This is a genomic window from Arthrobacter sp. Br18 (genome assembly GCF_000520555.1).
GTDB lineage: Bacteria > Actinomycetota > Actinomycetes > Actinomycetales > Micrococcaceae > Arthrobacter_D.
In genome coordinates this window covers 13,556-54,649 of the sequence record NZ_KI914852.1, presented here as the reverse complement: position 1 = coordinate 54,649, position 41,094 = coordinate 13,556, and the positions used below count along the sequence as shown (strand labels likewise).

At 64.4% G+C, this 41,094-nt stretch carries 38 protein-coding genes; 19 read left to right on the top strand and 19 right to left on the bottom strand.

From position 1 onward, the window contains the following. Both Y704_RS22650 and Y704_RS0105715 read right to left on the bottom strand, forming a co-directional pair. A partial coding sequence (locus tag Y704_RS22650) for a thermonuclease family protein (RefSeq protein WP_162149371.1) occupies nucleotides 1-889 on the bottom strand: 889 nt, incomplete at its 3' end. Further along, on the bottom strand, nucleotides 886-1,254 hold the full coding sequence (locus Y704_RS0105715) for a DUF898 family protein (RefSeq protein WP_253904239.1): 369 nt from the start codon (nucleotides 1,252-1,254) through the stop codon (nucleotides 886-888). The genes Y704_RS22650 and Y704_RS0105715, both read right to left, overlap by 4 nt. Nucleotides 1,255-2,003: 749 nt before the next feature. Here Y704_RS0105715 and Y704_RS0105710 point away from each other — a divergent pair. Next, complete coding sequence (locus Y704_RS0105710; protein ID WP_026549404.1) at nucleotides 2,004-2,468, top strand: Lrp/AsnC family transcriptional regulator; 465 nt, start codon at nucleotides 2,004-2,006, stop codon at nucleotides 2,466-2,468. A 35-nt stretch (nucleotides 2,469-2,503) separates the two neighbouring features. Here the strand turns inward: Y704_RS0105710 and Y704_RS19255 are convergent, their stop codons facing one another. After that, the gene (locus tag Y704_RS19255) at nucleotides 2,504-3,265 is read right to left on the bottom strand and encodes a FadR/GntR family transcriptional regulator (RefSeq protein WP_035771771.1); all 762 of its coding nucleotides are present in this window, start codon (nucleotides 3,263-3,265) and stop codon (nucleotides 2,504-2,506) included. 176 nt (nucleotides 3,266-3,441) lie between these two features. Here Y704_RS19255 and Y704_RS0105700 point away from each other — a divergent pair, with 176 nt between their 5' ends. From Y704_RS0105700 to Y704_RS0105680, 5 genes are all read left to right on the top strand, one after another. Then, nucleotides 3,442-4,959, top strand: a complete 1,518-nt coding sequence (locus Y704_RS0105700) for an ABC transporter substrate-binding protein (protein ID WP_026549403.1) — start codon at nucleotides 3,442-3,444, stop codon at nucleotides 4,957-4,959. Nucleotides 4,960-4,999: 40 nt separating this feature from the next. Further along, nucleotides 5,000-5,947, top strand: coding sequence for an ABC transporter permease (locus tag Y704_RS0105695; protein WP_026549402.1), 948 nt, complete (start codon nucleotides 5,000-5,002; stop codon nucleotides 5,945-5,947). Between the two features lie 127 nt (nucleotides 5,948-6,074). After that, the gene (locus Y704_RS0105690; protein WP_051476752.1) at nucleotides 6,075-6,869 is read left to right on the top strand and encodes an ABC transporter permease; all 795 of its coding nucleotides are present in this window, start codon (nucleotides 6,075-6,077) and stop codon (nucleotides 6,867-6,869) included. Between the two features lie 2 nt (nucleotides 6,870-6,871). Continuing rightward, nucleotides 6,872-8,680 carry a dipeptide ABC transporter ATP-binding protein gene (locus tag Y704_RS0105685; protein ID WP_026549400.1) on the top strand — a complete coding sequence of 603 codons (1,809 nt, stop codon included), beginning with the start codon at nucleotides 6,872-6,874 and terminating at the stop codon, nucleotides 8,678-8,680. A gap of 28 nt (nucleotides 8,681-8,708) precedes the next feature. Continuing rightward, entirely contained in the window at nucleotides 8,709-10,118 is a 1,410-nt protein-coding gene (locus tag Y704_RS0105680; RefSeq protein WP_026549399.1) for an amidase, read from the top strand. Here the strand turns inward: Y704_RS0105680 and Y704_RS19250 are convergent. From Y704_RS19250 to Y704_RS0105665, 3 genes are read right to left on the bottom strand one after another with little or no spacing between them, the layout of a single operon-like run. Then, on the bottom strand, nucleotides 10,107-10,910 hold the full coding sequence (locus Y704_RS19250; RefSeq protein ID WP_051476736.1) for a FadR/GntR family transcriptional regulator: 804 nt from the start codon (nucleotides 10,908-10,910) through the stop codon (nucleotides 10,107-10,109). The genes Y704_RS0105680 and Y704_RS19250 overlap by 12 nt on opposite strands. Next, entirely contained in the window at nucleotides 10,882-11,655 is a 774-nt protein-coding gene (locus Y704_RS0105670) for an SDR family NAD(P)-dependent oxidoreductase (protein WP_026549398.1), read from the bottom strand. The genes Y704_RS19250 and Y704_RS0105670 overlap by 29 nt, the downstream gene beginning before the upstream one ends. Before the next feature lie 26 nt (nucleotides 11,656-11,681). Then, a complete protein-coding gene (locus Y704_RS0105665; RefSeq protein WP_051476735.1) occupies nucleotides 11,682-13,163 on the bottom strand; it encodes an aldehyde dehydrogenase family protein in 1,482 nt (493 codons plus the stop codon). A gap of 169 nt (nucleotides 13,164-13,332) precedes the next feature. On the opposite strand from Y704_RS0105665, the gene Y704_RS0105660 reads away from it, so the two are divergent. Together Y704_RS0105660 and Y704_RS19245 are read left to right on the top strand one after the other, a co-directional pair. Beyond that, on the top strand, nucleotides 13,333-13,995 hold the full coding sequence (locus Y704_RS0105660) for a GntR family transcriptional regulator (protein ID WP_026549396.1): 663 nt from the start codon (nucleotides 13,333-13,335) through the stop codon (nucleotides 13,993-13,995). Then, the gene (locus tag Y704_RS19245; RefSeq protein ID WP_051476734.1) at nucleotides 13,992-15,164 is read left to right on the top strand and encodes a 3-isopropylmalate dehydrogenase; all 1,173 of its coding nucleotides are present in this window, start codon (nucleotides 13,992-13,994) and stop codon (nucleotides 15,162-15,164) included. Before Y704_RS0105660 ends, Y704_RS19245 begins: the two co-directional genes overlap by 4 nt. A 109-nt stretch (nucleotides 15,165-15,273) precedes the next feature. Here Y704_RS19245 and Y704_RS0105650 read toward each other — a convergent pair whose 3' ends face one another. From Y704_RS0105650 to Y704_RS0105640, 3 genes are all read right to left on the bottom strand, one after another. After that, on the bottom strand, nucleotides 15,274-17,082 hold the full coding sequence (locus tag Y704_RS0105650) for a gamma-glutamyltransferase family protein (protein ID WP_026549395.1): 1,809 nt from the start codon (nucleotides 17,080-17,082) through the stop codon (nucleotides 15,274-15,276). Nucleotides 17,083-17,126: 44 nt separating this feature from the next. Next, nucleotides 17,127-18,500, bottom strand: coding sequence for an aspartate aminotransferase family protein (locus tag Y704_RS0105645; protein WP_026549394.1), 1,374 nt, complete (start codon nucleotides 18,498-18,500; stop codon nucleotides 17,127-17,129). 128 nt (nucleotides 18,501-18,628) lie between these two features. Then, complete coding sequence (locus Y704_RS0105640; protein ID WP_026549393.1) at nucleotides 18,629-19,972, bottom strand: aminotransferase-like domain-containing protein; 1,344 nt, start codon at nucleotides 19,970-19,972, stop codon at nucleotides 18,629-18,631. Between the two features lie 204 nt (nucleotides 19,973-20,176). Between Y704_RS0105640 and Y704_RS19240 the strand changes: the two genes are divergently transcribed. The 3 genes from Y704_RS19240 to Y704_RS0105620 all read left to right on the top strand — a co-directional run bounded on the left by Y704_RS19240 (nucleotide 20,177) and on the right by Y704_RS0105620 (nucleotide 23,693). After that, complete coding sequence (locus Y704_RS19240; protein ID WP_051476751.1) at nucleotides 20,177-21,466, top strand: Nramp family divalent metal transporter; 1,290 nt, start codon at nucleotides 20,177-20,179, stop codon at nucleotides 21,464-21,466. A 471-nt stretch (nucleotides 21,467-21,937) separates the two neighbouring features. Continuing rightward, on the top strand, nucleotides 21,938-22,597 hold the full coding sequence (locus tag Y704_RS19235) for a peroxiredoxin-like family protein (protein ID WP_035771738.1): 660 nt from the start codon (nucleotides 21,938-21,940) through the stop codon (nucleotides 22,595-22,597). A 451-nt stretch (nucleotides 22,598-23,048) separates the two neighbouring features. Next, nucleotides 23,049-23,693 (top strand): uracil-DNA glycosylase family protein, encoded by a 645-nt coding sequence (locus Y704_RS0105620; protein WP_253904238.1) that lies wholly within the window; start codon nucleotides 23,049-23,051, stop codon nucleotides 23,691-23,693. A gap of 252 nt (nucleotides 23,694-23,945) precedes the next feature. On the opposite strand, the gene Y704_RS0105615 is transcribed toward Y704_RS0105620, so the two are convergent. Continuing rightward, a complete protein-coding gene (locus tag Y704_RS0105615; RefSeq protein ID WP_026549391.1) occupies nucleotides 23,946-24,557 on the bottom strand; it encodes a class I SAM-dependent methyltransferase in 612 nt (203 codons plus the stop codon). 145 nt (nucleotides 24,558-24,702) lie between these two features. On the opposite strand from Y704_RS0105615, the gene Y704_RS0105610 reads away from it, so the two are divergent. Then, complete coding sequence (locus tag Y704_RS0105610; protein WP_026549390.1) at nucleotides 24,703-25,770, top strand: spore photoproduct lyase family protein; 1,068 nt, start codon at nucleotides 24,703-24,705, stop codon at nucleotides 25,768-25,770. Nucleotides 25,771-25,780: 10 nt separating this feature from the next. After that, the gene (locus Y704_RS0105605; RefSeq protein WP_253904237.1) at nucleotides 25,781-26,548 is read left to right on the top strand and encodes a YqjF family protein; all 768 of its coding nucleotides are present in this window, start codon (nucleotides 25,781-25,783) and stop codon (nucleotides 26,546-26,548) included. Here the strand turns inward: Y704_RS0105605 and Y704_RS0105600 are convergent. Next, nucleotides 26,545-27,237 carry an SDR family oxidoreductase gene (locus Y704_RS0105600; RefSeq protein ID WP_026549388.1) on the bottom strand — a complete coding sequence of 231 codons (693 nt, stop codon included), beginning with the start codon at nucleotides 27,235-27,237 and terminating at the stop codon, nucleotides 26,545-26,547. The two genes, Y704_RS0105605 and Y704_RS0105600, sit on opposite strands and share 4 nt — an antisense overlap. A gap of 105 nt (nucleotides 27,238-27,342) precedes the next feature. Between Y704_RS0105600 and Y704_RS0105595 the strand changes: the two genes are divergently transcribed. Then, nucleotides 27,343-27,900 carry an AMIN-like domain-containing (lipo)protein gene (locus tag Y704_RS0105595; protein ID WP_035771736.1) on the top strand — a complete coding sequence of 186 codons (558 nt, stop codon included), beginning with the start codon at nucleotides 27,343-27,345 and terminating at the stop codon, nucleotides 27,898-27,900. Nucleotides 27,901-28,055: 155 nt separating this feature from the next. On the opposite strand, the gene Y704_RS0105590 is transcribed toward Y704_RS0105595, so the two are convergent. Together Y704_RS0105590 and Y704_RS0105585 are read right to left on the bottom strand one after the other, a co-directional pair. Beyond that, on the bottom strand, nucleotides 28,056-29,084 hold the full coding sequence (locus tag Y704_RS0105590) for a cation efflux transmembrane domain-containing protein (protein ID WP_026549386.1): 1,029 nt from the start codon (nucleotides 29,082-29,084) through the stop codon (nucleotides 28,056-28,058). Then, entirely contained in the window at nucleotides 29,081-29,566 is a 486-nt protein-coding gene (locus Y704_RS0105585) for a transporter substrate-binding domain-containing protein (RefSeq protein ID WP_026549385.1), read from the bottom strand. Before Y704_RS0105585 ends, Y704_RS0105590 begins: the two co-directional genes overlap by 4 nt. A 170-nt stretch (nucleotides 29,567-29,736) precedes the next feature. Between Y704_RS0105585 and Y704_RS0105580 the strand changes: the two genes are divergently transcribed. Next, complete coding sequence (locus Y704_RS0105580) at nucleotides 29,737-29,952, top strand: hypothetical protein (RefSeq protein WP_026549384.1); 216 nt, start codon at nucleotides 29,737-29,739, stop codon at nucleotides 29,950-29,952. Nucleotides 29,953-29,958: 6 nt separating this feature from the next. Here the strand turns inward: Y704_RS0105580 and Y704_RS0105575 are convergent, their stop codons facing one another. Further along, nucleotides 29,959-31,083, bottom strand: a complete 1,125-nt coding sequence (locus Y704_RS0105575; RefSeq protein ID WP_026549383.1) for an alcohol dehydrogenase catalytic domain-containing protein — start codon at nucleotides 31,081-31,083, stop codon at nucleotides 29,959-29,961. A gap of 112 nt (nucleotides 31,084-31,195) precedes the next feature. Between Y704_RS0105575 and Y704_RS0105570 the strand changes: the two genes are divergently transcribed. Then, nucleotides 31,196-32,392 carry a TerC family protein gene (locus Y704_RS0105570; protein ID WP_026549382.1) on the top strand — a complete coding sequence of 399 codons (1,197 nt, stop codon included), beginning with the start codon at nucleotides 31,196-31,198 and terminating at the stop codon, nucleotides 32,390-32,392. 49 nt (nucleotides 32,393-32,441) lie between these two features. Next, a complete protein-coding gene (gene murJ, locus Y704_RS0105565; RefSeq protein ID WP_026549381.1) occupies nucleotides 32,442-33,971 on the top strand; it encodes a murein biosynthesis integral membrane protein MurJ in 1,530 nt (509 codons plus the stop codon). 21 nt (nucleotides 33,972-33,992) lie between these two features. Here murJ and Y704_RS19230 read toward each other — a convergent pair whose 3' ends face one another. From Y704_RS19230 to arsB, 5 genes are all read right to left on the bottom strand, one after another. Continuing rightward, a complete protein-coding gene (locus Y704_RS19230) occupies nucleotides 33,993-35,192 on the bottom strand; it encodes an ATP-grasp domain-containing protein (protein ID WP_253904236.1) in 1,200 nt (399 codons plus the stop codon). A gap of 526 nt (nucleotides 35,193-35,718) precedes the next feature. Further along, on the bottom strand, nucleotides 35,719-36,885 hold the full coding sequence (pstS, locus tag Y704_RS0105555; RefSeq protein ID WP_051476732.1) for a phosphate ABC transporter substrate-binding protein PstS: 1,167 nt from the start codon (nucleotides 36,883-36,885) through the stop codon (nucleotides 35,719-35,721). Between the two features lie 88 nt (nucleotides 36,886-36,973). Next, on the bottom strand, nucleotides 36,974-38,431 hold the full coding sequence (locus Y704_RS0105550) for an FAD-dependent oxidoreductase (RefSeq protein WP_026549379.1): 1,458 nt from the start codon (nucleotides 38,429-38,431) through the stop codon (nucleotides 36,974-36,976). 48 nt (nucleotides 38,432-38,479) lie between these two features. Then, the gene (locus Y704_RS0105545) at nucleotides 38,480-38,947 is read right to left on the bottom strand and encodes an arsenate reductase ArsC (protein WP_051476731.1); all 468 of its coding nucleotides are present in this window, start codon (nucleotides 38,945-38,947) and stop codon (nucleotides 38,480-38,482) included. 2 nt (nucleotides 38,948-38,949) lie between these two features. Then, the gene (arsB, locus tag Y704_RS19225) at nucleotides 38,950-40,074 is read right to left on the bottom strand and encodes an ACR3 family arsenite efflux transporter (RefSeq protein WP_051476730.1); all 1,125 of its coding nucleotides are present in this window, start codon (nucleotides 40,072-40,074) and stop codon (nucleotides 38,950-38,952) included. A 116-nt stretch (nucleotides 40,075-40,190) separates the two neighbouring features. Between arsB and Y704_RS0105535 the strand changes: the two genes are divergently transcribed. Both Y704_RS0105535 and Y704_RS0105530 read left to right on the top strand, forming a co-directional pair. Then, a complete protein-coding gene (locus Y704_RS0105535; RefSeq protein WP_026549377.1) occupies nucleotides 40,191-40,580 on the top strand; it encodes an ArsR/SmtB family transcription factor in 390 nt (129 codons plus the stop codon). Further along, nucleotides 40,577-40,999, top strand: a complete 423-nt coding sequence (locus Y704_RS0105530) for an arsenate-mycothiol transferase ArsC (protein ID WP_026549376.1) — start codon at nucleotides 40,577-40,579, stop codon at nucleotides 40,997-40,999. Before Y704_RS0105535 ends, Y704_RS0105530 begins: the two co-directional genes overlap by 4 nt. The last annotated feature ends 95 nt before the right edge of the window (nucleotides 41,000-41,094 follow it).

Genomic DNA, 41,094 nt, shown 5'->3' with positions numbered 1-41,094 from the left:
CCGTCGCCTCTGCTTCGGCTGCAGCCTCGGTCATTGCCCGTGCATCAGCGGCAGCGGCAGCGGCATCGGTCACGGCTTTCTCGGCCGACTCGCGGTCGGCGACTACCTGTTGGGTCGACGCAAGGGATTTTTCCCCCGAGCTGATCGCGGACGACAGGTTCACCAAGAGCCTGTCCGCGACAGCCGCTGTCAGGGCCATGCCGAGCACGGTGTTCCTTCCGGCCGAAATCGCTTCGCGAAGGGCTTTGGCTGTGCCAAGTGCAACGGCGACACCTGCCGCTGCCGAAGCAAGCGCAGCCACACTTCCGCCGGCTGTCGACACCGTCGCGGCGGCTTCGGTGGCCTCGGCGAGGCCGGTCACCGCCTGCGCAGCCTGGACGGGAAGCGTACATTCGGCGGCAGGATCGAGAAGGCCGACCTGCTGATCGGAGGCTTCCGTGTAGGCCGCCTGGACCTCGTCGAAATACTTCCGGTTCGGTTCGAACACCACCGGGACGCCGAGCCCGCTGCGTGCCACTTCGGCGTTGACGAGAGTCCTGTCCTCGAGGAACACGGCGGCGAGGACGCGGTCGAACCGGTCGGTGCGTTCGACGTCGAAATCCAATCCCACCCTCGTCCCTGCGGGTGTGAGGTTCTCAAGGAAGGTTGTCGCCTCCGGACCGAGGCACTCGACGGGCTTGTCCGGGTGCTTCGTCTCCGGCGTGTCGACGTTCAGCAGGCGGACCCGCTGGTCCACGCAATCGAAGTTGATGACGAGGGTATCGCCGTCGATGACGCGGACCACGGTGCCGATCTCGCCGTCGGGTGCTTCGGTGCAGCCCGCCAGCGGGGCTACGAGCGCGGCGGTCACGAGGAGTGCGACGCGCCGCAGCACCTGGTGCCTGCTCATGCGAGCACCGTGTTCTCGACGATCCACTGCGTCATGCGCGGGTACACCCAGAAGGTGTAGATGCCGAGCGTAAGAATGGAGAGCAGCAGCCAGACGAGCCAGCGCCCGAAGATCCCCCGGGCGGAGCCGACGAACTTCAGGGGCCGCCCCATGAGCGTGGTGTGCTTCGCGTGCCAGCGCTGAACCAGCACGACGGCGAAAGGCGCGCAGATGCCGAGCGTGAAGACCGTGACGAGAACGCCGAGGAGTTGCGTGCCGAACCAGGTCGCTGCGCCACCCCGGAACTGGTAGATCGGCTGGTCGGAAGGGAATCCGGTCAGCGGAAATGGTGGTTGGGCGGCGGAGTACGCCTGAACAGTGGACACAGTCTCCCCCAGAGAAAGTCGAGTGTGGTGCCGGCGGCCTGATCCATCGGCGAAAGGTGAGACCGGAGCAGCCGCGCAGCAGATTGAGCATACAGCGTGATGATGCGGCGTCAGTTGCGTCGCGAGGACAGGGGAATCCGCGACTCCTCGGCGTTCCCTCAGGGGAGGACAATAAAGGGCTTCCCTGAATATCGAGTACGCGACGACATCAGGGCGAAGCTGCGCTCCTCAATCACACGCCTGTTCGTTAGAAACGGCTGTCCGCTCGACAAGTAGTCGGCCGCCACCCGGCTGGTCATTGAGCAGATGGGATACGCGCAGACGCGGCCGTAGGCGCGGCGGCGGGCGGTGACGCGGGAGGTGAGGCTCGGCGGCGGTAGGCGGAGACGCAGTCCGTGGGGCTCGGCTCGGCACCGCGAGGATGCGGCGCAGCGGCGGACGGCGGAGCCTGGCTCGGCCCGGCTCTGAATCATGGCAGTGAAGCAGGAACACGAAAGGGATGGATGCCCCTCACCGGTGTGCGACTGCAGGCAGGTGAGGGGCTCGATGATCCAGTATCGGCGGACACCTGTGAGTGTCGTTCCGTCAGATGAGCTTGTGGCTGCCCTGCGGTGCCTGCCGTTTGCGCTTGTGGCGATCACGGCTTCCGCTCCCAGTAGACAGGATGAAGGCAGACCGAGCAACGGGTACGCTCTTGGTAAGTCAATCTGATCAATTGCCGACGGGTTCGCCGGCAGGAAGTAGTCAACGTGCGGGAACTTGACGCAATCGACCGGCGGATCCTCCTTGCACTGGACGATGATCCGCGAGCCCCAGTGATGGCGTTGGCACAGAAGCTGGGATTGGCCCGCGGAACAGTTCAGGCACGACTGGAGCGGATGCTGGCCAGCGGTTCGCTCCGCCCGAATAGCACCCGGATCGTGCCCGCGGCCCTTGGACGGGCTGTTCTGGCGTCCGTGTCGGCCGAGCTGGACCAGTCCAAGCTGAATGAGGCGATTGAGGCGCTGCGTAGTATCCCGGAGGTGCTCGAATGCCACGCACCTGCAGGGGACACCGATCTCCTGTGTCGTGTGGTGGCCAGGAGTCCCGACGATCTGTACCGCGTCAGCGAGGTCATCCGGTTGTGCCCGGGTATTCTTCGCACCTCGACGAGTATGTATCTGCGCGAGGTCATTCCCTACCGGACAACGGGGCTTCTCGCGACCGAGGAATGATGGCCACCAGGGGTACCGGAAGGGACGGGTGTGCCCTATGCCAGTTCAGGAGCGAGCGCCCGCAGCCCCCTGACGCCGTCCTCGTCGAGGTATTCTGCGAAGTATCGGGAGATGGCGCTCCGGGCCGCGTCTCCGGCGGCAACACTGTCACCGGATGCGATAGCGCTGTAGATGGCACGGTCCCGCTCCAGGGATTCCCGCATGGCACCGGCGGTGTCCGCGGAACGTTCCATCCGCTCGTTCATCAGGTTCAGGATGGAACCTGAGACCGCTTGCCCGCAGACCTTCAGCAGATCGTTATGGCTGGCTTCCCAGATGGAGGCGTGGAAATCGAGGTCCGCGCGATTGAAGCTATCGGAGCCGTTAGTGACCTCAGCCTCCATCCGTTCAACGGCGTTCTGCATCTTTTCGAGCTGCTCCCCATTTCGAAGCGCCGCTGCAAGCTGGCAGGCCGAGCTTTCGAGGACTATGCGGAACTGCACGAGCTCCGTCAGGGAGAGCGACGCGATCCTGGCCATGGTGGCGAAGGACCGGCCCAAAGGTTCCGAGGACATCGACAACACCTCGGGACCGCTGCGGCTCCCCGGTTTGGAAGCGATGAGTCCAAGGCTTTGGAGTACGCGCAGCGCCTCGCGGACCGTAGGGCGGCTGACGGAGAATTGCACCATCAGTTCGCGCTCGCTCGGCAGGTGTTGGCCGGGTGTGATTTCTCCGGACACAATTGCCTGCTCTATCTGTTCGACAACGCGCTCGTAGGTCAGAACGGGAACAGCGCGGCTGAAGCTCACTTTGTTCATGCGACACCTCTTTGTTGCGGATCAGGGGCTTTGAGAGCAAGCCTAGCGCGGGGGAGTCGAAAAGCGCTGGGGAAGTTCACTGGTCTGGCCAGTTCACCCGGTAGAAATCGGATAGGTTTATGTTGTTAGATGGATCACACCGACGGAGTGCGCCGTTGCCAACTGATGGAGACCCTATGCGCCGCTTGAAAAGCACGGTTCGTGCTGCAGTTCTGTTCACGGCGGGAACGTTCGCCCTTTCAGCCTGTTCTGCAGGATCCACGTCAACGGAAACGGCGGAGGCGGACACCAGCTCCATCACGGTCGCCTTGACGGGCGAGCCGACCAACCTCGACTTCACCACGACTGCCGGCGCGGCAATCCCGCAAGCACTGATGACCAACGTCTACGAGGGACTGGTCAAGTTGGATCAGGAGGGTGAGATCGAGCCATTGCTGGCAGAGTCCTGGGAGGTCAGCGACGACAGAACCACCTATACCTTTGCACTCCAGGAGGGCGCGACGTTCTCGAACGGCGAGGCTTTCACGGCGGAGGACGTCAAGTTCAGCATCGAGCGTGTGCAGTCGGACGCGTGGGCCTCCAGTCTGAAGGCGAAGATGAACGTCGTGGATTCAGTCAACGTCCTTAGCGACACCGAAGTGGAAGTCGTTCTGACGCAACCGAGCAATGCATGGCTTTTCGATATGGCCACCCTGGTGGGTGCCATGTTCGATCCCAGCGGTGTCGATGACCTCGCCAACACGGCGATCGGTACCGGACCGTTCTCGATCGAGGCCTGGAACCGTGGCGAATCCATCGATCTGGCCGCTCGTGAGGACTACTGGGGCGAGGCTCCGCAGGTGGAGACCGCAACGCTGCGGTACTTCGCTGACGCCATAGCCACCACGAATGCCTTACGCTCCGGCGACGTGGACGTCGTGTACAACACGCAGGCACCCGAATTGCTGTCCTCCTTCGAGAGCGACGATGCGTTCCAGGTTCTCGATGGAACCTCGAACGGCGAGATCGTGCTGTCCATGAACAATGAGATGGCACCATTCGACGACGTGAGGGTTCGGAAGGCGGTCATGCACGCGATCGACCGCCAGGCCGTCATCGACACCGCGTGGAGCGGCTACGGGACCATGGTCGGTGCCGCCGTCCCTCCCACCGATCCTTACTATGAAGACCTCAACGACGTATACCCCTACGACCCGGATGCTGCCCGCGCCCTCCTCGCGGAGGCGGGGATGGAGAACCTGGACATCACCTTCACCGTTCCTACCCGTCCCTACGCCACTGCCGTGTCTGAAATCGTGGTTTCGCAGCTGGCCGAGGTGGGCATCAACGCCACCATCGAGTCGGCGGAGTTCCCGGCAGTCTGGCTGGACACCGTCTTCACGCAGCAGAACTACCAGATGTCCGTTGTGCTTGCAGTTGAAAGCCGCGATTTCCTCGCAATGTTCAATAACCCCGACTACTACCTGGGCTACGACAATTCCAAGATCCAGGGCCTTGCAGCCGAGGCGGACGCCGCTGACGAAGCAGGCTACATCGAGGGAATGCAGGAAACGGTCCGCACGGTAACCGACGACGCCGCGGCGAATGTCCTATTCCTGTTCCCCAACATCGTGGTGGCGAAGGCCGGAGTCGACAACATTCCCGCGAACTCCGTCACTGAGGCGCTGGACCTGACGTCCATCGGCTGGAAGTAGCCACGAGAATCAGCAGGCACACCTAGAGGCAGGTTCATACGTGGCAATCCGGTTGCTGGTCAACGTCATCAGGTTCATCGTCACCTATGTTGTGGCCACCGTGCTCGTATTCCTCGTGATGCGAGCGATTCCCGGCGATCCGGCGCAGGTCGCGTTGGGCGTCAACGCCACACCGGAGCTGCTCGAAGCGACCCGCAGGGAGTTCGGCACCGACCGGCCGCTCATCGTGCAGTACTTCGATTGGGTGGCCGGCCTCCCAATCGGTGACTTCGGCACCTCGTACGTCACGCGCCAGGACATCAGCCCGCTCGTGGCCGATCGGGTCCAGGTAAGCCTGATCCTGGTGGTGCTCGCCATGATCGTGGCACTGCTGATCGCGATCCCGTTCGGCACGTTCGCCGCCGTCCGGCACCGGAACCCCAGCGGCATCCTCATCAGCGGACTGAGCCAGGTGGGGGTGGCTCTTCCCAACTTCCTGGCGGGAATCCTGTTGGTGGTGGTGTTCGCGGTGGGACTCGGCTGGTTGCCCGCGAACGGCTGGACGCCACCCGGCGAGGACCCCGGCGATTTCATCCGACGGGTGATCCTGCCGGTGGTGGCCCTCGCTTCTGTCCAGGGAGCTATTCTGACCCGCTATGTCCGCTCGGCTGTCCTCGAGGTGATGAGCGAGGACTACCTGCGAACAGCCCGGGCCAAGGGGTTGGGCAGAATGGAAGCCCTGGCGCGCCACGGGCTGCGAAATGCCGCGATTCCGGTGTTGACCGTCACCAGCGTCCAGCTCGCGGCACTGATTATCGGTGCCGTCGTGATTGAGCGGGTTTTCGTGATCCCAGGGCTCGGATCGATGCTGCTGGACGCGGTGGGGAATCGTGACCTGCTCACTGTCCAGTCCGTGGTGATGGTGCTCGTCTCCATCACCCTGATCATCAATCTCGTGGTGGATGTCCTCTATACCGTGCTGGATCCGCGTATCAGGAAGAAGGCCTAGCATGACCGACCACAGTCAACCTGAGCGCGTGACCCAACCCGCGTCGGGGCTGGTTCCGGAGGCTCCACCCCTGGAGGTCACACCGGCGACCGCTGGACGACGTCGGGGAAAGCCCTCGGTCACACTGATGATTGGCGGCGCGCTGGTTGCCGTCGTCGTGCTGTCAGCGCTCGTGTCCTTCTTCTGGACGCCGTATGATCCGGTGCAGGCATTTCCAGCAGATCGGCTGCAGAACTCCAGCCCGGGGCACCTGATGGGCACCGACCGGTACGGACGCGATGTCTTCTCGGGCATCCTGTACGGTGCGCGCATCACCCTGCTGGTGGGGTTGATCGCCGTGGGCATCGCGTTGCTGATCGGCACGCCGCTGGGGATCCTCGCCGGAATGCGCGGCGGGTTCACTGAGGAAGTCAGCATGCGTGCTGCAGACATCCTGCTGGCCTTCCCTGCGCTGCTGGTTGCCATCATGTTCGGCGCTGTCTTCGGTGCCAGCACCACAACTGCGATGGTTGCCATTGGAATCGGTACCATTCCAGGATTCGCCCGGGTTGCCCGCAGCGGAACTCTCCAGGTCATGAGCACGGAGTATGTGCTGGCGGCGAGAGCCGCGAGCCAGAATGCCTTCCGGATCGCGGTCCGCCACGTCCTGCCCAACATCGCAGGAATCGTCGTGGTCCAGTGCTCGGTGTCCTTCGCGATCGCCGTGCTGGCAGAGGCAGCGCTGTCCTTCCTGGGGCTTGGGACACCCCCACCGACGCCGTCCTGGGGCCGGATGCTGCAGGAGTCCCAACAGTTCCTGGACACATATCCCATGCTCGCTGTCTGGCCAGGTGTTGCCATCGCCATTGCCGTGCTGGGTTTCAACCTGCTGGGTGACGGATTGCGCGACCGCTTCGATCCGAAGCTGAACGGAGAGCGCTGATCATGGGTGTCCCCGAGCGCGCGTTTGAGAGTCCGGTCAGCGGGCCGCTTCTGCAGGTCGATGACCTCACCGTCGCGACCCCGCACCGGCCGCTCGTAGAGCGCTTCAACCTCGCCATGAACCGCAGTGAACGTGTGGGTCTGATCGGTGAATCCGGTTCCGGAAAATCGATGACCGCCACGGCTCTGATGGGACTTCTTCCCGAAGGTGTTTCCGCCACCGGCTCCATACGGTTGGCCGGCCGGGAGGCCGATCTGGTGACGTCGACCGATAGACAAATGCGCAAGATCCGCGGCAATGACATGACCATGGTTTTCCAGGAGCCGCTGACCGCGCTGAATCCGCTCATGAAGGTGGGACCGCAGGTGGCGGAGATCATGCTCAAGCACAAAACGGTCGCCGGGAGGTCCGCGTCCAGGGCGAGAGCCGTCGAGATGCTGGCCAGCGTCCGGCTCCCTGACCCTGCGGAGGCGGCACGCGCCTACCCGCACCAGCTGTCCGGTGGACAGCGGCAGCGGGTCATGTTGGCGATGGCTTTGGCCAACGACCCCGCCCTGCTGTTGTGTGATGAACCGACGACTGCCCTGGATGTGACAGTCCAGCGCCAGGTTCTGGATCTGGTGCTGGAAGCAGTGCAGCAGCGTGGCACCGGCCTTTTTTTCATCACCCACGACCTCGCCGTTGTGGCGAACGTCTGCGACCGGGTCCTGGTCATGAACGATGGCGTGGTTGTGGAGGAAGGGACTACGGAGGATGTCTTCTCCCGTCCGCAGCACCCCTACACCCGAGGATTGCTGGCTGCCTCCGACCTCGACGCCAGCGACAGCAACGGACGCCTGTTCACTGTGGCTTCCGCCTCCGCTTACGTGCCACCCATTTTGGATGGGGACCATGCCGGGCGGCAGGGCGCGGGATCGCAGCTGATGGATTGTGCCCCTGCCGTGCCGGTCGAGGCAGTTTCGGTGGCCAGGCCGATCCCCGGCGTCGAACCCGTGATCAGCGTCAAGGGCCTCACGCGCACCTATCAGCGCGGCCGGACGTCCTTGTTCGGCACGCCGACTGAGGTACGGGCGCTGCGGGGCATTTCCTTTGACGTGATGCCGGGGCAACGATTCGGCGTCGTGGGCGAGTCCGGATCCGGGAAATCCACCCTCCTGCGCATCCTCGCCGGGCTGGACCAGCCGACGGCTGGAAGTGTTCGTGTAGTGGGCAATGAGGTGGCCGGTGCCAAGGAACGCGACCTTACGCAGCTCAGGCAGCAACTGCAGATCGTCTTTCAGGATCCGATGGGATCGCTGAACCCGCGGATGAGGGTGCAGGACATCATCGCCGAACCGCTGCGTGCCCCCGGGCAGAAGGTGAACAGCACACGGCAGCGGAAGCTCGTAGCGGAGATGCTGGCCGCAGTCGGACTTCCCGCGGATGCTGCGGACCGCTTCCCGCACCAGTTCTCCGGAGGTCAGCGGCAGCGCATCTCCATCGCCCGTGCGCTGGTCTGCGAGCCGCGGGTGCTGGTCGCGGATGAGCCGGTGAGCGCGCTTGATGTGTCCGTCCGGGCGCAGGTGTTGAACCTGCTGGCGGACCTGGTGGACAAATATCAGCTCACTCTGATTTTCGTTTCCCATGACCTGGGTGTGGTGCGCAGGATCTGTGACAACGTCGTGGTGATGAACCAGGGCGAGATTGTGGAAGCGGGTAGCACCGCCCAGATCTACGAGAACCCCCAGCACGAGTACACCCGCACGCTGGTCAGTTCCTCCATGTCCCTGCGATCCGAGCTGGCGGCACGCGCTGCCGCCGCCGCCCACTGATTCGCCCCACTTGAAAGGCACACCACTCATGTCAGTCACGCCATCGAAGGAACTTCACGGGCTCAGCGCACATGAACTCGGCGTTGCGTACGCTTCCGGAGGGCTATCGCCGGTGGACGTGGTCGAGGCTGTGATCGCACGTATCGAAGGGCGGGAGCCGGTGCTGAACGCCCTCTATCTCTTCGACCCGAAGGCTGCTCGGGCTGATGCCGTGGCAAGCTGGCGGCGCTGGCGGGACGGTACCCAGCGCAGCATCCTGGACGGCGTGCCGGTGACGGTCAAGGAGAACATCGCACGGGCCGGCGTACCGATGCCCTCCGGCACCGCGTTACCCCATCCGAGGATCGCCGCCGCAAATGCCCCGATCACCAACCGCATCCTGGAGAGCGGGGCAGTAATTCTGGGTTCGACCACCATGCCGGACTGGGGAATGCTGTCTTCCGGCGTCTCAAGCCTCCATGGGGTGTCCCGCAGTGCATGGAACCCGGATTGGACTACCGGCGGTTCCAGTGCGGGAGCCGGCTCGGCCGCCGCGGCAGGCTACGGGCCACTACATGTCGGTACCGACATCGGAGGTTCCATCCGTCTGCCGGCCGGGTGGCAGGGACTTGCAAGCCTCAAGCCGAGCGCCGGGCTGGTGCCGCTGGATGCGCCCTACAGGGGGCGCGCTGCGGGGCCCCTGACCAGAAGCATTGCGGACTCGGCGTTGTTCATGAGCATACTCAGCCAACCTGACATCCGCGACTACAGCACGCGTCCCTATCCGGCGCAGGACTGGAGCAACCTCAGCTGTGATGCAGGATCACTCCGCGTGGCCCTGCAGACCGAGGCCGGAACCGGAGCCCAGGTCGACCCGGAGGTCCTAGCGGCCGTAGAGGCAGTTGCGATGCTTTTTCAGGAGGCTGGTGCCCAGGTCACGAGGATAGGCCCGTTCATCAACCAGGATCTGCTGGACGGACTCGACAACTTCTGGCGAACCCGCTCCTGGGCCGACTACCAGGCACTGCCGGTCGATCACCAGGAAAAAGTGCTGCCCTACATTGTGCGATGGTGCAGCCGTGCAGCAGCTTTCAGCGGGGCGGAGACAATCCGCAATCTCCACTGCATCGACGAAATCCAGCGGGCAACTATCGCCGCTACTGCGGCCTACGACGTCGTTCTCTCTCCCGTGGCGCCGATGGTTGCCTTCCGGGCGGAGGAACCGATGCCGGTCAATGATCCAGATCAGACCATGGGGCACATCGGTTTCACCGTGCCGTACAACATGTCGGGACAACCCGCCGCAACGGTGAACTGCGGGTTCAACGTCGAGGGAAAGCCGATCGGTGTGCAGCTGGCAGGGAGAGTGGGTGCTGACGCCCTGGTGCTACGGGCCGCGGCGTGGTACGAAACCGTCCGCCCCCAGTCGGCGGTCCCGGATTGGACGTCACTGGACTGAACCAACGGGCGTTCCGAAGGATGCCAGGGCCGCGATTGCTCGCCGGTCCGCATCACCCAAGAGGTGCCCGTAATACTCGAAGATGCTGCTGCGGGCTAGATGTTCCGCCAGATGGGCGTCCCGGTTTCGGATGGCTTCGAAAGCTTCTCTGTGGTGGTGAAGAGTACGGCGCATCAGGCCCCTGTCCGCGCCATGCTCGCGCAGGTAGCCCCTGATGAGTCCCTCGATGGATTCCCGTACCGCCTCGCCCGAGATCTGGATCATGGGGTTCCCGCTGATTCGCGCCACCACATCGTGGAAGTCCAGGTCCGCCCGGCTGAACTCCTCGAATCCCAGTTCCAGGCACTGCGTCATCCGTGCCATGGCCTTCTCCAACTCCAGGAGGTCCCCGGCGGACCTCCTGGTGGCAGCGAGCGAGCTGGCAGCCGACTCCAGGGTCATGCGGTATATCAGCAGGTCTGCAAGGCTGCTCCTCGAGGAAACAGCCAACCTGGTCATCAGCCTGCGCAAAGGGTCGGGGGTCGGAGCGAGTATGACCGCACCGCGGGGATCGCCGGGCCGTGTGGATAGCACCCCGTTGCTTTCCAGGACGCGCATCGCCTCACGTACCGAAGACCTGCTGACCGCGAAACGGTTGACCAGCTCACGTTCGCTCGGAAGTCGGTCCCCGGCTTTGAGCTTGCCCTCCAGGACCGACTGCTCCACGTGGTCAACCACGCTTTCGAAGGCGCGGCGCGTTTGCTCCCGTTTTCCCTCCACCGGTTCAGGAGTTCGGCGGATCGAAACGGCCATCCACAGCAGTCCAGCCTCCGTCGACCATCAGTACTGAGCCCGTGACGAAGGTAGAGGCGTCCGAGGCAAGGTAGACAACGGCACCAGCCAATTCCTCCGGCGTGGACCAGCGGCCGAGCGCGCTCTTCTGGGCATAGGCGTTGTACCAGTCCTGATTGTTCCGAATCTGGGCCGTGAGTGGCGTTTCCACGATTCCGGGGGCGATCATATTGACACGCACGTTCTTCGGGCCGAATTCGGCTGCAGCGGTGCGTGCAAGCTGCACCAGGCCTGCCTTGGTCGCCGCATAGACTCCTTGCCCGGGTTCGACGGTGACTGCCCGGATGGAGGAGAACCCGATGATGCTGCCGCCGCCTCTATCTGCCATTTTTGGGGCGAACGCCTGAATCAGGGCAAAGGAAGACCGGAGATTCAGGTTCATGACCCGGTCGAACTCCTCCATGGTGTAGTCGACTATGCGCTTGCGCACATTCGTGGCAGCGGTGAAGACAAGTGCGGAGATGTCACTGAACTCATCTGCGGCTGCGCGGATCGCTGCATGGTCCAATACGTCGAGAACCTTCGCGGCCGCGGTGCCGCCGATCAGTGCCGCCGTCGCTTCGGCCTTCGCTTCGTCGCTGTCGGCGCAGATGACAGTCGCGCCATGCGCTGCCAACGCGCGGGCTGATTCGCGTCCGATGCCGCTGCCGGCGCCGATCACGAGAACCCGCTTGCCGGAGAAGTGAAAGAGCTTTGAATAGTCCATGTCTGGCCTTCTTTCGGTTGCGTTTGTCATGGCCGAATCATGGCCATGCGGGTGACGGTGAATTCCTCGATCGCGTAACGGGGACCCTCCCTGCCGATACCGGAATCCTTCACCCCGCCGTAGGGCATGATGTCGGATCGAAACCCCGGAATCTCGTTGACCACCACGCCGCCGACATCCAACTCGTTGACCGCCGCGAACGCCGACTCGAGCGACTTGGTGTAGATGGCGGCCTGCAGGCCGTACCTTGAACGGTTCACCAGCTGGATTGCCGCACCGACGTCCCGCACCCGGTGCAGGCAGACCACCGGGCCGAAGATCTCTTCGCACCAGAGATCGGCGTCCTGCGGGACGTCCGTCAAGACCGTTGGGTCCATGGCAGCACCCCGAGCCGAGCCGCCGGCCAGCACCCGCGCACCTCGGTGAACCGCATCGTCGATCCATCCCGTGATCCTTTGCGCGGATCCGGTGTTGATGACAGGAGCCAACCGGGTGGACTCTTCCCGCGGATCCCCCGAAACAACTTCGTTTAGGCGCTCCAGGAGCCCATGCTGAAACTCATCCGCAATAGACTCGACCAGGATCACCCGCTGCACCGAGATGCAGGCCTGGCCATTGGCATAGAAGCCGCCGCGGACAACGGCGTCGACAGCTTCCGACACGACCGCATCGGCTGCGACTATCAAGCCTGTGTTCGACCCCAACTCGAGAACCACCTTGCGTGGTGCGGCAGCTTTGGCGATACGGTGGCCAACTGCTGCCGAGCCGGTGAAGGAAACGACCGTGGCACGAGGATCGGCCACGAGGGCCTCACCGACATCCACTCCTCCGGTCACCAACTGAACGGCGGACTCGGAGATGCCGTGTGCAGCGAGAACAGTGCGGATCAGGTGAACCGCCCACAGCGTTGCCAACGGGGTATTCGGTGCGGGCTTCACAATGACAGGGCAACCGGCGGCAATGGCGGGAGCGATCTTATGGCTGGCCAGAAGGAGTGGGTAGTTGAATCCCGCGATCGCGATGACTATTCCGGCCGGCCTGCGGGTCCAGTAGCCGATCATCCCCTCGCCCGCAGGCTGGAGGTCCAGTGGCACGGTTTCACCATGGGTGTGCGCTACCGCCTCCGCAGCGGCAGCCCAGGTGGTGAGCGTTCTCGCTACTTCGGTGCGGCAGTCGACCAACGGTTTACCGGTTTCCAGCACCAGCAGTTCCTCGAATGCGGCCTGCCGCTCTGCGAGGGCATCACGTACGGCCAAGAGCACCGCTCGTTTCCTGCCGGCGGAAAGGGCTGCGACTTCCCCCTTGATATCCTCTGAAGCGCTCAGGGCCGTCAGGGCATGATCCACGTGGCCTACAGGAGACTGTGCGATGACCGAGCCATCGAAGGGGAACACCACAGGCGCCATCTCGGTGCAATCAACCCAGAGGTTGCCAACGGGTAGGCCGTCCGGGTAGCGATTTCGGTAGGGGGTCACGTCGGTGGATACTCCTGCAATCAACGGATTCATATGGTCAGACCAGTAACGCTTCACACTAGCTTCGCTCGTAGTACGCGGTCAATGGTGTGATCCCTACTCCTGCCATGACATTGACTTTTTCGAGGGCTCGGAGAACAGTCATCATTGGGTCGAGGTGAAGGGATCCCGTGGTCGGAGTCAAACGTGAGGGAAGGAATTGATGCCGACGGAATGGCGCAGCAGTGTATCCCTCGTGGACCAGACCGCCGAGCTTATCCGCGAAAGGATTTTCACCGGATACTATCCGCCCGGCGTGCGGCTTCCTCAGGCCCTGCTTTCCTCTGAACTCGGTATCAGCAGGACACCCTTGAGGGAGGGACTCCGCATTCTGGAGCAGGAGGGTCTGGTCATCGCCAGTGCAGGGGGAGTCGCGACGGTATTCTCTCCCGGCATCGGAGAGATGAGGGAGATCTTCGAACTGCGTGAAGCGCTGGAAGGAATGTCAGTGCGGCTCGCCTGTTCGCGGGTAACCCCAGGAATTCTGTCAGACCTTCATCAGGTAGTTGCGGATCAGCATCGGGCGCAGGAGAGCGGACAATCCGAGCGCTTCCACCGGTTGGGGCTACATTTCCATACCCTGTTGCTGGATGCGTCGGGCAACAGCAGAATTCGACGCCAACTGAGCGTGGTTCGCCTGGGAGAGCAGCTTCTGGGTGGCGCCGGCCTGATGACGACGGACGCCGCTCGTGCGGCTCTGCGCGAGCACGCCGCCATCGTGGACGCGATCCGCGATTCAGACCCGGGGCGAGCAGAACAAGCGTCACTCCGCCACCTACAGAGCGATCTGTTGAGATTATCGAGAAGCAGGGGAGTTGCAGCATGAACACACATCGCATAGCCGTCATCGCTGGGGATGGTATCGGTCCCGAGGTGGTCGAGGCAGCACTGGAAGTGCTCGCCGCTGCGGGATCCACCTATGGATTCTCTGCCGATCTGCAGCGCACCCCAGCTGGCGCCCAGCACTACCTCCGCACAGGCGAGCTGTGGACGGCGGAGCTTGAGGAGAACCTGCGCACCCACGACGCGATACTCTTCGGTGCGATGGGTGACCCAGCAGTGGAGCCGGGAGTTCTGGAGCGGGGTTTCATCCTGGCGATGCGTCAGGCCTTTCGGCAGGCAGTCAACCTCCGGCCGGTGAAACTCTACCCCGGCGTGGCAACGCCGATAGTAGGGCTGACATCAGAACGCTGTGATCTGGTGATCCTCCGCGAAAACACGGAGGGTGCTTACGTGGGCCGTGGCTCCACTGTCCACGCCGGCACGCCCCATGCCGTAGCCGTGCAGGAATCGATCAATACCCGTGCCGGCGTGGAACGGGTCGTCGACTATTCCTTTCGGTTGGCAGAGCGGAGGCGGGGAAGGCTGACACTTGTCCACAAGAAGAACATCCTCATCGAAGCCGGAACCCTCTGGCAGGACACGGTGCATGATCTTGCATCCCGTTATCCGGCCGTCGACGTCGACTACGTCCACGTCGACGCGATGTGCTTCCATCTGCCACTGACGCCCGAGCGCTTCGACGTGGTGGTCACGGACAATCTGTTCGGTGACATCATCACGGATCTGGGCGCCGTGATCCAAGGTGGTCTCGGCGTCGCTGCCAGCGCCAACCTCAATATCGACGGGACAGCTCCCAGCATGTTCGAAGCCATCCACGGGTCTGCTCCGGACATAGCGGGCAAAGGATGGGCGAACCCGACCGGCACGGTATTGTCCACCGCGATGTGCCTGGCGCACCTGGGCGAACGGGATGCGGCCCTTGCCATCGAAGCGGCAACCGTGGATCTACTGGCATCGCTGCCTGCCCTGTCCGGTGCTGCAATGGGCATGAGCACTGCCGAGGTGGGCCATGCCATCGCCGCGGCAGTCAGGAAAGGCGGATCCTTCGCCCGTATTCCGGGTCAGTCCGTCATCGAGGATCTCGCGGAGATGGCATCTTCGACGCCGCGCGGAACAAGCCGGCGGACCGCCGTTTCAGAGGGCGGTCCGTAACCTTGCTGAGGCGGGTGGGCCCAGGCCTTTGGTGTGAACGGGCACCAGGGGCTCCCGACCTCCTAGTCACCCGGCCCATCCACGACTGTCGGAAGGGGCGCAAACGCTCTCACCTCCCGACCGCATACCCCTGCATGCCGCGAGGATTTGCGCCCGCGTGGAGCATGCCGGTGTCGGGTTCGCGGGAGACCGCGCACAGTCGTCCGATCTCCCAGTCCCCGGCGACCCCTACCCGGTGGCCGCGGGCTCTCAGCCCGGCCAGGACGTCGTCCCCCACCCGCTGCTCGATGAGGACCACCCCGAGCTGATGCTCGTGGGGGTAGAAAGAGCTCGGATAATGGGTGCTGTTGAACGCCGGCGCATCGATAGCCTCCTGCAGATTCATGCCGCCCAGAATCAAGTTGAGGAAGAAGTGAAGCTGCCATTGGTCCTGCTGGTCTCCACCAGGTGACCCGAATGCTAGCACCGGTTCGTTCCCTCTCATGACGAGGGTGGGGGAGAGCGTGGTCCGGGGGCGTTTGCCCGGCGCGAGGGTGTTGGGCAGCTCATCCTCCAGCCACGCCATCTGCAGGCGGGTGCCCAGGGGGAAACCGAGTTCAGGGATGATCGGCGACGAGTGCAGCCAGCCGCCGCTGGGCATCGCGGAGACCATGTTGCCCCAGCGGTCCACGACGTCGACATGGACGGTGTCGGTGCGTGCCTCGCCGGTGGGCTCCGGACCGGAGTCCAGCAGTGCGGCGACGGCGTTCGGCTCACCGACTCCGGTGAGCCCAGCTGCATCGAAACCTGGCTTCACCTCTAGATTCGGGAGGACGGGAGTCCGGCCGTCCGGGCTGCCCGGCCGGATCTCGAGCGAGGCGGTGTCTTCGATGAGCTGCCGACGTTGTGCGGCGTAGTCGGCGGACAGGAGAGTGGAGCCTGGCACGTCGCTGACATCGCCGTACCAGGCGTCCCGGTCGGCGAACGCCAATTTTGTAGCCTCGAGGATCTTGTGGATGCCGTCCGCGGTGCCAGGTTCGACGTCGAGCCCATCGAGCAGGGCCAGCTGCTGCAGGAACACCGGCCCCTGGCTCCAGAAACCCGCCTTGCAGACGGTGTGCCCCTTGAACGTCAGGCTTTGCGGCTCCTCGTAGTGCGGGCGCCAGGACCCGAGATCGTCGCGGCTCAGCAGCCCGGCGTGGTCCTGGCCCGATGAGTCCCGACACGGGATGCCAACGAAGTCCTCGATCGCTTCCGCCACGAATCCTTCCGTCCACGCTTGGATGGCGGCGTCGATGCCTGCCGTGCGTGTTCCGCCGTCGGCGAGGACCTGCTTCTCGGCATCCATCAGCCGACGATAGGTCCTGGCCAATGCCCTATTGAAGAGCACCTGGCCCGGCTCGGGCACCTTGCCGCACGGCAGGTAGACGTCCGCCGACGACTTCCAGTGCTCACGAAACAGCAATTCCACACGGCGAATGTATTCGACGACCTTCGGGGCAGCGGGAAAACCATTCTCCGCGTAGCTCTCGGCCATGCTCAAGGCGTCGCCCAGACTGACCGTTCCGTGGTCCCGCAGGAAAGTCAGCCATCCCAGGGTGGCTCCGGGAATGGCCGCGGCCAGCAGGCCGGTGCCGGGAATCATGTCCAGGCCCAGATCGGCGAAGGCCTCCTGCGTTGCGGCGGAGGGAGCTGGACCCTGGGCGCACAACACCATCGACTTTTTGTCATCAGCGCGCGCAAAGATCAGCGGAAGATCCCCGCCCGGGCCGTTCTGGTGCGGTTCAACGACCTGCAGGGTGAAACCAGCTGCGACGGCGGCGTCGAAAGCGTTCCCACCGCGCTCCAGAATTCCCATTCCGACCTGGGACGGAATCCAGTGGGTCGATGAAACCATGCCGAAGGTGCCGGCGAGTTCCGGCCGGGTAGTAAAGCTCATCGAAAAGCCTTCCTTGTTGGGGATACGACGGCAGCGTCGCCGGTTCAGCCGGTGTAGTACTTGTCGGCGACCGTGAGTGCTTCGTCGAGAATATCGATTCCCTCGAGGACTTCCCCGGCCGTTGTGGTGCAGGGCGGAACAACGTGCGTGCGGTTGAAGTGCGTGAACGGCCACAGACCGCGGCTCTTGCAGGCCTTAGCGAACTCGACCATGGGTGCTGCAGCGGCTCCGGCGGCATTGAACGGCACCAGGGGCTGCCGGGTTTTTCGGTCGACGACAAGTTCGAGCGCCCAGAACACGCCCAGACCGCGAACTTCTCCCACACTCGGGTGGCGTTCCGCCAGGGCCCTCAATTGTGGCCCGATGACGTCCTGTCCCAAAGCGCGGGCATTTTCGACAATTCCTTCCTCGTGGAAGATGTTGATCGAGGCTACTGCCGAAGCGCATGCCAAAGGGTGCCCCGAGTAGGTAAGACCGCCCGGATAGGGGAGCTCATCGAAGGTTCGCGCAATCCGCTCCGAAATGATGACGCCGCCCAGCGGAACGTAGCCGGAGTTCGATCCCTTGGCGAAGGTGATCAGATCCGGCGTCACTTCCCAGTGGTCGACGGCAAACCACTCGCCGCAACGGCCGAAACCCGACATCACTTCGTCAGCGATGAGCACAATGCCGAATTCGTCACAGAGCGCCCGAACCCCGGGAAGATAGTTTTCCGGTGGGACGAGAATGCCATTCGTGCCGACGACCGGCTCGAGAATGATGGCGGCTATGGTGTGCGGTCCTTCGACGGCGATGATGTCCCTCAGGTGCGTCAGCGCTCGCTCGCACTCCTCGCCGTCGTCGGCTGAGTGGAAAGCGGACCGGTAGGAGTAGGGACCCCAATAGCGGACGACGCCGGTCATAGTGGGCTCCGAAGGCCACCGCCGCGGATCGCCGGTGAGGGCGATTGCGCCAGCGGTGGACCCGTGATAGCTGCGGTATGCGGCGAGCACCTTGGACCTGCCGGTGTGAAGGCGTGCCATCCGGACAGCATTCTCATTTGCTTCCGCACCGCCGTTCGTGAAGAAGACCTTGTTGAGATCGCCGGGAGCCAGCGCTGAGATCAACCGCGCTGCTTCAGATCTGGCATCGTTGGCGAAAATCGGCGCGATAGTGGCGAGTTTGCCTGCCTGCTCCTGGATCGCTGAAATCAGTTTGGGGTGCTGGTGCCCGATATTCACGTTGACCAACTGCGACGAGAAATCGAGATAACGGTTTCCGTCGAAGTCCCAGAAGTAGGAACCGAGCGCTCCGGCAATGGGTAGTGGGTCGATCTGCGCCTGGGCCGACCAGGAGTGAAAAACGTGTGCCCTGTCCTTGCGCCGGATCTCCGCGCCGTTCTCAGCGTCCGTTCGGGTTACCGCGGTAGTTGTCTGCAAGTGGGATCCTCTGGGTGTGGCTGGATCGACCAGATCGATTGCGTCGATCAGTCGGTGAGAGCTGACCCTGCAACACTACGTCGGGCGTTAACCCCTGACAACAGGTAAAATGTTACAGTACAAAAAATTCACCGGCCGCCGGCCCAACTCCCGGCGAGTGCCGCCTGGGCTATCAACTCCGCTAGTTCGGAGACCGATTCGGAAACAGCCCCGATGGTGACCCGGATGTGGCCCTGCTGCAGGGGGAGTACGGCGAATGGGGCACCAGGGGCAACTCCGATCCCTTGACTCGCGAGTCGCACCATTGCGGCCGACTCGTCGGCAACCGGGATCCAGATATTGATGCCATCCGTTCCCCTGACCTGCACGCCGTGTGTGGCCAGGGCGGTGACGACTGCCTCGCGGCGGCGCCGATACTCATGGCGGGCATGATCGATGTGTTCGACGGCAGGTTTCTCGGTGAGCAAGCCGAGCAGGATCCGTTGCAGGAGTCGGCTTGTCCAACCCTGGCCAAGCTGGCGCCTGGAGATGATCTCGTTGATGATGGTCGCAGGTCCGCTCATGGCCGCGAGCCGCAGGTCCGGGCCATGCGATTTGGAGAAACTCCGCACATGCAGCGTCCGCTCCGGCAGCCACTGCCCCAGGCTGATCGCCGGCGTCCAGGCAACATAGCCAGCAGAGTCATCCTCGAGAACGGTGACGTCCGCAGCACCAATGATCCTGGACAGGTGCTCGGCGCGTGGAGACGTCAGGGAAATTCCCGTCGGATTCTGTGCTCGCGGTTGAAGGATCACGGCCGCAGCAGAGGTGGCAAGAGCTTGCTCCAGGTCGGTGGGGAGCATGCCCTGGTCATCCATGGGTACCCCTACGATCTCTGCTCCTGCAGCTTCAAGCAGGTCGAGCAGCAGGGGAAACGTCGGGTGTTCCACGATAACGCGGTCTCCGAACCTGACCAACGCACGGGTGGCTAATTCAAGGGCATCCATTGCGCCGTCGACAATTGCAAAGGTCTCGGCGTCATAAGGCCAGTCCTGCCGCAATACCTCGATCAGCTCCGGTACCACCGGTGGATCAAGGTAGCTGCCGGGGGTGACAGCGCTCGTCAGATTTTTCAGCACTTGCCCAAGATCCGGCAGGAGGTCGCGGTCGGGTACACCGGTGGAGAGGTCCAGGGGGAAGAGGCTCTGGCGATTCAGGGTTTGGCTGTAGCGGGTGGATCCAAGGCCCATGTCAGCGATCCTCGTGCCGCGCCGCCCGTCCGTGTGAATAGCTCCGGACCGGGCGAGCAAGGACCAGGCGGCGCTGATGGTGGTCGGCGACAACTGCAGTCGGGTTGCGACGGCGCGAATGGAGGGCAGCTTCGTTCCCGGCTGCAGGAGGCCATCACGAATGGCCCGGCTGACTGCGTGTGCCACGCCGCGGGCCGTCGGTTCATCCGGCGCCCAACCAAGTTCGATCATCGATTCAGTCACCTTAGTACTGTAACAAAGCACCTATTGTGATGGTGTTCGACGTCACCTATCGTTGTCCGTGATCGACCTCACAATATTGCGTAGAGGATGTTGCATGTTCCGGCCCGCCGACGACGGAGGTGCATTGACCCGCAACTGCTCACCGCTGAACGAAACTCCGGAATTCGGGGTCCACCATGCAACGGTTGAAAGAAAGTGAAAGCCTTGAGTAACGATCTCGACGAAACGCCTAGGGGCTCAGAACAGCCACCGACCACCTTTGCAAGAAAGCTGAAATTCATCGGCCCCGGCCTCATCGTGGCCGCAACAGGCGTCGGTGCCGGCGACTTCATCATGTCCGCCCTCGCCGGAGCCGAATTCGGCTGGGCCCTGATGTGGGCGATCATTGGCGGCGCCGCGATCAAGCTCATTCTGTCCGAGGGCATCGGGCGCTGGTATCTGGCAACAGGAAAGACGTTCCTAGAGGGATGGCACTCGCTCGGGTGGGTGGCCACCGGATACTTCGGCATCTATGTCGTCGTTTTCGGATTGATCTACGGTGCAGCGCTCCCGGCAGTATCCGCGCTGATACTGACCGCGATGTTCCCCGGCCCACCATTCTGGTTATGGGCGATCCTGTCAGCGCTCGCCGGGTTTTTCCTCGTCTGGTTCGGCCGCTACGCGGTCCTCGAAAAAGCAATGACCATTTTCGTGGCGCTGATGTTCGTCACGGTCGTTGGCTCAGCCGTCGTGATCCTCGCGAATCTTGGGACCGTCGATTACAGTCTCGCGCCGTCGGTTCCCGAAGGCTCTTTCCTGCGCATTCTCGGAGTGATCGGCGGTGTGGGCGGAACCATCACCCTGACCTGCTATTCCTACTGGATCCACGCCAAAGGCTGGATAGGCAAGCAGTGGATACCGATGATGCGGTTCGACATCACCTCCGCCTACATCATCACGTCCATTTTCGCGGTCTCCGTCCTGATTATCGCTGCCGAACTCCTCTTCGGCTCCGGCATTACCATCGCGGGCAACGAAGGTCTCGTGGGGCTTGCGGACAGCTACGGCGACAGGTTTGGTTCGACCGCGCGCTGGGCCCTCCTGATTGGTATCTGGGCGGCGATATTCACCTCGATTCTTGGGCCGTGGCACGGTGTTTCCTTCCTCTTCGCCGACTTCGTCCGAATCATTCGGGACGCAAAACGAAAAGAAACAAGCTCCCATCAGTCGATCACAGAACAGGATCCCTACTTCCGGATCTATCTTGCCTGGATGACCTTCCCGCCGATGTTGCTCCTGCTGATCGAGAGGCCGCTGGCAATCGTCCTCGCCTACGGGATTATGGGTGCGATTTTCATGCCCCTGCTCTCTATCGGGCTCCTCTACCTGCTGAATTCCAAGCGGGTCGACCCTGAGTACCGAAGTGGAAAAATCAATAACACGCTCCTGGTCCTGATTGTCCTGCTGTTCGTATATCTGGGCGGGTCCGAGCTCTATTCGACGATTGTCGGCTAACGCTTTCTGAGGAGGTGAAAACAGTCGTCAGTCTTCCCCGCGCCTCCGGCATGAGGGACGCCGCCCGCAGCAAATTTTCGTGATGCAGACGGTCCCCGGATCGAGCAGGAGCGCGTGGTGATGGAGGCAAGGAGGGATGCGGGGATACCCGCCTCGGCCACACTCCGACGGACATGTGTGCGAAGCGTACCCGCGTCATTCGCCGAGAAAGCTTCGGCGGTTCGAGGGTCAATATCACTTCCTCTGGCGCTACCCCACTGGGACGGGATGTCCTGCACATCGATGGCGGCCAGGGATCCTGAGTTTCCGTGGCCGTATCCCGGCGACACGTCCATGGGCTCGGTGCCTGCTGACCTTCCGACGGTTCCCCGTTTTGTGTCCGCTCATTACTGCCGAATCGTCCGTGACGGTGCGGCCTTCTAGCCTGAAACGGAGCACGATCACCTGAACCTCGAACAAGGGACTACTGAAGTGGCTACGAGCAGCATCGCAACCCAGGTTGGAACGTTCAACGCAGACTTCACACGGAAGATCGGGCCAAGCCTCTCCGGGGTCTTCAACCGCGAGCAGGCTGAACTGAGCCAGGTAGGGACCCCTGGAGAAGCAGTTTCGGTTGGTGACAAGCTTCCCGACGCAAAACTGACCGGAGCCGACGGGACAGCGGTCACCCTGTTCGAATTCCTCGGCACTGGCTCCACCGTCCTCGTGTTCTACCGTGGCGCCTGGTGCCCGTACTGCAACATCACGCTGAGGACCTACCAGCAGGAATTGCTTCCACTGCTCCAGCAGCGCGGTGACACCCTGATCGCCATCAGCCCCCAGACTGCCGACCGATCAGCCGCGGCGGTGGACGGCGGGGAACTGCAGTTCGCGGTCCTCTCAGATGAAGGAAACCTGCTGGCACAGCAGCTGGGCATTGTCACGGCTCCCAGTGCCCAGGCACGCGCAGCGCATACGGAACTCGGATTCGACGTCGCCGACAGCGATGCCGACTCAACTGCGGCCATCCCCTTCCCCACCGTGCTCATCGTGGATGCCTCGGGTGTGGTGCGCTTCGTCGACGTCCACGTCGACTACACCACCCGGACCGAGGTAGCCGACATCGTGGAAGCGCTGTCCTCGCGCGGCTGAGGTCCGTGCGCTGCTGCCCGGTCGCCGTCGTCGGGGACTGGAACCCGCTCGGGGTGTCAACCCTCCATCGAGTGCACAGCAGTTACCGGTTCAGGGCCGGTTGGGGGTTATTTCTGCGCACTCGATGGGGTACAGGGATAGGGGAGGGCTGGGCCTCCCATCTGGCCGGGCCCGATCCGCATGCACACCGCCGATCGATTGCACAGCAGTTACCGGTGTCGGGCCGAAAAGCCGTTAGTGCTGCGCACTCGATCGGAGGAGCAGGACGTCGGCGCGTCCCCGGCGACACGCCGACGTCGTGCTACGGGTGGGACCGCTGTTCACCGGCCACCTATTGGCACCAGCAACGCGCGCGAAAGGGGACACGCGGGGTGAGCGCCACGATCGGCGTAAGCTTGAATCAAGCGGACTAGTTTTGACCACTCCAGGTAATGCCCGCAAGGAGGCTGAATTGGTACAACGTATGGCGGACCCTTCATATCAGGCCCAGCAGTGGGAACGGCGCTACGACCCGAACATCGAAGACGTGAACCGGCTGTGCGACACCCTATCCGAAATGAAGCCGGACTTCGGTGTACCCTACATTGATCCAGCCCACGATGTGGACACCTGCAAGATCGTCAGTCTCTTCTCAAGCCCGGGAGCAGAATTGCCCTCGGGCTTCGTTTCGTTCGAAAACGATGACCCCGGCTCCATCCGCGCTGCAAGTATCTATGACGTTGTGGGCATCCTTCCCGAGCAGGTCATGCCGTGGAACGCCTATCCCTGGTACCTCCCCGAGGGCAAGGAACGCGCCCTCTCGATGGACCAGATTGCCGACGGCGTCAAGCCCCTGCTCAGCTTCCTGCAGCAGGTGCCGCGGGCTTCCGCGCTTGTCGCCCATGGCGCCGATGCCCACAAGGCAGCACGCCGCCTGATGAAGCTCGAGAACCGCGCCATCCAGAAGCGGGGTTTCAAGATCTACGAGGTCCGGTCCATGGGGGAGCGCGCCTTCAAGGGCACGCCCGCCAACCAGGAGATCTGGCTCGGCGAGATCCACGCCGCCTACCGTGACGCAATGGGCAGAGCCGGTATCCGGTCCCGCCAGACCATCTAGGCGTCCCGCACCCGGGAATGCTGCAGCCGCAGGCACCTGCGGTTGCAGCACCGCGTGCCCGGTTGTCGGCGGGTGGGAATTCAGGGACCACCGATCAGACATCGAGCACGGCCTCGTGATCAAGGGTGATGTCCTGCTGCATCCCGCCATGGTTTCCTCAATGAGGTGCAGGCCGGTGCCGTGGACAGCGCGGCGCAGGCGGTGCCGCAGACAGCTCCGCGCAGGCGGGTACGGGAGCTTGGGGCGGGAGGCTCAGCGGCCGCCCGGCGACAGCACTGCCACGAGGAATTCGCTGTCCTCGGTCCAGGGCCTCAGGTCCCAGGTGGAAAACACGGAATCTACCGTCAGATCCGCCCGCGCCGCATCCTCGAAAAAGGTGTCCCAGGCATAGCCGCGGCCGCTGCCGAAGCCGATCACCGCACGGCCGGAGGGCCGCAGGTGCTCCCGGAAGCGTGTGAGTACCTCGCCGGCTGAGCCCGGCGCAAGGAACGCCAGAACGTTGCCCGCGCTGACTACGACGTCGAACGGCCGGGCGAGGCCCTCATCGAGGAGGTCGAGCTGCGCGAGGTCCCGCATGTGCCACGCGGCGCCGGGATGCTCCCGAACCGCTGCGGCGATGAGCTCGCGGTCGAGATCCACCCCGACGACGTTGTGCCCCCTGCTTGCCAGTTCGCCGCCGACCCGGCCGGGGCCGCACCCCGCGTCGAGGATGCGGCTGTTCCTACCCACCATCGCATCGACCAGGCGGGCCTCGCCGTGGAGGTCCGCACCCGCTGACCTGAGATCCTCGAAACGTTCGATGTAGCGGGCGGAATGTCCCGGGTTCTCGCGGACGTGGATTTCCCACAGGGTCTCTTTGCGCACGCAGCAAGGCTACCGCCTGGAATCGCGTGAACCCATCCGGTTGTCGCGCTCGGCCACGACAAGGCAGGAGCGGTCATGCTGTTTTGTCAGAGGCGCTGGTTAGCCTGAAGGGGTAGGAAACACGCTCCGAACCCCGAAAGGCCGCATGCTTCAGGCCAACAAGCTGCTGCAGATCAGCCGCATCTACATCGAGCTGGCAGCAGCCGCGCTGCCCCGCGGGCAGGAGATCCTCGCGCGCTGGCCCGCGGCCGACGTCGTCGAGGTGGCCAGCCACTGGCGCATCCCGGAACTGGCCGGCGATGAGGCCAACGTCCAGCGCTGGGTCCGCATCAAGACCGAAGCGCTGGTGGTGGGGGTCAAGAAATCCCTGAACGCGAAGCCGAACGGGAGGTCGGCGGACTTCATAGCGCCGTCGACGGCGAACGGCTGCGCCATGGCATGCGCCTACTGCTACGTGCCCCGCCATAAGGGTTACAGCAATCCCATCACGGTGTTCGCGAATATCGAGCAGATCAGCGGCTACCTCGAACGCCACGTTGCGCGGCAGGGCATGAAGCTCGAACCCAACCAGTGCGACGATTCCGCCTGGGTCTACGACATCGGGGAAAACAGTGACTGCTCGGTCGACGCCCTGGTCAGCGCCAACGTGCAGGATCTGGTGGAGCTGTACCGGACCCTGCCCACCGCCAAACTGTCCTTCGCCACCAAGTACGTGAACCGGGAGCTGCTGACGTGGGATCCGCAGGAGCGGACGCGGGTCCGCTTTTCCCTGATGCCGGAGAAGCTTGCCAGGGCCGTCGACGTCCGGACCTCGCCGGTCGGCGAGCGGATCGCCGCGATCGATGACTTCGTCGAGGCCGGCTACGAGGTGCACGTGAACTTCTCTCCCGTGATCGTCACTCCCGGCTGGCTGCAGGAATGGAAGGAGCTGTTCCTGCAGCTCGACGCAGCGCTGTCACCCGCAGCGAAGGCGCAGCTCGCAGCGGAGGTGATTTTCCTGACCCACAACCAGCAGCTGCACGAGGTGAATCTCGGCTGGCACCCGCAGGCCGAGGAAATCCTGTGGCGTCCGGACCTGCAGGAGGTCAAGCAGTCCGGTAACGGGTTCACGAATGTGCGGTACATTGCCTATGAGAAGCGCGGGTATCTCGACACGCTCCTGGCGCTGGCCAGGGACACCATCCCATACTGCCGCATCCGGTATGCCTTCTAGGGGAAGCTTCATGACGCTCACACCAGGCGGCCCGTGGCCGCGCTCCCCGGAGCTCCCGCGCCCGGTCATCATGGACCAGTTCTGGGCCGACGCAGTCTTTCTTCACTGGCGCATTCCGATGTCCTCGGTTGCGCGCTTCATGCCGCCGGGCGTCGTTCCCGACGAGATCGATGGGTCGGCCTGGGTGGGGCTGATCGGTTTCCGCATGGTCGGCGCCGGGTTGGGGAAAGGGATTCCCGTTCCTTATTTCGGCTCCTTCTCGGAGATCAATGTACGTCTTTACTCCCGGGAACAGGACGGCACCAGGGGGGTGGTCTTCGTGACGCTCGACGCCTCCCGGCTCGCCGTCGTGCTCGCAGCGCGGGCCGGCGGCATTCCGTATGTGTGGTCGCGCTGCCGCCCGATGACGACGGCAAAATCAGCGATGACGGCGCAACCAGCTACCTACGGGTACGACGTCGAACGATACCGCGGACAGGTGTCGTCCAGGTTCGCGGTGCAACCGGATACCACGAGCACGGCGGACGACGCCGTGTCACTCGAGCTGACGGCCCGCTTCGGCCTGCACAGCAGGGTCGGTGGTCGGACGCTCTACATCCCCAACACGCATACGCCCTGGCCGCTGCATCCCGCCGACGTGACGGAGCTCGACGACGGACTCCTGCGCGCCGCGGAGTTCCACGTGGACGGGCCGCCGGATTCGGTGCTGTTCTCGCCGGGTGTCCAGACCCAGTTCGGGAAGCCGCGGGTTGTGCACGCGGGCCGGCCGAACTTCTAACGGATTCCGGAGGGCCGGATGCTGAGGGTTTCGATCGTCGATTCGCGGGTCGCGTCCACGGCGAGTCGGACGGCCTTCGCTACTTGCTCCGGGCGGATCCAGGCCTCCGGAGCGTAGTCCTTGCCCTCCCAGTCGTGCAGTTCCTGCTGCATGTCGGTGGCAACACGGCCCGGATGGATCGAACTGACCCGTACCCCGTTGCCGCGTTCCTCCTCCCGGAGGGCGTCCGTCAGCGCACGGAGCGCGAACTTCGTGCCGCTGTAGGCAGCGGACCCGGCGCCCGAGCTGTAGCCGGAGCCGGAATTGATGGCGATGACCTGTCCCCGCGCCGTCCGAAGGGCCGGTAGGAGTGTCCGGGTCAACGCGGCGACGGCGAAGACGTTGATCTCGAAGCTCTCGCGCCAGTCGTTCTCCGAAAGGTCTGCCACCGTACCCATGCGCAGCACTCCCGCCGAGTGGATGAGGACGTCGAGGTGTTCGATGCCCGCGCAGGCCTCGTCCACACGGACCGGGTCACGAAGCTCGGCGGCAAACGGTTCTGCGGAGGGCAGACCGGCGGCGAGGCTTGCGAGGTCCCCACCGTCCCGTCCGCCCAGCAGGAGATGGTGTGTCGGGGCAAGCTCGTGGGCGATCGCGAGCCCGATACCGCGGGAAGCTCCGGTGACCAGGGCAACGGGGAGTTTTGTCATGGGAGAACCCTAACAATTCGGCCACACCTTGCCGGCCGCCGGTCCTTTTTACAAGGAAGCTCCTACCATAGATTCACCTATCCAGCAAATTTGAGGTGGTGCGTCATGATCCATTCGCGCGTGGCAGGGAAGTTGCCTGCCGCACTCGCCACACTCGCACTCGTTGCGAGCCTTGGTATCGCCGGAACCGCCCCTGCTTCCGCGGCATGCGGAACCACCTGGGGATCGCTTCCGAAGGCGGGCAGTGCGTCGTCCTCCGCGCAGGTCGCGAACGTGCGGACCGGCAGGCATGACTGTTTCGACAGGATGGTGGTCGACCTTGACGGGAAGGCCCCCAGCTACAGCGTCAAGTACGCCCCCCTGCATGGCATCGGGTCGGGCCATCCCATCCCTCTTCGCGGGAACGCGGATCTGCGGCTGATCATGGATGCCCCGTCATACGACAGGGAGGGGCAACCAACCTACCCCATCATCGATCGTTCCGAGTTGGCGAACGTGGCCGGTTACCAGACCTTCCGGCAGCTCGCCTGGGCCGGCAGCTACGAGGGGCAGACTCTGATCGGGCTGGGTGTCCGTGCACGGCTTCCCTTCCGAACCTTCGTGCTCGACGTTCCGGGAGGAGGGTCGCGTCTGGTCGTGGACGTCGCCCACTTCTGGTCCTAGGAAAAATCTGGTCCGAGGAAGAAGCTCTGACCGGCCGGGGAAAAGCGGACAAACCCGGCCCGGTCAGGGCTCTCTGGCACTGTACAACCCCGTGCACATCAGGTCCATGCCGCACGGCGCGGACCCGATCGATTCCCTGCCGCTGCCGGTGGAACTCAGCGAGCCCCGCCGGCAGCAGCAACGCCAGGGAGGAACTCTTCCGGAAGTTCCGCCACCGGAATGAGGACCATGTCCTGCACTTTCCAGTCCAGGTCGATACAGCCTTCGCGGGCTTCCTCCAGGCATTCCAGGGGCGGTAGGCGGCCGCCTTTCGGGACGATGAAGGATTCGACGTGAAAGACGTGGCCTTCATCCCGGATTCTGGAACGCGCCTCGGCCACCCAGTCCAGTTCCTGCAGATACCGGTCGATGATGTCCGTCAGCGGGTCGGCCTCCGCATCGTCGTAAGTCCGTGCGCGGGCGTCCATCAGACCGCGCACGGCACCGCTGAGGTTCCTGACGCCGTCGCGCAGGATGCTCAAGGAGATGATGAGGGCCGCCACCGGGTCCGCCCACCACAGCCCGACGCCGATGCCGGCCACTCCGACGGCGGCGGCGAGCGCCGTCATCCAATCGGCCTTGTTCATGTCCGCATCGGCATACAGGACCTTGTCGTGGAGTTTTTCCGCGAGTTTCATCTTCACCCGGCCCAGGTACACCGGCGGTCCGGCGGTGATGAGCATGGCGGCCATCATGAGCCAGCCGAGCCAGAACGTCTGCCCGAACAGTTGGACCGCTCCGATCGTGGGGTGTTCAGCGCTGAGCAGCCCTATCCCGGAATCCACCAGAAGGTAGGCGCCCATGACAACGAGGGCGACGGCGGCCACCAGGTGGGCGATTCCCACGGAACGGTGGAAGCCGTAGGGGTGAGCCTCGGAGGGGCGGCGTTGGATGACCCGCGTCGCCACCAGGAAGGCGATGGGCGGCAGGAAGGAAAGGAGGTCCTCGATCCAGGCCGCTTTCATGGCCTGGGAATTCCCGAGGACGGCGAAGACCAGCGCAGTGGAGAACACCAGGAAGGCAAGGGTGATCCACTCGAACTTCTTCGCCCTGCGGAGTGCCTTCTCCTGCTCGTCGGGCAGTTCCGTGTGCCCGAACCTGGGTGCCTTTCTCGTGTCCGGGGTCTCCTGAGCGGGCTTGCTCACGGGGTGACCTTCTGCTCGAGGAGGAACCGGTCGAGCGCCAACAAGAACGCGTTCTCGCCCCGTGGGACAAGCATCACGTGTCGAACGGCCTCACCCCGTTTGTCCGTGCTCTCGGCGTAGGGGCGGGTCATGCCGGCATGTGTCGACCAGGGCGTGTTGTCCGCCAGTCCGCCGATGACCAGATCGAGTTCGCCGTTCTTGAGGTCCTCGGCGAGTTCGTGTTCGCTTCCGGGGATCCATCTCGGCTGCGCATCCACCGACTCCGCGAAGTCGCGAACGAGGTCCGGTTCAATGCCTGCCGGATCCTGACCGGCGTCCAGCTGAACCCATTCGCCGCTCCCGGTGACACCGACCCGCAGCGTTGCGCCCGAGATGCGGTCGAGTGTTCCCTCCGGATCGGTGGGGATCGAGATACCGCAACCCGCCACGGCCAGCGTTCCGCCCAGGAGCATCGAAAGATGGAGGTACTGCTTGCCGGCCATTCCGCACCTCCCGGTCATCGCTTTGGTCACAGGATCGCGACGTTAGCACCCCGCGGCCTTATCCGCCCGGTAAGATGGATTCCTCATCGCCGAGGTGTCCTGCCCTTCCGGCCTGACCCTCTCGAACGAAAATTCACCAGCACGAAACCCACTATGAAAGCCACAGATCAATGAACAGCACCAACACGGGCAGCCCGATCGAGATCCGGGCCGACAACGTACTCCACCTCGAGGAGCGGCTGAATGCGGCCGTCGAGGATCTCCAGCACGTTGCAAGCGGCGCCCGCTCCCAGGGAATCCTGATCGACAGGGTACGGCCCGATTACTACACGGTCTCCCTCAGTCACGATGTTCCCTACGGGGTCACGCACGAGAAGAGCTACTAGCGCTGCTCAGTCCATCGTGAAGATGCGCCGCACCACGCGCCCGTCAGCGAGCGCGTCCAGGCTCTCATTGAGCTCGGACAACGGACGCGTATCAGTGTGGAGGAGTTCCACCGGCAGGTTCCCGGACCGCCACATCCCTAGGTAGGCGGGAATGTCCCGGGACGGCACCGCATCCCCCATGTAGGAACCCAGCAGTCGCTTGCCGGTGCCGGCGAACTGCAGGGCCTGCACCGTGAGCTCCTGGTCAGGATGGGGCAGGCCCACCGATACCAGGGCGCCGCCCCGTGCCAGCAATGCCAGACCGGCCTCCATGACGCGGGCGCTGCCCACCGCTTCGATGACGACGTCGGCGCCCTCCCCGTTCCCGGTCAGCCCGGCGAGGAGATCAGCTGCCTCCTCGGGGGAACCTGCCGCGTGGGCACCACACCGTCGCCCGAGATCCTGCTTGGCGGGGAGCGGATCGATGGCCACCACTGTGACGTCGGGTACCTGGGCCGCGGCCATGACGGACATGAGGCCGACGGCTCCGAGTCCGAACACCACCACAGACTGCCCCGGGGTCACCTGTGCGGTATTGAGGACGGCGCCGATCCCGGTCAGTGCTGCGCACCCGAACATGGCCGCGACGTCGAACGGGACGTCGTCGTCGATCACTACCACCGACTCGCGGGCCACCACGGCGTACTCGGAGAAGGCGGAGACTCCCAGGTGATGATTGATCCTGGCGCCTCCGTCCGTGCGAAGGACGGCGTCGCCATGCAGCAGGTCACCACTGCCATTGGCCGCGGCGCCACGGTAGCACAGCGCGGGTCGGCCGGCACTGCACGCCCTGCAATGTCCACAGGAGGGGACGAAAACCAGCACCACGTGATCCCCGACCGCCACGTCGCGGACCTCCGGGCCGACGGTCTCGACCACCCCGGTCGCCTCGTGGCCGAGGGCCATCGGGAGGGGCCGCACCCGGGAGCCGTCGATCACCGACAGGTCCGAGTGGCAGAGGCTCGCCCGTTCGATCCGGACAAGGACTTCCCCGGCCCGCGGGTGGGGAATCGGCACGTTCTCGACCCGCAGTGGATTGCTTCCCGCATAGGGACGCGATGCTCCTGCGGTGTAGAGCACGGCGCTGCGCATCATCGTTTCCATCGTGTGTCCCCTGTTCGAAAAGAAAGCCCTGCGCCAGTTTAGGCCCCGACACACTAGCGTTGGGGGTAGGAACCGATCGAATCACCAAGGAGGCCGCAGGATGGAAGTACCTTTCTACGTCTGGATGCTCACCATCGTGGGCATCGCGGGACTGCTGCTCTTCGACTTCTTCTTCCATGTCCGCAAGGCCCACACGCCCACCCTGCGCGAGTCAGCCATCTGGTCCTCCATCTACGTGGGCCTCGCCCTCGTGTTCGGTCTGGGGGTGCTGATCTTCGGCGGCCCCACCATGGGCACGGAGTACTTCGCCGGATACGTCACCGAAAAGGCACTGTCCGTGGACAACCTCTTCGTGTTCCTGATCATCATGTCCACCTTCAAGGTGCCGCGCGCGGATCAGCAGAAAGTACTGCTGTTCGGCATCGTCTTCGCCCTGATCGCCCGCACCGGATTCATCTTCCTGGGAGCTGCGCTGATCAACAGCTTCGCGTGGATCTTCTACATCTTCGGGCTGATCCTGCTGATAACGGCGGGTAACCTGCTGAAGCCGCACGCCCACTCCGACGACGGCCAGACCCTCATGGTCCGCCTCGCCAAGCGCTTCCTCCCGGCATCCGAACACTACGACGGCGACAAACTGTTCACGGTCGAGAACGGCAAGCGTGTCCTCACCCCCATGCTGTTGGTCATGGTGGCCATCGGCGGCACGGACATCCTCTTCGCCCTGGACTCGATTCCCGCGATCTTCGGCCTCACCCAGAACACCTTCATCGTCTTCACCGCAACGGCGTTCTCGCTGATGGGTCTCCGTCAGCTGTTCTTCCTCATCGACGGACTGCTCGACCGCCTGATCTACCTCTCCTACGGGCTGGCCGTGATCCTCGGGTTCATCGGCGTGAAGCTGATCCTCCACGCCCTGCACGAGAACAACCTGCCTTTCATCAACGACGGCGAGCCGGTGCCTGTGGTCGAAATCAGCACGGGACTTTCCCTCAGCGTGATCCTCGGCGTCCTGCTGATCACCGTCCTTGGTTCCGTCTTCAGCCCGAAGGGGAAGGCGAAGAACGCCGTCTCGGGAGCCAAACGGCACGCGGAGGAGTACCTTGACCTCAACTACGAGACCGATATTGCGGAGCGGGACAAGATCTTCGAGAAGATGTGTGCCGAGGAAGCTGACCTGCAGAAGCTTCCCGAGAAGTACAAGCGCCTGATTCGCAACGAGACCGAGTTCATGGAGCTCATCCGGCAAGCACATGTGGAGCATGACCGCGCTCTCGAACGCGAACCGGGCCGCTAGCTGTCCATGAAGATTCTTCTCATCCCGAACCCCGACGGCTGCGGAAGCCATCGCTAGGCGGGGAAGCGTCTCACGCGCCGCGGTCCTTGTCACCGCGCTGACAGCAGTATCGACCCTGTTCGGATTCCTCCGCGACGTCGTCATCGCTGCGGTCTACGGCGCGGGAGCAAGCCTCGACGCCTATCTCGTGGCGCAGGGGCTCATGAACATCGTGCTCGGACTCATCGCCTATGCCATGGCACGGTCCGTCATTCCGGTCACGGCACGGGAAGCTGCCGCCGAAGCAGACGGCTGCACGCGGCATTCAGGGTTCGATGTGGCGCTCACCGTCACCATGGTGGTCCTCGGGCTCGGCGCGATCGTCATGGGGATCTTTGCCGGCCCGGTCACTTCGCTGATCGCTCCGGGCTTCGAGGGTTCCCAGGCCCAGTTGACGCAGCAGCTGACGCGCATCGTCCTCGCCGCTACGGTCCTCATCGCGGGCACCGACCTCCTTGCCGCAGTGGCGCAGGCGCACGGACGGGTGGTGTGGTCCTCCCTGCAGGGCGTCCCCTTCAACATCATCATGATCGGCGCCGCGGGAGTTTTCGGGCCCCGGTACGGCATCACCGCGCTCGCCGTAGGCTTCGTCGTCGGATCGGGAGCGCGGCTCCTGCTCCAGCTCCCGCCGCTGCGTGCACTCGGCACCCGGATACGGCCGAGCCTGGCCCTGCGGGACCCGGGCTTCCGCGAGATCGCCCGGTTGGTGCCGCCCCTGCTGGTCGGCAGCGCCATCGGAAACATCAATACCCTGGTGGACCGCGCCGTCGGGTCCACCCTCGAGGAAGGCGCCATCACTGCACTTTCCTATGGCTGGCGCCTGGTCAACCTGCCCGAGACCCTCCTCATCGCGTCACTCCTGGTGCCGCTGTACCCGGCCCTCAGCGCTGCCTCGAAAGACCCGGCTGAGGTGCGGCGGCTGGTGGGCCGCGGGCTCGCCGTCACCGTGACCGTCCTCGCCCCGCTATGCCTGATTCTTGCCCTGGCGGCCGCCCCGCTCGTCGACCTGGCATTCGGGCGCGGCGCCTTCGATGCCGGGGACGCCGCCGCGACCGCCACCGCAGTGATCTGGTACGCTCCCGCGCTCATCGCCCTCGGGTGCCGCCAGGTGGTGGTGAGCGCGTCCTACGCCGTCGGCGACTCGAAGGGGCCCGTTCTCGTGGCGGTGGCGGCGATGCTGGTCAATGTGGTGGGGGACATCCTGCTGGCCCCCATCTTCGGGCTTGCAGGAATCGCCGCCGCTACGAGCGCGTCACTGCTGGGGGCGGCGGTTCTGAACGGCTGGCTGCTGCACCGCCGTCATGCCGGGCTCGACGCCGGTGCTGCCGCAGCGCTGGTGGGACGTGCTGCATTGCTTGCCGCCGTCGCCGGTGGCGCAGGGTACGGTGTGGCCGGACTGCTGGACGGCGAGCATCCTGCGGTCCTTGCCGGCGCGATCGGAGCGGCGGTGGGCGGGCTGTACATTCTCGGGCTTCTGGTGCTGCGCGCCCCCGAGCGCCACGTTCCCCTGGATATGCTGCGCGCCGCCCGGCGGAAGTGAGCTCGCCAGGAGAACCGGGAGTCAGGAGCCGCGCGCGAAACGCCCCGCCGCAAGGCTCAGGGTAGGGCCCAGGTCGCGGCGGTCCCAGATACTGTGCTGGGCACCCCGTGACCATCCCAGGGTATTCACGACGTCGGCGACCAGGCCTCCGCGCCGCTCCACCCTGGCCCGGCGCAGGTCCCCGGCCAGCCAGGTGTAGCGCACCCCGGTCTCGGCATCATCGAGGTGGTCCACGGACTCGCCCATCGCCAGCCGGCCCCAGGCATCCGTCAATCCCGGACGGGCAGTATTGGCCAGCGCCATCGAGCCGAAGAAGCGACCGTTGAGGTCGATCAGGTGCGGCACGCCATCCTCGCCCGTGAGGAACTGAAGCTCGACCAGACCGTGCCAGCCCAGCTCGGAAAGAAGCGCCTCGGTCCTGCGCGCGAGCTCCTCATCGACCGGAATGGTCTCCGCACGCGCCGACGCGCCGTTGGGCGTGGGCCACAGCCGTGTTGATACCTGCTGCGTCCGGCCGCTGAGGCGGCCCCCGGAGAAGACGCCGATCAGTGCGCCCAGACTGCCGTGGATCACCTGCTGCAGCACCGGTTCGGCTCCGGCCTGCCGGATCCGGTCGATCTGCTTCTGCGCGGCCGTGATGCCGGGGAAAAGCTTGGCCTCGATGCGGTGCGGCCGGGTCTGGCCGGGCGACCAGTGTTCGCGGCATTTGACCACGACCGGGCCCTGCCACTCCCGCATCGCCTGCTCCGTGGCCGGCTTGGTGACGGGGGCGGCGAGCCCCACCTTTGCTGCAGAGTATGCGAGCCGCACCTTGTCGAGGGCTGCTTCCACCACGTCGGACTCGGGATGGGCGACGAGTGTGGGAATTTGGGACCGATACGCGGCCAGGGCGGCCATCCAGTCGTCGCCGCCGCCGAATACGACGTCGTAGCCGCCTGCTTCCACGGCTTCGCGGACGCCCGCGACGAAACCTGCACCGTCGTGGCGCGCGCGGGGCACTAGATGGCGTGCGTCGCAGGCGCGCGAGGCAGCGAGCATCCCACCCGAATCGGGCGTGCCGACCCCCACGTACCACCCATCGCGGCGAAGCGACCGGGCTGCCGCCAGCGCCCCGCGGTCGCGGCCTGTGCTGACGATCAGTGCTTTCCGCTGAGCACGCCCGGCGGCCTTGTCCCGCACCGCGGGGTCGGCTGCGGGCGCCTCGTCATCGGTGTTTCTCAAACTCGAACCTCAAACATGATCTCGGTGCTGCTGAGCGCAGCGTCGGTTGGCGATTAACGACGGGCCACCCCTGCCCGGGCTCAACGCTATCGGGAAAGTATGAGAATTGCTCTCATGATTGAATCTGGCACGCCGACGGAGGACACTTCCCACGCCAGTCCGCCCGTTGACCGTCCCGAGCCTGCGGGCACCCTCGGGAACCCTGGAGTGTTTCTCCAGCTGACCCCGGCGGGCTTCGGCCCGGCCGCGGATCAACGGGATGTCCCCGGAACCTCCACCCAGCGTATTTCACATCAGAGGGCCATACGGTATCCGACACCCCTGACGGTTTCGATCGGGCTGTTCCCCGAACCCGGTGCGTCGGGGTTTTCCTCTGCGTAGGACAGGTCGGGGAAGGCTTCACCCGTCCGCGTTCGGCCCCGTCGAAGGTGACCGCGAACAGCCCGTCGTTGTAGCCGATTCCTGCCGGAGCGCCGTCGGTGGGGATCCGAAGGTTCCGTGCCGTGTCGCAGGCCAAATTGTCGGGTCAGCGTACCGCGATGGATTCGACGGCCGCTTTGGCTTCTGCCGCCAACGCCTCCGGCATGGGTGCGCTTTTGGCCGAATCGCTGGCGAGCTGCTGGCCCTCCGGGCTGACCACATACAACCCGAAGGTTTTCACCAGTTCCACCGCGGCCGGGTCGATGTACTCGCTGCAATAGATCAGGTAGGACACCAGGACGAGGGGATACGCGCCGGGTGCGGTGGTGGTGCGGTCCAGCTCAAGCGCGATGTCGTGTTCGCCGCGTCCCTCCACACGCGAGGAGACGGCGACCGCGGCGGCGGCGGCCTCCGCGCTGACCGGTACGAAATCCTCGCCGACCTTCAGTGTCCCCTTGCCCAGGGTGTCGTCGACCAGTGAATCGTCGGCGTAGGTGATGGCGCCTTCGGTGCGCACCACAGTGCTGACGACCCCGGTGTTTCCCTGGGCGTTCTCATTGCGCAGGCTGCCCGGCCATGTCCCGTCCGGGTCATCAGTCCACACGTCCGGGGCGGCTTCGTGCAGGTACTCGGTGAAGTTCTCGGTCGTTCCGGAGTCATCGGACCGGCTCACCACCGTCATCCGCCGGTCAGGCAGATCCACATCCGGGTTCAGGGCAGCAAGGTCCGGTTCGTTCCACTGGGTGATCTCGCTCCGAAAGATCTTGCCGATGGTTTCAGCGTCGAAGTTCAAATCGTCGATACCCGGGAGGTTGAAGGCGATACTGATCGGTGAGATATAGGCAGGGATGTTGATGGCACCGTCAGCTCCGCAGGTTTGCTGCGCATCCGCGATTTCCTCGTCCTGCAGATATGCGTCGGAGCCGGCGAACTGGGTTGCGCCTTCGATAAGGCCAGCACGGCCGGCTCCGGATCCCACGGACGCATACTGGACCTGTACCTTCGGGTGCAGGGAACTGAACCCTGCCCGCCAGGCCGTCATCGCGGAGTTCTGTGCCGTTGAACCGCCGCCTGTGGTGCTGCCTTCCAACGTCGAGGTATTCTGCTCGGCGGCACTCCGCTGCTCCTCGCCCAGCGGGTAATCCGACCCACACCCGGTCAGCAGCAACGCCACGAAGGAGAATGCGGCCCACCTCACTTGACCGGACCGAGTGAAGCGGCTGGTGAGGGTATTGGTGTCGAACTGATCAGAAACGAAGCGGACCGTAGGCATTGAGCAAGTATCCCATCCGCAGGCTCTGACCTCAGGGTCACTGCAGCCATCGGTCGGTGGAGCCGGGAAGGAGTGCGGAGGCTGGCGGTCAGTGGGCGGTGCCCGTCGGAATCCCGATGCTGACGAGCTGTGGACCCGCGCAGCAGTCGCCGGCCGACTCATCGGCGGGCGGTGCGGCTACCTGGGCGTCGGCTTCGGGAGTGGAGGATGAGCAGCAGTTCGGCGCTGCGACGGCCGCTGCCGTTGATGGTGCAGGCGCAGAAGGGACGGGCGCGTCACAGGAACCGCCGAGGTCAGTACTGCAGACCCCGGTTTCAGGCAGTTCGAGATGCAGACTGGACGCGTCCGCATGGTCTCCCGCGATGGATGCGACGACGGAACGAACCTGTTCGTAGCCGGTGGCGAGCAGGAACGTGGGAGCACGCCCGTAGCTTTTCATCCCGACCAGGTAGAAATCCTTCTCCGGGTGGGCGAGGACATCGGCGCCGTGGGCGGGTACGGTTCCGCAGGAATGGAACTCGGGATCGATCAGCGGGCCCAGGGCGCGGGGCGCTTCGACGGCAGGATCGAGCTCGAGGCGCAGTTCACGGAGGATGCCGAGGTCGGGGCGGAAACCGGTGGCCGGGACGAGGACGTCCACCTCGAGCGTCCGCTGCCCGGCCCCAGTCGTGGCGGTGACTGCCAGGGCCTTCCCACCGGCCTCCAGCTCCGTGATGGTGAACGAGGTCAGCAGGTCGACGACGCCGCCCTCGGCCAGTGCCCGGAGGCGGTTTCCGAGGACCCCACGGGCCGGCAGCCCGTCGAGGTCCCCGCCTCCGTAGAGGCGGTCCGCGGACCCGGTTCCCCGGACCGCCCACACGATCGAGGTTCCTGGTGCGGCTCTGGCGACTCGGCCCAGGTTGATGAGGGTATTGGCTGCTGAGTGTCCGGCACCGACCACCAGAACCCGCTTGCCCGCGAACCTGCTGCGCAGCTCACCGATCACATCCGGCAGGGGAGCGGTGATGAACTCTGCTGCGGAGTCTTCACCCAGTGCGGGCAGGCCCGCCTGACCCAGCGGGTTGGGCTGGCTCCAGGTGCCGGATGCATCGATGACGCCCCGCACCAGGTGGTCCCGGACGCCGTCGGGTCCTGCGACCCGGATCAGGAACGGTTGCTCGTCGCGGTCCTTCGTCCGGGTTTTGTCCATCCCGAGCCGCGTGACTGCAAGGACCCGCGTGTTGACGTGCAGCGCGTCAGCAATGGCCGGAACGGCTGCCAGGGGTTCGAGGTAGTCCTCGACGAGTTCCTGCCCGTAGGGCAGGGCGGTGGGGCGGGGTTCGGACCAGCCCGTGAGTTCCAGGAGCCGGCGGGCCGCGGGATCGATGTTGTACTGCCACGGGGAGAACAGGCGGATGTGCCCCCACTGCCGGACGGCCGCTCCCCCCAGGGCTCCCTGTTCGAAGATCAACGGCGTCATCCCCCGTTCGAGGAGGTGCACGGCGGCGGACAGCCCGATCGGGCCGGCGCCGATGACGGCAACGGGAAGTGCTGTGTTCTCAGGCATGGGGCGTTCTCCTCGATGGGTGCGGTGCAACAGTGTCGATGTGCCGGTCTACGAGCGGGCGGGTGTTCCGGCCGGAAGCAGTTCGGAGATCAACTGCTGGATCCGGGTCTTGATCTCGTCGCGGATCGGGCGCACGGAGTCGACGCCCTTGCCCGCCGGGTCCTCGAGCACCCAGTCCTCATAGCGTTTGCCGGGGAAGTACGGGCATTCATCACCGCAGCCCATGGTGATGACGACGTCGGAGGCCCTGACGGCGTCGTCGGTCAGGATCTTCGGGGTTTCCGCGGTGATGTCGATACCCTCTTCGGCCATCGCCTCGACAGCTGAGGGGTTGATCTGGTCGGCGGGCTGCGAGCCGGCCGAAAGGACTTCGATGCGGCCTTCGGAGAGGTGCGCGAGGAGTCCGGCGGCCATCTGCGACCGGCCGGCATTGTGGACGCAGACGAACAGCACGGAGGGTTTCCCGGGCTCGGCGCGATCAGGGGGTGTGGAGGCCGGAAGGGGGAATTCAGTCATGGCTATACCTTCGTGGTGGCAGGATCAGCGATCCTGGGATGGATGGGGGCGTCAGTTGCGGAAAAGAACCTGGTGCGGGCCCAGAGGGCGGCGTAGACCAGTGCGACGAGGACCGGCACTTCGATGAGGGGGCCGACCACGCCGGCGAGCGCCTGACCGGAGGTGACACCGAAAGTCGCTATGGCGACAGCGATGGCCAGTTCGAAGTTGTTGCCTGCAGCGGTGAAGGCAAGCGTGGTGGTGCGGGCGTATCCGAAGTTCAGGAATCGGCCGAGGATCATGCCTGCGGCGAACACGATGAGGAAGTAGGCCAGCAGCGGCAGCGCGATCCGTGCGACGTCGAACGGGTTCGAGGTGATTTCGTCGCCCTGGAGCGCGAACAGCAGGGTGATGGTGAACAGCAGCCCGTAGAGCGCCCATGGCCCGATCCTGGGGAGGAACCGCTCCTCGTACCATTGGCGTCCCCTGGCTTCCTCACCCAGGGTGCGGGTCAGATAGCCTGCGAGCAGAGGGATGCCGAGGAACACCAGGACACTGGCAGTGATGGTCCAGAAGGAGAATTCGGCGCTGGTGGTCGGCAGTCCGAGGAGGTTCGGCAGCCACTGCAGGTACACCCAGCCGAGGGCACCGAAGGCGAGGACCTGGAAGACGGAGTTGAGAAAGACCAGGACGGCTGCGGCTTCGCGATCACCGCAGGCGAGGTCGTTCCAGATCATGACCATGGCGATGCACCGGGCAAGCCCCACGACGATGAGCCCGGTGCGGTATTCGGGCAGGTCGGGCAGGAAGATCCAGGCCAGCGCGAACATCAGAGCCGGCGCGGCCAGCCAGTTCAGGACCAGTGAGGCGATCAGAAGCTTGCGGTCCTTCAGCACCGTGCCGGTTTCGTTGTACCGGACCTTCGCCAGGACCGGGTACATCATGATCAGCAGCCCCACGGCGATGGGCAGGGAAACATTCGCAACCTTCACCGAGTCGAGTGCTCCGGCGATACCGGGAACGAAGCGGCCCAGCAGCAGGCCGGCGACCATGGCGGTGATGATCCAGACCGGCAGGAACCGGTCAAGGGTGGAAAGTTTTCCGCGGGCGGCGGCGATCCGTGGGCCGGATAGAGAGTCGGTGCTCACCGTGCTCCTTCATGGAGGGACTGGGTGCGCCCCCGAGATTGCAGACATTGATTCTTATCGATATCGAGTATGGCGAAAGATATCGATGATTGTCAATGTCGGTGCATAATGGGTGGATGACCACGATTTCCGTAGTTCCTCCTGGACTGCTGGTTGCTGACCCCACGCCCTGCTGCACTCCTTCGGGTTCGCCGGCAATGAGCGCAGGACGAGCCCTTGAACTCTCGAAGCAGTTCAAGGCGATTGCCGATCCCAACCGGTTGCGCCTTGTCTCGCTGATCTCCTCAAGCCCCGGCAGTGAAGCGTGCGTCTGTGACCTGACCGAGCCGCTTGACCTGGGGCAGCCGACGGTGTCGCACCACCTGAAGATCCTGGTGGACGCGGGGATCCTGCACCGCGAGAAGCGCGGAGTGTGGGCATACTATTCGGTTGTACCCGGAGCGCTGAACACCCTCGCCGGCGTCCTCAGCGAGTCCTGCCCCACCCCTGAAATGAGACCCGCGTGAGATACAAGGCCAGCAAGCCCGCTGTCCTGTTCGTCTGCGTGAAGAACGGGGGCAAGTCACAGATGGCGGCAGGGCTCATGCGGAAGGTCGCGGGAGATGCCGTCACCGTCGCGTCGGCCGGCACGAAACCCGGCACTGCCATCAACCAGTTGTCAGCCTCGTCACTCGCCGAGGTGGGCGTGGATCTCAGCGGCGAGTTCCCGAAAAGTGTCAGTTTGGAAGCGCAGAAAGCGGCCGACGTCGTCATTATCCTCGGGGCTGAAGCCCAACTCGAGGCGATCGACGGAACCCGCTACGAGTGGTGGGAAACCGACGATCCGAGCCGCCGCGGCATCGAGGGCATGGAACGGATGCGTCTGGTCCGCGACGACATCGACCAGCGTGTCAGGTCACTCTTCAACCAACTGGCGAAGCCATAGGCCTGGGGTCTGCCGGAGGAACGAGCGGTACCGGGCGCAGCGCCTGCCGGCGCGTGTCCGGCAGGTCTGCCACGGCAGGTGCGCGCTACCGGATG

What these genes read in the sequence shown, in the direction of transcription:
- pstS (WP_051476732.1), bottom strand. Translation starts at nt 36,885, where the DNA reads ATGCCTACGGTCCGCTTCGTTTCTGATCAGTTCGACACCAATACCCTC.
- Y704_RS0105550 (WP_026549379.1), bottom strand. Translation starts at nt 38,431, where the DNA reads ATGCCTGAGAACACAGCACTTCCCGTTGCCGTCATCGGCGCCGGCCCG.
- Y704_RS0105600 (WP_026549388.1), bottom strand. Translation starts at nt 27,237, where the DNA reads ATGACAAAACTCCCCGTTGCCCTGGTCACCGGAGCTTCCCGCGGTATC.
- Y704_RS0105595 (WP_035771736.1), top strand. Translation starts at nt 27,343, where the DNA reads ATGATCCATTCGCGCGTGGCAGGGAAGTTGCCTGCCGCACTCGCCACA.
- Y704_RS0105580 (WP_026549384.1), top strand. Translation starts at nt 29,737, where the DNA reads ATGAACAGCACCAACACGGGCAGCCCGATCGAGATCCGGGCCGACAAC.
- Y704_RS19250 (WP_051476736.1), bottom strand. Translation starts at nt 10,910, where the DNA reads ATGGCCGTTTCGATCCGCCGAACTCCTGAACCGGTGGAGGGAAAACGG.
- Y704_RS0105685 (WP_026549400.1), top strand. Translation starts at nt 6,872, where the DNA reads ATGGGTGTCCCCGAGCGCGCGTTTGAGAGTCCGGTCAGCGGGCCGCTT.
- Y704_RS0105680 (WP_026549399.1), top strand. Translation starts at nt 8,709, where the DNA reads ATGTCAGTCACGCCATCGAAGGAACTTCACGGGCTCAGCGCACATGAA.
- Y704_RS0105575 (WP_026549383.1), bottom strand. Translation starts at nt 31,083, where the DNA reads ATGCGCAGCGCCGTGCTCTACACCGCAGGAGCATCGCGTCCCTATGCG.
- Y704_RS0105665 (WP_051476735.1), bottom strand. Translation starts at nt 13,163, where the DNA reads ATGAATCCGTTGATTGCAGGAGTATCCACCGACGTGACCCCCTACCGA.
- Y704_RS19255 (WP_035771771.1), bottom strand. Translation starts at nt 3,265, where the DNA reads ATGAACAAAGTGAGCTTCAGCCGCGCTGTTCCCGTTCTGACCTACGAG.
- Y704_RS0105545 (WP_051476731.1), bottom strand. Translation starts at nt 38,947, where the DNA reads ATGACTGAATTCCCCCTTCCGGCCTCCACACCCCCTGATCGCGCCGAG.
- Y704_RS0105650 (WP_026549395.1), bottom strand. Translation starts at nt 17,082, where the DNA reads ATGAGCTTTACTACCCGGCCGGAACTCGCCGGCACCTTCGGCATGGTT.
- Y704_RS0105570 (WP_026549382.1), top strand. Translation starts at nt 31,196, where the DNA reads ATGGAAGTACCTTTCTACGTCTGGATGCTCACCATCGTGGGCATCGCG.
- Y704_RS0105610 (WP_026549390.1), top strand. Translation starts at nt 24,703, where the DNA reads ATGCTTCAGGCCAACAAGCTGCTGCAGATCAGCCGCATCTACATCGAG.
- Y704_RS0105670 (WP_026549398.1), bottom strand. Translation starts at nt 11,655, where the DNA reads ATGGACTATTCAAAGCTCTTTCACTTCTCCGGCAAGCGGGTTCTCGTG.
- Y704_RS0105585 (WP_026549385.1), bottom strand. Translation starts at nt 29,566, where the DNA reads ATGGCCGGCAAGCAGTACCTCCATCTTTCGATGCTCCTGGGCGGAACG.
- Y704_RS0105700 (WP_026549403.1), top strand. Translation starts at nt 3,442, where the DNA reads ATGCGCCGCTTGAAAAGCACGGTTCGTGCTGCAGTTCTGTTCACGGCG.
- Y704_RS0105690 (WP_051476752.1), top strand. Translation starts at nt 6,075, where the DNA reads ATGATTGGCGGCGCGCTGGTTGCCGTCGTCGTGCTGTCAGCGCTCGTG.
- Y704_RS0105535 (WP_026549377.1), top strand. Translation starts at nt 40,191, where the DNA reads ATGACCACGATTTCCGTAGTTCCTCCTGGACTGCTGGTTGCTGACCCC.
- Y704_RS19245 (WP_051476734.1), top strand. Translation starts at nt 13,992, where the DNA reads ATGAACACACATCGCATAGCCGTCATCGCTGGGGATGGTATCGGTCCC.
- Y704_RS0105605 (WP_253904237.1), top strand. Translation starts at nt 25,781, where the DNA reads ATGACGCTCACACCAGGCGGCCCGTGGCCGCGCTCCCCGGAGCTCCCG.
- Y704_RS0105660 (WP_026549396.1), top strand. Translation starts at nt 13,333, where the DNA reads ATGCCGACGGAATGGCGCAGCAGTGTATCCCTCGTGGACCAGACCGCC.